General features: G+C 72.1%; 47 protein-coding genes and 1 pseudogene (1 of these 48 running past the window's edge). 16 read left to right on the top strand and 32 right to left on the bottom strand.

The window, feature by feature from the left end; genetic code table 11:
• On the top strand, nt 1-948 hold the 3' portion of the coding sequence (locus tag N8N77_RS06740) for a DEAD/DEAH box helicase (RefSeq protein WP_261165716.1). 561 nt of this gene lie to the left of the window's left edge; only the last 948 of its 1,509 coding nucleotides appear in the window; the start codon falls outside the window, past its left edge; it ends in the stop codon at nt 946-948.
• A 114-nt stretch (nt 949-1,062) separates the two neighbouring features.
• On the opposite strand, the gene N8N77_RS06735 is transcribed toward N8N77_RS06740, so the two are convergent.
• Together N8N77_RS06735 and N8N77_RS06730 are read right to left on the bottom strand one after the other, a co-directional pair.
• On the bottom strand, nt 1,063-2,067 hold the full coding sequence (locus N8N77_RS06735; protein ID WP_261165714.1) for a LacI family DNA-binding transcriptional regulator: 1,005 nt from the start codon (nt 2,065-2,067) through the stop codon (nt 1,063-1,065).
• 104 nt (nt 2,068-2,171) lie between these two features.
• Nucleotides 2,172-4,865, bottom strand: coding sequence for an alpha-L-rhamnosidase (locus tag N8N77_RS06730; protein WP_261165713.1), 2,694 nt, complete (start codon nt 4,863-4,865; stop codon nt 2,172-2,174).
• A gap of 237 nt (nt 4,866-5,102) precedes the next feature.
• On the opposite strand from N8N77_RS06730, the gene N8N77_RS06725 reads away from it, so the two are divergent.
• From N8N77_RS06725 to N8N77_RS06710, 4 genes are all read left to right on the top strand, one after another.
• A complete protein-coding gene (locus N8N77_RS06725) occupies nt 5,103-6,029 on the top strand; it encodes a carbohydrate ABC transporter permease (protein ID WP_261165711.1) in 927 nt (308 codons plus the stop codon).
• Between the two features lie 3 nt (nt 6,030-6,032).
• A complete protein-coding gene (locus N8N77_RS06720) occupies nt 6,033-6,857 on the top strand; it encodes a carbohydrate ABC transporter permease (protein WP_261165709.1) in 825 nt (274 codons plus the stop codon).
• A gap of 47 nt (nt 6,858-6,904) precedes the next feature.
• Complete coding sequence (locus N8N77_RS06715; RefSeq protein WP_261165707.1) at nt 6,905-8,170, top strand: ABC transporter substrate-binding protein; 1,266 nt, start codon at nt 6,905-6,907, stop codon at nt 8,168-8,170.
• 197 nt (nt 8,171-8,367) lie between these two features.
• Nucleotides 8,368-9,366, top strand: coding sequence for a LacI family DNA-binding transcriptional regulator (locus tag N8N77_RS06710; RefSeq protein ID WP_261165706.1), 999 nt, complete (start codon nt 8,368-8,370; stop codon nt 9,364-9,366).
• A 6-nt stretch (nt 9,367-9,372) separates the two neighbouring features.
• Here N8N77_RS06710 and N8N77_RS06705 read toward each other — a convergent pair whose 3' ends face one another.
• On the bottom strand, nt 9,373-13,377 hold the full coding sequence (locus N8N77_RS06705) for a glycosyl hydrolase (protein ID WP_261165704.1): 4,005 nt from the start codon (nt 13,375-13,377) through the stop codon (nt 9,373-9,375).
• 313 nt (nt 13,378-13,690) lie between these two features.
• Between N8N77_RS06705 and N8N77_RS06700 the strand changes: the two genes are divergently transcribed.
• The 6 genes from N8N77_RS06700 (at nt 13,691) to N8N77_RS06675 (ending at nt 21,788) form a co-directional block, all read left to right on the top strand.
• Entirely contained in the window at nt 13,691-15,133 is a 1,443-nt protein-coding gene (locus N8N77_RS06700; RefSeq protein WP_261165702.1) for an L-fucose/L-arabinose isomerase family protein, read from the top strand.
• Nucleotides 15,134-15,277: 144 nt separating this feature from the next.
• Nucleotides 15,278-15,640: an L-rhamnose mutarotase gene (locus N8N77_RS06695; RefSeq protein ID WP_261165700.1), complete on the top strand. Its 363-nt coding sequence runs from the start codon at nt 15,278-15,280 to the stop codon at nt 15,638-15,640.
• A gap of 51 nt (nt 15,641-15,691) precedes the next feature.
• On the top strand, nt 15,692-16,864 hold the full coding sequence (gene rhaI / locus N8N77_RS06690; RefSeq protein ID WP_261165699.1) for an L-rhamnose isomerase: 1,173 nt from the start codon (nt 15,692-15,694) through the stop codon (nt 16,862-16,864).
• Nucleotides 16,865-16,890: 26 nt separating this feature from the next.
• Complete coding sequence (locus N8N77_RS06685) at nt 16,891-18,927, top strand: bifunctional aldolase/short-chain dehydrogenase (protein WP_261165698.1); 2,037 nt, start codon at nt 16,891-16,893, stop codon at nt 18,925-18,927.
• Nucleotides 18,928-19,111: 184 nt separating this feature from the next.
• A complete protein-coding gene (locus tag N8N77_RS06680) occupies nt 19,112-20,539 on the top strand; it encodes a rhamnulokinase family protein (RefSeq protein WP_261165696.1) in 1,428 nt (475 codons plus the stop codon).
• A 10-nt stretch (nt 20,540-20,549) separates the two neighbouring features.
• On the top strand, nt 20,550-21,788 hold the full coding sequence (locus N8N77_RS06675; RefSeq protein ID WP_261165694.1) for an alpha-hydroxy acid oxidase: 1,239 nt from the start codon (nt 20,550-20,552) through the stop codon (nt 21,786-21,788).
• A 51-nt stretch (nt 21,789-21,839) separates the two neighbouring features.
• Here N8N77_RS06675 and rhaS read toward each other — a convergent pair.
• The 11 genes and pseudogenes from rhaS to N8N77_RS06620 form a co-directional block, all read right to left on the bottom strand.
• Nucleotides 21,840-22,879: pseudogene (gene rhaS, locus N8N77_RS06670) on the bottom strand (rhamnose ABC transporter substrate-binding protein).
• 28 nt (nt 22,880-22,907) lie between these two features.
• The gene (locus N8N77_RS06665) at nt 22,908-23,987 is read right to left on the bottom strand and encodes an ABC transporter permease (protein WP_261165692.1); all 1,080 of its coding nucleotides are present in this window, start codon (nt 23,985-23,987) and stop codon (nt 22,908-22,910) included.
• Entirely contained in the window at nt 23,984-24,994 is a 1,011-nt protein-coding gene (locus tag N8N77_RS06660) for an ABC transporter permease (protein WP_261165690.1), read from the bottom strand. Before N8N77_RS06660 ends, N8N77_RS06665 begins: the two co-directional genes overlap by 4 nt.
• Nucleotides 24,991-26,517, bottom strand: a complete 1,527-nt coding sequence (locus N8N77_RS06655) for a sugar ABC transporter ATP-binding protein (protein ID WP_261165688.1) — start codon at nt 26,515-26,517, stop codon at nt 24,991-24,993. The genes N8N77_RS06660 and N8N77_RS06655 overlap by 4 nt, the downstream gene beginning before the upstream one ends.
• Nucleotides 26,518-26,660: 143 nt before the next feature.
• Nucleotides 26,661-27,863: an amidohydrolase family protein gene (locus N8N77_RS06650; protein WP_261165686.1), complete on the bottom strand. Its 1,203-nt coding sequence runs from the start codon at nt 27,861-27,863 to the stop codon at nt 26,661-26,663.
• Between the two features lie 59 nt (nt 27,864-27,922).
• A complete protein-coding gene (locus N8N77_RS06645) occupies nt 27,923-29,152 on the bottom strand; it encodes an amino acid deaminase (RefSeq protein ID WP_261165685.1) in 1,230 nt (409 codons plus the stop codon).
• Nucleotides 29,152-30,759 carry a D-aminoacylase gene (locus N8N77_RS06640; protein ID WP_314732517.1) on the bottom strand — a complete coding sequence of 536 codons (1,608 nt, stop codon included), beginning with the start codon at nt 30,757-30,759 and terminating at the stop codon, nt 29,152-29,154. Before N8N77_RS06640 ends, N8N77_RS06645 begins: the two co-directional genes overlap by 1 nt.
• The gene (locus N8N77_RS06635) at nt 30,756-31,544 is read right to left on the bottom strand and encodes an ABC transporter permease (RefSeq protein WP_261165683.1); all 789 of its coding nucleotides are present in this window, start codon (nt 31,542-31,544) and stop codon (nt 30,756-30,758) included. The genes N8N77_RS06640 and N8N77_RS06635 overlap by 4 nt, the downstream gene beginning before the upstream one ends.
• Complete coding sequence (locus N8N77_RS06630) at nt 31,541-32,350, bottom strand: ABC transporter permease (RefSeq protein WP_261165681.1); 810 nt, start codon at nt 32,348-32,350, stop codon at nt 31,541-31,543. Before N8N77_RS06630 ends, N8N77_RS06635 begins: the two co-directional genes overlap by 4 nt.
• A complete protein-coding gene (locus N8N77_RS06625; protein ID WP_261165679.1) occupies nt 32,347-33,153 on the bottom strand; it encodes an ABC transporter ATP-binding protein in 807 nt (268 codons plus the stop codon). The genes N8N77_RS06630 and N8N77_RS06625 overlap by 4 nt, the downstream gene beginning before the upstream one ends.
• A complete protein-coding gene (locus N8N77_RS06620) occupies nt 33,150-34,202 on the bottom strand; it encodes an ABC transporter substrate-binding protein (RefSeq protein ID WP_261165677.1) in 1,053 nt (350 codons plus the stop codon). Before N8N77_RS06620 ends, N8N77_RS06625 begins: the two co-directional genes overlap by 4 nt.
• Before the next feature lie 377 nt (nt 34,203-34,579).
• Here N8N77_RS06620 and N8N77_RS06615 point away from each other — a divergent pair, with 377 nt between their 5' ends.
• Entirely contained in the window at nt 34,580-35,602 is a 1,023-nt protein-coding gene (locus tag N8N77_RS06615) for an adenosine deaminase (protein ID WP_261165675.1), read from the top strand.
• A gap of 12 nt (nt 35,603-35,614) precedes the next feature.
• Here N8N77_RS06615 and N8N77_RS06610 read toward each other — a convergent pair whose 3' ends face one another.
• The 5 genes from N8N77_RS06610 to N8N77_RS06590 form a co-directional block, all read right to left on the bottom strand.
• On the bottom strand, nt 35,615-37,174 hold the full coding sequence (locus tag N8N77_RS06610; protein ID WP_261165673.1) for a PucR family transcriptional regulator: 1,560 nt from the start codon (nt 37,172-37,174) through the stop codon (nt 35,615-35,617).
• Nucleotides 37,175-37,276: 102 nt separating this feature from the next.
• Entirely contained in the window at nt 37,277-38,650 is a 1,374-nt protein-coding gene (locus N8N77_RS06605; RefSeq protein ID WP_261165671.1) for an FAD-dependent oxidoreductase, read from the bottom strand.
• A gap of 78 nt (nt 38,651-38,728) precedes the next feature.
• Complete coding sequence (locus N8N77_RS06600) at nt 38,729-39,781, bottom strand: polyprenyl synthetase family protein (RefSeq protein WP_396652808.1); 1,053 nt, start codon at nt 39,779-39,781, stop codon at nt 38,729-38,731.
• Nucleotides 39,782-39,803: 22 nt separating this feature from the next.
• On the bottom strand, nt 39,804-40,526 hold the full coding sequence (locus N8N77_RS06595; RefSeq protein WP_261165668.1) for a demethylmenaquinone methyltransferase: 723 nt from the start codon (nt 40,524-40,526) through the stop codon (nt 39,804-39,806).
• Nucleotides 40,526-41,095, bottom strand: a complete 570-nt coding sequence (locus N8N77_RS06590) for a DUF402 domain-containing protein (RefSeq protein ID WP_261165667.1) — start codon at nt 41,093-41,095, stop codon at nt 40,526-40,528. Before N8N77_RS06590 ends, N8N77_RS06595 begins: the two co-directional genes overlap by 1 nt.
• Before the next feature lie 97 nt (nt 41,096-41,192).
• Here N8N77_RS06590 and N8N77_RS06585 point away from each other — a divergent pair, with 97 nt between their 5' ends.
• Nucleotides 41,193-42,446 (top strand): isochorismate synthase MenF, encoded by a 1,254-nt coding sequence (locus N8N77_RS06585; protein ID WP_261165666.1) that lies wholly within the window; start codon nt 41,193-41,195, stop codon nt 42,444-42,446.
• Between the two features lie 39 nt (nt 42,447-42,485).
• Here N8N77_RS06585 and N8N77_RS06580 read toward each other — a convergent pair whose 3' ends face one another.
• The 5 genes from N8N77_RS06580 to N8N77_RS06560 form a co-directional block, all read right to left on the bottom strand.
• The gene (locus tag N8N77_RS06580; protein WP_261165665.1) at nt 42,486-42,836 is read right to left on the bottom strand and encodes a hypothetical protein; all 351 of its coding nucleotides are present in this window, start codon (nt 42,834-42,836) and stop codon (nt 42,486-42,488) included.
• Between the two features lie 48 nt (nt 42,837-42,884).
• Nucleotides 42,885-44,021: a glycerate kinase gene (locus N8N77_RS06575; protein WP_261165664.1), complete on the bottom strand. Its 1,137-nt coding sequence runs from the start codon at nt 44,019-44,021 to the stop codon at nt 42,885-42,887.
• Nucleotides 44,022-44,084: 63 nt separating this feature from the next.
• A complete protein-coding gene (locus N8N77_RS06570; RefSeq protein WP_261165663.1) occupies nt 44,085-44,957 on the bottom strand; it encodes a PPK2 family polyphosphate kinase in 873 nt (290 codons plus the stop codon).
• Between the two features lie 64 nt (nt 44,958-45,021).
• Entirely contained in the window at nt 45,022-46,830 is a 1,809-nt protein-coding gene (gene menD, locus N8N77_RS06565; protein ID WP_261165662.1) for a 2-succinyl-5-enolpyruvyl-6-hydroxy-3-cyclohexene-1-carboxylic-acid synthase, read from the bottom strand.
• 13 nt (nt 46,831-46,843) lie between these two features.
• Nucleotides 46,844-47,254, bottom strand: coding sequence for a PLD nuclease N-terminal domain-containing protein (locus N8N77_RS06560; protein ID WP_261165661.1), 411 nt, complete (start codon nt 47,252-47,254; stop codon nt 46,844-46,846).
• Between the two features lie 76 nt (nt 47,255-47,330).
• On the opposite strand from N8N77_RS06560, the gene N8N77_RS06555 reads away from it, so the two are divergent.
• Nucleotides 47,331-47,618 (top strand): DUF4229 domain-containing protein, encoded by a 288-nt coding sequence (locus N8N77_RS06555; protein ID WP_261165660.1) that lies wholly within the window; start codon nt 47,331-47,333, stop codon nt 47,616-47,618.
• A 7-nt stretch (nt 47,619-47,625) separates the two neighbouring features.
• Here the strand turns inward: N8N77_RS06555 and N8N77_RS06550 are convergent, their stop codons facing one another.
• Nucleotides 47,626-48,582 (bottom strand): 1,4-dihydroxy-2-naphthoate polyprenyltransferase, encoded by a 957-nt coding sequence (locus N8N77_RS06550; protein WP_261165659.1) that lies wholly within the window; start codon nt 48,580-48,582, stop codon nt 47,626-47,628.
• A 30-nt stretch (nt 48,583-48,612) separates the two neighbouring features.
• Nucleotides 48,613-49,593, bottom strand: coding sequence for a helix-turn-helix domain-containing protein (locus N8N77_RS06545; RefSeq protein WP_261165658.1), 981 nt, complete (start codon nt 49,591-49,593; stop codon nt 48,613-48,615).
• Between the two features lie 73 nt (nt 49,594-49,666).
• On the opposite strand from N8N77_RS06545, the gene N8N77_RS06540 reads away from it, so the two are divergent.
• A complete protein-coding gene (locus tag N8N77_RS06540; RefSeq protein WP_261165657.1) occupies nt 49,667-49,960 on the top strand; it encodes a DUF4287 domain-containing protein in 294 nt (97 codons plus the stop codon).
• Nucleotides 49,961-49,972: 12 nt separating this feature from the next.
• On the opposite strand, the gene N8N77_RS06535 is transcribed toward N8N77_RS06540, so the two are convergent.
• The 6 genes from N8N77_RS06535 to N8N77_RS06510 all read right to left on the bottom strand — a co-directional run bounded on the left by N8N77_RS06535 (nt 49,973) and on the right by N8N77_RS06510 (nt 54,862).
• Nucleotides 49,973-51,118, bottom strand: a complete 1,146-nt coding sequence (locus N8N77_RS06535) for an AMP-binding protein (protein WP_261165656.1) — start codon at nt 51,116-51,118, stop codon at nt 49,973-49,975.
• Nucleotides 51,119-51,231: 113 nt separating this feature from the next.
• Entirely contained in the window at nt 51,232-52,143 is a 912-nt protein-coding gene (locus N8N77_RS06530; protein WP_261165655.1) for a 1,4-dihydroxy-2-naphthoyl-CoA synthase, read from the bottom strand.
• Nucleotides 52,144-52,182: 39 nt separating this feature from the next.
• Nucleotides 52,183-52,632 (bottom strand): hypothetical protein, encoded by a 450-nt coding sequence (locus N8N77_RS06525; RefSeq protein ID WP_261165654.1) that lies wholly within the window; start codon nt 52,630-52,632, stop codon nt 52,183-52,185.
• Nucleotides 52,632-53,429, bottom strand: a complete 798-nt coding sequence (locus N8N77_RS06520; RefSeq protein WP_261165653.1) for an LLM class F420-dependent oxidoreductase — start codon at nt 53,427-53,429, stop codon at nt 52,632-52,634. The genes N8N77_RS06525 and N8N77_RS06520 overlap by 1 nt, the downstream gene beginning before the upstream one ends.
• A 114-nt stretch (nt 53,430-53,543) precedes the next feature.
• On the bottom strand, nt 53,544-54,518 hold the full coding sequence (locus N8N77_RS06515) for a permease prefix domain 1-containing protein (protein ID WP_261165652.1): 975 nt from the start codon (nt 54,516-54,518) through the stop codon (nt 53,544-53,546).
• A gap of 20 nt (nt 54,519-54,538) precedes the next feature.
• Entirely contained in the window at nt 54,539-54,862 is a 324-nt protein-coding gene (locus tag N8N77_RS06510) for a PadR family transcriptional regulator (protein WP_261165651.1), read from the bottom strand.
• 168 nt (nt 54,863-55,030) lie between these two features.
• On the opposite strand from N8N77_RS06510, the gene N8N77_RS06505 reads away from it, so the two are divergent.
• On the top strand, nt 55,031-56,017 hold the full coding sequence (locus N8N77_RS06505; RefSeq protein ID WP_261165649.1) for an o-succinylbenzoate synthase: 987 nt from the start codon (nt 55,031-55,033) through the stop codon (nt 56,015-56,017).
• Nucleotides 56,018-57,671: the final 1,654 nt, after the last annotated feature.

Below are 57,671 nucleotides of genomic sequence, written 5' to 3'. Positions count from 1 at the left end.
GGGCAGCGCATGTTCTTCTCCGCGACGCTCGACAACGGCATCGACAAGCTCGTGACGCGCTTCCTGAGCAACCCGGTGCACCATGCGATCGACTCCGCGGAGTCGCCGGTGCCGGACATGACGCACCACGTCTTCGAGGTGGAGGCCGAGGCCAAGAACGACCTCGTCTTCGCTCTCGCTTCGGGAGCCGCCCGGCGCATCCTGTTCACCCGCACCAAGCACCAGGCCAAGAAGCTGGCCCGCCAGCTGACGGCCAAGGGCATCCCGGCCGTCGACCTGCACGGCAACCTGTCGCAGAACGCGCGCGACCGCAACCTCGCCGACTTCGCCTCCGGCGCGGTGCGCGTGCTCGTCGCCACCGACGTCGCGGCTCGCGGCGTGCACGTGGACGGCATCGAGCTGGTCGTGCACGTCGATCCGCCCGCCGAGCACAAGGCATACCTGCACCGCAGCGGCCGCACGGCCCGTGCCGGGTCCTCCGGTGACGTCGTGACGATCATGCTCCCTGCCCAGCGCCGCGACACGAGGGATCTGCTGCGTCGAGCGGCGATCTCGGTGCAGCCTCAGGCGGTCACCCCGTCCCACCCGGCGGTCGTCTCGCTCATCGGCGAGGTCGCCCCGCACGTCGCCCCCGGTGCGGGCCTGCCCGGCGCGGGCAACGCGCCGGCGCCCGGTGCCACGGGCGGCGGACAGTCGCAGGGCGCCAACGCCCGCCGCAAGCGCGCCGCGCGCTCGGGCGACGTCGCCTCTCAGACGCCGCGGGAGGGCGGTTCCGGCCGCTCGGGCTCCCGCCGCCGCCGCGGCGGATCCGGTCAGGGCTCCGCCGGCGCCGGCCAGGGCCAGCGCCGCACCGGCCAGGGTGCCGGCGGCAGGTCGGGTGCCCCCGCGGTGTACAGCACGTCGTCGGGGTCGTCCGCGCCGCGCACCAACCGACGCGCTCAGGGCTGAGCCGAACCGGCGCGAGCCGAAGGTGCGGGCTGACGGCCCTCGCCTTCGGCTCGCTCGTTCCGGCCGGGCGAGCGCCGCCAGGCGAGGCCGGCCGGAACAGCAGGCTCTGCAGGCTCAGCCGGCGGTGGAGGCGCGGACGATGAGCTCGGGCTCGAACAGGACGTCGCGCGGCTCGGTGGCCGCGCCCGTCGTCTCCTCGCGCAGAATGCGCATGGCCGTCTCGCCGATCAGGCGGCTGGGCTGGCGCACCGACGAGAAGGGCACGATGGCGGACGACGCGAAGTCGATGTCGTCGTAGCCGATGAGCGCGACGTCGCGAGGCACCCTCACCGAGCCGTCCATGACGAACGCCTGCAGCGCGCCCGTGGCGAGCAGATCATTGGCGGCGAACACCGCGTCGGGACGGTCCCGCGCGGGGCGCGCCAAGATCTCCTGCGCGGCAGCCCTGCCCTCCAGCACGGAGAGCGACGGCCGCGTGACGATCTCGAGCTGCGCGCCGGCGGCCTCCGCGATCGCGGCCCTCGCTCCCGCGAGACGGTCGGCGACCTGGCGCAGCGTCTGGGGTCCCCCGACGTAGACGATGCGCCGGCGGCCGGTCTCGACGAGGTGCCGGGCGGCGAGATAGCCGCCGCGCACGTCGTCGACGGCCACCGACGACAGCCCGGACCCCGGGGCGGCGCGATCGACGAGGACCACCGGGATTCCGTTGTCGCGCAACCGCAGCAGCATGTCGAACCGCTCGGCGATGGGTGAGATGAGCACCCCCGACACGCGCTGCTGCTCGAACAGTTCGAGATACCCCGCCTCGCGCTCGGGCCGCTCGTCGCTGTTGCCCACAAGGACGGCGAGCCCGTGAGCCGCTGCCTCCTCTTCGGCACCGCGGGAGACTTCGGCGAAGAAGGGATTGGCGGAATCGAGGACGACGAGGCCGATGCTGCGACTGCGGCCGGCACGCAGTTGCCGCGCGGCGTCGTTGCGCACGTAGCCGAGCTCTGCGATCGCCTCGCGGACGCGCTCCACGGTGGTCGCCGACACCGCGTCGGGGCGGTTGAGCACGTTCGACACCGTCCCGACCGACACCCCGGCGCGCGCCGCGACGTCGCGGATGCTGACGACCATCGCCACCTCCCGAACTCGCACCCTACCGCGCGTGATCCCGCGCGAATGAATCGACTCATCCCGCCCCCCCACACCGAGGGCCGGCTCCTGAGGGCTCCGAGCCCTCAGACCGCGAAGTCGAACGCGTAGCGACCGGAGGCGGCCGTGAACGTCACCCCTCCGGGAACGCTCCGCACGTCGTCGACCCCGTCGGCGCGGGGCAGCGGGACGCCGCCCTCGGTCACGTCGGCAACGGCCGGCAGCGTCACCTCGGCCACGACACCGGGCGGCACCTCCAGGTCGAAGCGCGCGCGATCCCCGTCGCGGCGCCACGCCGTCGCGACGCGTCCGCGTGCGGTCTCGTGCGACGCGGCCACGCTCGTCAGCGTGCCCCCGAGCTGCGGCGCCACGCGGAGCCGCCCGTACGCCACCGAATCCTCGGTCTGGTCGATGCCGGCCACGTGCCGGTAGAGCCACTCGCCCACGGACCCCAGGGAGTAGTGGTTGAAGGAGTTCATCTCCACCGACTGGAAGCCGGCGTGCTCCGTCCAGCCGTCCCAGCGCTCCCAGATGGTCGTGGCCCCGTGCCGCACGGAGTACAGCCACGACGGATAACGGTCCGTCTCCAACAGGGCGAACGCCAGATCGCTGCGGCCGATCTCGGTGAGCACGGGGCACAGCAGCGCGACGCCGACGAAGCCCGTCGTGAGCAGCCCGTCATGCGCCTCGATCGTGCGGACGAGGTGATCCGCGAACACGCGCCGCTCCCGTTCGGGGACGAGCCCGAACGCGAGGGCGAGGAGGTAGACCGTCTGGGTGTCTCCCTCGATCCGCCCGTCGTCGGCGATGAACGCCTCTCGGAAGCGCTGCTTGATGCGCGTGGCGAGATCTCCGTAACGCTCGGCGTCCTCGGCGCGCCCCAGCGTCTCTGCCGCGCGGGCGGTGAGTTCGGCGGAGCGGGCGAAGAAGGCCGTGGCCAGCACCGGGCGCGGGGTCTCGGCATCGATCTGCAGCCAATCGCCGTAGTGGTTGCCCACCCGGTGGACCCAGATCAGGTCGGGATTGTGACGCTCCACGAAGTCGACCCACCTCGTCATCGAGTCGTAGGAGTCACCGAGCAGCCGGCGGTCGCCGTAGACCCGGTACAGGTGCCATGGCATGATCGTGCCCGCGTCGGCCCACGCCGGTGCGCCGTCGCGGCGGAAGAACGCGGTCACGGCCGGCGCGACGTCGCGGAACGCTCCCTCGGCCGTCTGCGCGTGGCGGACGTCGTGCAGCCAGCGCGTGAAGAAGGACGCGACGTCGGCGTTGAGAGCGGCCGTGGGCAGGAACACCTGAGCATCGGCCATCCACCCCAGCCGCTCGTCGCGCTGGGGGCAGTCGGTCGGCACCCCCACGAAGTTCCCGCGCTGGCCCCACCGGATGTTGGAGATGAGCCGGTTCACGTCATCGCTCGAGGTCTCGATCGAGCCGACGAACGGCGTGTCGGAGTGGATCACGACCGCGACGACGGATGACGGATCCGGGGCCTCGTCCAGGCCGGACACCTCGACATAGCGGAACCCGTGAAACGTGAAGCGCGGCTCGAACACGTCGTGCCCCTCGCCCGCCGAGACGTAGACGTCGCGCGCCTCGGCCGTGCGCAGGTTGGCCGTATAGAGCCGGCCGTCCTCCAGCATCTCGCCGTGGCGCAGGGTCACCTGGTGCCCCCGGGAGAGCGCGCCGAGCCCGATGCGCACCCGACCCACGAGATTCTGACCGAAGTCGACGACCCACCGCCCGTCGGGATCGCGGGAGACGTCGACGGCGGCGACCTCCTCGGTGACCCGGATCGGCTCATCCACCTGAGCGACCAGACGCGACAGGTCGTCCCCGAACTCCGCCGCCGGCGCCCAACGGGCGTCGTCGTAGCCGGGCTCCGTCCAGGCGCCGAGGGCCCGGCGTCGGTCGACGGACTCGCCCATCAGCATGTCGGTGTAGCGGATCTCACCGGCGGACTCCCGCCAGGATCCGTCGGTGACGATCACCGCCTCCGAGCCGTCCTCGTGCTCCACGACGAGCATCGCCCATGCCTCCGGATCCACACCCCAATGGTTGCCCTGCCGGCGCGAGTCGAAGCCGACGTACCCCGAGTACCAGCCGTCGGCCAGCACGATCCCGAGCGCGTTGGCCCCCTGGCGCAAGGCGGCGGTGACGTCGTAGGTCTGGTACTGGATCCGGTCGTCGTAGTCGGTCCAGCCCGGCGCGAGCTCGTGGTCGCCGACCCGCGCGCCGTTGAGGTGCAGCTCGTAGACACCGCGGGCGGTGGCGTAGACGCGTGCCCGCGAGACCGGCGAGGCGACCTCGAACTCGCGGCGCAGATGCGCCGCCGGGGGGATGTGGCGCACCTTCGCCGTGATGCCGTCGTCCACGGGCGGATCCTGCACCGCGTCGGGGTCGTCCGCGTTGACGTCGCGCCCGATCCACCGCCCGCGCATCTCCGCGGGATCGAGCAGCCCCGTCTCGAACCATGCCGACACCGGCTCGGCCGCCTCGCCCGCAGCATCGAACACCTCGAGGGTCCAGTCGTACCGCGTGCGCGGGGCGAGGGTGCCGCCGAACTCCACGCCGGTGCCGTCACCGGACTCGACCCGGCCGGTGTCCCAGACGATGTCCTCTCCGACGCGGGCCGTGATCCGATAGGCGGCCGGGGCGACGCCGCGGGCGGACGGATCGGCCGATCGCAGTCGCCAGGAGAGTCTGGGCGCACGCACGTCGATCCCCAGCGGGTCACGGCGGTGCTCGGTGCGCAGGTCGTAGGGCTGCAGCGGTGTCGTCATCGACGGTCCTTCGTCTTCGAAGCACGGGCGCGGGGTTGCCGACGGCGGCGAATCGGCACGGGCCGAATCGATTCAATCCGTCGGTCACGATCACGCTACAGCACGCCCTCCGCGCCAATGCAGGTCTTGACGCCTCGGTCGTGGCCGTCTACGTTGAGTCACCAGCCCGAGCTTTGAATCGATTTAGCGCGCCGCACCCGGCGCCACCCCGCTGCGACGAGGAGGTCGTACGAGGCTATGACGTCGACCGTCACGCTGATCACCCCACCGCGGCGCCGGCCACCGGCCGGCGCCCTGGCACGCGCCAGAAACCGCCTCTGGCTGTTCCTGCTGCCCGCCGCCGCCTTCTACGTCTTCGTCGTGCTCTGGCCGAGCATCCAGGGCGCGGGCCTCGCCTTCACCGACTGGGACGGCCTCGGCAGCGAGCGGGACTTCATCGGCATCGGCAACTTCGAACGCCTGTGGAACGACCCCAAGGCGGCCGGCGCGATCGGGCGCACCCTCCTCATCGCGCTCACCGTCACGGTGGTGCAGAACCTCATCGGGCTGCTGCTCGCGCTCGGCGTCCACAGCCGCATCAAGAGCCGCAACGTGCTGCGCGTCCTGCTGTTCGCCCCGGCGATCATCACCCCGGTGGCCACGTCCTACCTGTGGCAGAACCTGTACTCCCCGCGCGGAGCGATCAACGAGCTCTTCGAGGCCGTCGGGCTCGGGGCGATCGCGCCCGACTGGCTCGGCGATTCAGAGGTCGCACTGTGGGCGATCTGCATCGTCGTCATCTGGCAGTACGCCGGGTACTCGATGGTCATCTTCCTCGCCAACCTGCAGGGCATCCCCGACGAGATCATCGAGGCATCGCACCTGGACGGGGCCGGACCCGTTCGCCGGTTCTGGAGCGTCGTGCGGCCAGAGCTGGCACCCTCGATCACGATCAACCTGATGCTGTCCATCATCGGCGGCCTGAAGCTGTTCGACCAGGTGTGGGTCATGACCGGCGGCGGCCCGGGCGGGGCGACCGAGACGATGTCGACCCTGCTGTACAAGAACGCGTTCCAGCTCGGCGACTTCGCCTACGGCATCGCGATCGCCCTCGTGCTGACCGTGATCGTCGCGGTGCTCTCGAGCATCCAGTACGCGGGCCTGATCCGCCAGAACGGGAGGTGAGCCGTGCTGAATCGCTACACCTGGCGCACCGGCGTGCTCGAGATCGTGATGATCGCGGTCGCCATCGTCTTCTTCATCCCCGTCTATGTGCTGCTGAACCTGTCCTTCCGCGAGTCCAACGACCCGGCCGGGCCTCTTGCGTTGCCGTCCACGTTCACCCTGCAGAACTACGCCGACGCCTGGGTGCAGGGACATCTCGGAAACGCCCTCGTCAACAGCGCGGTCGTGACCGTGGTCAGCGTGCTGGGACTGGTCGTGTGCGCCTCGTTGGCCGCATACCCGCTCGCGCGCGTGGGCCGCGGGTGGTCGAAGGCGCTCTATTTCACGTTCCTCGTGGGCCTGCTGCTTCCGTTCCAGCTCGCGCTCATCCCGCTGTACACGACCATGCGGGACATCGGGCTGCTCGGGTCGGTCTGGGGGCTCGTCCTCTATTACGTCGGCCTGCAGATGCCTTTCTCGATCTTCCTGTACACGGGCTTCCTGCGGGTGGTGCCCCTCGAGTACGAGGAAGCCGCGGCGATCGACGGCGCGGGCGCGCTCGGCACCTTCTGGCGGATCGTGTTCCCGCTGCTGCGTCCGATCACCGGGACCGTCGTCATCCTCAACGTGGTCACCATCTGGAACGACTTCCTCACACCGCTGCTGTACCTGTCGGGAAGCGGGCAGCAGACGATCCCCGTGACGCTGTACAGCTTCGTCGGTCAGTACGTCTCGCAGTGGAACCTCGTGTTCGCGGGGCTGGTGATCAGCATCGCGCCCATCCTCATCGTCTACTTCATCCTCCAGAAGACCGTCATCCAGGGCTTCGCCAGCGGTCTGAAGGGCTGATCGTCCCGCCGCGCGTGCGGGCTCATCCATCCACAAAGGAGCAGGAAATGCGCTACAGAGTCGTAGGCACCGCCCTCGTCGGGCTGTTGGCGGTGGGCATGGTCGCCGGTTGCAGCAACGACACGACGGGCGGCGGGAACGGAGGTTCGGGCGACGCCCTCACCTTCGCGTCGGTCACGAGCGACAAGCCGGCCGCCGAGGCCGTGGCCGCGGCCTTCACCGAGGAGACCGGCATCGAGATCACCCTCACCACCGCCGACACGGACGACTACCAGACCACTCTGCGCACGCAGTTGTCGAGCGGCACGGCGCCGGACGTGTTCTTCGTGTGGCCCGGCGACGGCAACCCGATGGCGCTGCAGGTGGTCGCGGAGGCGGGTCTGGTCGAGGACCTCAGCGACATGGACTTCGTCGAGAAGATCCCGGAGGCGTACCGCGTGCTGAGCGATTTCGAGGACGGCACGTATGTCGCCCCCGTCAGCTCGGCCGGCATCGGGGCCGCCTACAACCTCACCGTCATGGAGGAGGTCGGCCTGGAGGTGCCGCAGACGTGGACCGAGGTGCTCACGCTCTGCGCCGACGCGCAGGCGGCGGGCAAGGCCGCGTTCGCGCTGGCCGGCCAGACGCCGTGGCAGGTGCAGCTCATCCCTTACGCCCTCACCCCCACGCTCGTATACGGGCCGAACCCCGACTTCGCACAACAGATGGCAGACGGCGAGGCGACCTTCGCCGACTCCGAGTGGACGACCGCGTTCGAGAAGTACATCGAGATGAACGAGGCGGGCTGCTTCCAGGACAGCGCCCTCGGCACGGGATATGAGGACGCGCTGGACCTCGTCGCAAAGGGAGAGGCGCTCGCCTCGGTGCAGGTGAACGCCTCGGTCGAGATGATCCGCCAGGGTGCGCCGGAGGGCACCGAACTGCGGCTCGAGCCGCTGCCCGCCACGGACGACCCCGCCGAGACCCGGATGGCGGCGGCGATGGGCGCCGGCTACTCGATCAACGTCGGCACGGAGAAGGGCGAGCAGGCGCGCCAGTTCATCGAGTTCCTGACCTCCGAGGAGGGGCAGCGGCTCTACGCCGACTCGATCGCGGGCATCCCGGCGCTCGACCCCGAGTACGAGGTGGATCCGGCGCTCGAGCCGCTCATGACGTACATGGCCGAGGGCAAGACCGATCCGTTCATGGATCAGCTGTGGCCGAACCCGAACGTGCAGCAGGTGCACCTCGAGGTCGATCAGCAGCTGCTCGCCGGCGACATCACCGTGGAGGAGGCGCTGGCTCGCATGGACGAGGCATACGCGGCGGGCTGAGCAGCCCACGACGCGGGGCGGCGGGCCACGGGTCCGCCGCCCCGTCTGCGCAGCGGCTTCGGGCGCGCGCCTGCGGCGCTCCGCGGGGCCCCGCCGGGCCGCGGAGCTCGCGGAAGGCCGTCGTGCTCCGCACTGCGCGCCGACCCGCGGGGGTAGCCTCGAGGCGGGCGGACGCACGTTCGCTCGGGAGGATGCACGTGGGCAGCAGGCAGGACATCGGCTTCGCCGCGGTGGCACGGCTCGCCGGCGTCTCCCCCGGCACGGTCTCGAACGCGCTGAACCGCCCGGAGAAGGTCGCGGCCGCGACGCGCGCCCGCATCCTCGCCGCGATCGAGGAGCTCGACTTCGTGCCGAACCGCGCCGCCTCGGCGCTGCGGCTGGGAACGAGCCGCCTCATCGGGCTCGTGGTTCCCGAGATCACCAACCCCTTTTACGCGGCCATCGCGAGCGCCGTCACCGAGGAGGCCGCGCGTCTCGGCTACGTCGTGGCGCTGTGCGTCAGCCACGACGACGCCGATCGGGAACTCGCCTGGTTCGACACCCTCGCCGAGCAGCGCGCCGCCGGCGTGCTCGTCGTGCCTCGCGGCGCCGACCGCGACCGGCTGAGGAGACTGCGGATGGTGGGCGCGCGCCTCGTACTCGTGGATCGCGTCACCGAGCCCGAGGAGGGGTGCTCGGTGGCGGTCGACGACGTCGCGGGCGGGCGCATCGCCGTCGAGCATCTCGTGACGAGCGGGATCCGCGACCTCGTCATCGTCAACGGCGATCCGGAGATCCCCCAGTGCCGCGATCGCAGCCGCGGCGCGTACGAGGCCGCCGCTGCCGCCGGCGTCGCCATCCGCGAGCTGGTGCTCCCCGAGATGACGACAGCGGCCGGAGCCGCGGCCGGGCGTGCGCTCGCCCAGGCGCCGCCCCGCGGGGTTTTCTGCGCCAACGACCTCATCGCCGTCGGTGTCGTCCGGTCCCTCGTGGACGCGGGGGTGCGGGTGCCCGACGACGTCACGGTCGTCGGCTACGGCGACCTGGAGGTCGCTGAGCTCGCGCGGGTGCCGCTCACGACGGTCGAGCAGCCGAAGGACCGGGTGGGGCGGGCCGCCGTCGATGCGCTCGTGGCGGAGCTGACGGGTGGCGACGCCCACGAGCACAAGGCGTCGGTGTTTCCACCGCGACTCATCGTGCGGCGTTCGGCACCCTGACGCCGCTCACGTCGTCTCCAGCACGACGGGCCCGTGGAGGCCCGAGCCCAACTGAGAGGGGAACACCCACGCCGTCGGGGTGGACTCGTACAGGAACGGCGCCAGGGTGTTGTTGACCGTCACGCCGATCCGCAGGGGTCCGCGCCGGTCGCCCAGGTCGACGCGGAACGGCGCACAGAACAGGTCGGCGACAACGTCACCGTCGACCTCGACCCGCACGCTGCCCCGCACCCGACCGAGGTCGAGCCAGGCGTGTGCGGCGTCGCCGGGCACGACCACGTGCGCGGTGTACCGCACCCCTCCCGACCACGAGCCGAGGCCGATGTCGCGCCAGTCCCCCAGCGTGATCGGGGCGGCGACCGTGCGGACGCGCACGGGCCCGGCCAGTGCGGATCCGCCTCGCAGGAAGGCCGTCTCGTCGGTGACAAGCTCCACCGTCGCGGGGCGCGGGAGCGGCCCCTGTGGGCGGATGCGTCCGTCTTCCAGGGGCACGTCTCGTCCGTCGATCGTGGCGCGTGCGGCGATCCGCAGCGGCACCTCGATCTCCACCGCCCCCGCGGGGACCCGGAACCGGAGGCGCTGCGGCGCCGGTACGGGGTCGTCGGTGGCGTGAAACTCCGGCACCGTGCGTCCGAGCGCCGGAGCGCCACGCAACCACTCGACGCCCGGGAGCGGGTGGGGCCTGAGCGCCGCGTGCGTCGAGGCCGGCTCGTCCCAATGCCCGAGATGCTCGACCGATTCGGCGTTCTTGCCGGCCGCCTCGACCGACCAGCCCGAGCCGCTCACGAGCGACACCGGTCCACGCGCAGTCGTGGCCACGAGGTCGACGAACACCACGTCGCCGACACCGACGCTCTCGGCCTCCACGGTCACCCGGTGCGCCCCGAGCGGCAACCGATCCGCCACCTCGTGCGCGAAGTACGCCGGGGCGGGTCCCCACTCCGACTCGTAGTATTCGACCTTCGCCTGCCGCGCCACGACGACGTCGTCGATCGCGATCGTCACCCCCACCGCGGCGCCGACGACCAGCCGCGCCTTCACGGCGTCGGCCGGCAGGTGCACGTCGGCGCTGTAGCGGACGGATCCGTCGGGGCGCAGACCCTCGGGCGGGCGCATGAACTCCGGCCGAGGGGGGAAGGACCCGGGCTGAGCGAGCGTGAAGTAGCTTCTGAGCGGCTCCTCGTCGGTCGCAACGCCGCGCCCGTTGCGGTTCGCACCGAGGCGGTACTCCAGCACGTTGACGCGACGGCGGGCGTCGACGCGGACCCGCACCGTGTTGGCAGGGGACCGCGCGACCTGCTGACCGTTCCACCACACCGCCTTCTCGGCACCCGCGCCCACGACGAGTTCCGCGTCCCCGCTTAGATCGGACGCGACGAGCGCCCGCACGACGGCGACCTCCCCCTCCTTCGGTGAGGGAACACACACGAACTCCTCGGGCACGAGTCCCTTGTTGCCGAGCGTGCCGCGCCCCGGCTTCGCCATGCCCCGGCTGCTCGACCAGACGGCGGTCTCGCCCGACTCTGCGAGCGCGCGACGGCCAGCGAGGATGTCCCGCACCTCGTGGGGACGGATGGGGTCCGGCGCCGCCTCGGCGGGAACCGGCCCGAGGACGCGCGCGCGATCGCCGTACGTCGCCTTCGCGTGCGACCACGGCTGGGCGCCGTCCCGCCACTCGAACGACCAGATCTGCACCGCAGCGACGTCGGTGTCGGCCGGCAGCGCGAGGTCTCCCCAGGTGTTGTCGAGGGTGGGAATCAGCTCACCGGTCCACCCGTCGATCGGCACGGAGGTGCGGCAGGCCTCGCGAGGGGTCGCGATGGGGCGCTCGGCGGCCCGATCAGCGGCACCGGGGGCCGGGGTGGCCGCGCTTCCCCGGGGCGCCTCCTCCGCTTCGGTCCAGGCGACGAGGACGCCCGGGGACCCTCCCGTCTCGAAGCTCAGCGTGCTGCCATCCGCGTCATGCACGATGCGCGGGACCCAGCGCCTCCCCGACGCCGGGTCGAACACCTCGGCCGCGACCACCCGGGCCCGCACGCGCACGGCCCGCCGTCGGGCATAGCGCGCCGGATCGAACGTCTCATCCGCCCAGGGCGATCCTGTCGCGTCGGTGCGACGCGGCCCGCTCGCGCTCGGGAACGTTCCCGTGACGAGCGCGACCGCCTCCCTCCCGTCACGGCGAACGAGGAGCGGAACGTCGCTCACGGCGTGTCCGGCCAGCCCGCCCAGTGCGCGCGCCGCTTCGTCCGCGTCCCGATGATGCTCGAGCCGCGGATGCGCGGCGAGCGCGGCGACCACGGAGTCATCGCCGCCGAGTCCCGCCGCCATTGCCGGGCCCGTTCCCACGGCGAGCACGCGCCCGCCCGCGTCGAGCAACTCGACGAGGCGGCGCGCCGTGGCCTCCTCGAGCACCGCCGCGGCCGGCAGCACGACCGCCCGGTAGCGCTGCGCCGAGACACGGATGGCGGACCCCTGGAGCGGCTCGCGTGTGATCGAATCGTCGTCGATCACGTCGAACGCCACGCATCGCCGGTCCAGCGCGCCCACCCGCGTTCGGAACCAGTTGTTCGAGCCCACGAGGTCCAGGTATGTCTCCTGGGCGGCGTCGGTCCCGGCATATGCGTCGCCCCCGACCTTGCCGTCGCCGAAGTGGTCCACCGGCAGGTCGAGCGCCAGCCCGGCCTGCGCCGTGGCGGTGGGGTGCAGCACCGCCACCTCGGCGTCGTACGTCCCCCACGACATCATCGACGCGATGCGCGCCACGGCACGTGAGAACGCCGGATACTGCTGCCAGTACGGCTGGCGCCAGTCGGTGGAGGGAGGCGCCCATTCGAACCACCCTCCCGCGGTGCCGAAGTACGTCGCGTGCGGGTTGTAGAGGTTCGCGCCGCTTCGCAGGAAGGGCATGAGCCAGTCGTACGTGTCCTCGAGGGTGCCGCCCCATCCACTGGAGTGGAAGGACTCGATCCAGACCCGCGGATGGTCATACAGGTGCGCCATCGACGAGTGCACCTTCGCGTCGCCCTCGTGGTCGCTGCCGACGGCCCCGTACCAGCGGTGCGTGCGGAAGTAGTCGGTGTACAACTGCGTGCCCTGGGTGGGGTACCCCGCGCGCGCGGGGTTCGACTGGTCCGCGCCGATCAGCATGCCACGCTCGGCATGCCAGCGCCCGATCGGCCGGAAGAACGCCTCCTCGGCGAGGGCGGCGCGCACCGCGTAGTAGTCGCCACGCACCTTCCGCTCCGTCGTCGACGTGCCCCCGAACAGCGCCGGAAGATGGTCGAGCAGGTCGTAACCCCGGCGCGCGCGGAACTCCTCGGCGAACCGCGCCGTCCAGGCGTTCGTCGCCGGCGCCTCGTCCTGAAAGCTGCCGGCGATCACCGTGCCGAGCCGATCACGCACGCGCCTGTCGTACTCGCCGTGAACGCGGTCGAGCAGGAGCGCGACAGCCTCGGGGGCGAGGTAATCGAAAGCGGTCGGCACGGCCGTGACCAGTTGCAGCACGGCCCCGTCGCGCCCGCCGTGGACGCGGCCGTCCGGCGTCGCTTCCAGGCGCCGGCCGGCCGCGTCGTACACGGCGACGAGGTGTTCGTTGCCCGCGAGTGCCACCCGTCCGCCGTGCCGGGCGACGCGTCGGAACCGGAGGGACCGGCCGGCCGCCTCCGGGTGCTCGTTCACGATTCGACCCTGCAGATTCGCGCCCGAGAACCCGATCTGGTCGTAGAACCAGATGCGCATGTCCCGCTCGGCGGCGATGTCGCAGGTCTGCTCGAATCGCTCCCACCACATCTCCCCGAACCAGGGGGGATCATCGGCGAGCGCCCCGAACAGCGGCCCGGCGGGTGCAAGGTTGATGACGACGAGGTTGTGGATGCCCCCCTCGTCGTAGCGTGCCATCTGCCACGCCAGCCGCTCGGGAGTGACGGCGGCTCCGGACCACCACCACAGCGGCGTCGGCCCGAACTCGCGGGGAGGGTCGTCGAACAGGGCGCGCAGATGGGGTGACGTCATCGACGGCTCGTTCCTCCTTGAACGCCGCGCCCGCCGGCGGAACCGGTGGCGATTGTAAAATCGATTTAATCGCTCTATCGTCACTCTACGGCCACCGAGCCGGGCCGTCCACACCGGCGTGGGACGAGGGCAGGACGAGGCACGCGACGTGTGCGCGCGCCACGCTCGGTGCCCGCCCGCAACCGACGCAGTGAAGGAGACGAGGACGTCCCGTGAAGACCACCACCGAGCCCGGACCGCTCGCCGCGCACCCGGCGATGCCCGCCGTCCCGAAAGGAACGGCCTCCCCCGACACCCCCGAGGCGAGGCACCGATGAACGAGAGCCTGCGTGAGGTGAGCCCCCTCCTGCCACCGCGCCCACGCCGCAGGCCACGGATCGGGCTCGTGGCGGGGGGCCTGGGGACGTACTGGCCACAGTTCCCCGGGCTGCTCCCCCAACTTCAGGAGTCGGCGCGCTACGTGTCCGAGCGGTTCCGCGGCATGGACGCCGACGTGACCGACGTCGGCTTCATCTCCGACGCTCCCGAGGGCGCCGCGGCCGCGGAGAGGCTGCGGCAGGCGGACTGCGATCTCATCGTGCTGTTCCTGACGACGTACCTCACCTCATCGATGGTGCTGCCCATCGCGCAACGCGCGAACAGCCCCGTGCTGGTCATCGACCTGCAGCCCACGGAGAGGATGGACCACGCCTCCTTCGACACCGGCGCCTGGCTCGCCTACTGCGGCCAGTGCCCCGTGCCGGAGGTCGGGAACGTCTTTCGCCGGGCCGGCATCCCGTTCCGATCCGTGTCCGGCTGGCTGCGGCAGGAGTCGGCGTGGAAGCGCATCGAGCAGTGGATCAATGCCGCGCACATCCGGGCCGCGTTGCGGCACGCACGCCACGGGCTCATGGGGCACCTCTACCCCGGCATGCTCGACGTCTCGACCGACCTCACGCTGCTGCCGACGACGTTCGGCTCGCACGTCGAGGTGCTGGAGTTTGACGACCTGCGGGTGCGCGTCGAGCAGGTGACCGACGCGCAGACGCGAGAGCGGATGGCGCTCGCGCGGGAGATCTTCAGGGTCGACGGATCGGTGAACGAGGACGACTTCGCGTGGGGCGCGAGAGTGTCGGTGGGCCTCGACCACCTCGTGGACGACTTCGCGCTCGACACGCTCGCGTACTACCACCGCGGTCTGGACGGCGAGCAGCACGAACGTCTCGGCGCCGGAATGATCCTGGGCGCCTCGCTGCTGACCGCCCGGGGCATCCCGGCGACGGGCGAGTACGAGCTGCGCACGACCGTGGCGCAGTTGGCGACGCAGGTGATCGGCGCGGGCGGTTCGTTCTGCGAGATCCAGGCACTGGACTTCGAGGACGGCGTCGTGGAGATGGGGCACGACGGGCCGGCGCACCTGACCGTGGCGAGCCGCGATCCGCTGCTGCGGGGCCTGGGGGTTTACCACGGAAAGCGGGGCTGGGGAGTCAGCGTCGAGTTCGATGTGCGCCATGGCCCCGTGACGCTGCTGGGTCTCGGGCAGGATCGCGACGGCTCCCTCGCGTTCGTGGCGTCCGAGGGCACGGTCGTGCCGGGACCGCTGCTAAAGATCGGCAACACGACGAGCCGCGTGGACTTCGGCCGGGATCCCGGCGAATGGGTCGACCAGTGGTCGGCGACCGGGGTTGGCCACCACTGGTCGCTGTCACTCGGCAGTCGCGCCGGCGACTACCGCGCCGCGGCTTCGCTCCTCGGCATCGACTTCCGCACCGTGTAGCGCCGGGCCCGGCGCCGCGCCGCGGCCCTTGACACCGCCTCGCGGTCGGGCCAGGGTAGCATTAGCACTGAATCGATTCACCGTCGCTTCCTCGAAGGCGATGCGGCGTTGTGAAACGATTCATGGCCGAGAGAGGACTCGACGATGAGCCAACGCATCTGCTTCACCCTGCGGGTCGACCCGGCACGGGTCGACGACTACATCGCACGGCACCACCCGGTCTGGCCGGAGATGCTGGAGGAGATTGCCGCCTCGGGTCGCCGCTGCTACTCGATCTTCCACCTCGGGGGCGGCCACCTCGTCGGCTTCTACGAGACCGACGACGACGCCGCCTCGCGGGAATATCTCGCGCGCAGCGAAGTCGCGGCGCGCTGGGAGGCCTCGGTCGCCGACTTCTTCATCGGGCTCACGGGACGCCCCGATCAAGACGCCGCGGCCCTCCCCGAGGTGTTCCACCTGGAATCGCAGCTCGCCGCCGCCCGCGGCCTGACGTCGACAGGCGCCTGACGCCCAGACCCCGCGGCGCCCGCGCCGCATGACCGAGAAAGGCGACTCACCGTGAGCACGCACCCCACCCTCGCTCCCGAGGCCCTGTCGGCCCTCGAGAAGCAGTCGATCGAGCTGCCCTCGTGGGCCTTCGGCAATTCCGGCACCCGCTTCAAGGTGTTCGCCACCCCGGGCACGCCCCGCGATCCGTTCGAGAAGATCTCCGATGCCGCACAGGTGCACCGCCTCACCGGGCTCGCTCCCACCGTCGCGCTGCACATCCCGTGGGACTTGTGTGATTTCTCCGCGTTGCGGCGGCACGCCGAGGACGAGGGCGTGCGCCTCGGGACCATCAACTCGAACACGTTCCAGGACGACGATTACAAGTTCGGCGCGCTCACACACGAGGATGCCGCGGTGCGCCGCAAGGCCATCGACCACCACTTCGCCTGCATCGACGTCATGCACGAGACCGGGTCGCGCGACCTGAAGATCTGGCTCGCGGAGGGCTCGAACTATCCCGGCCAGGCGGACATGCGTGGCCGACAGGATCGGCTGCACGAGTCGCTGCAGGAGATTTACGACCGGCTCGGAGACGAGCAGCGCCTCGTTCTCGAGTACAAGTTCTTCGAACCGGCGTTCTACCACACCGATGTCCCCGACTGGGGTACGTCGTACACCCAGGTGACGGCCCTCGGGGAGCGGGCGATGGTGTGCCTCGACACCGGGCACCACGCCCCCGGCACGAACATCGAGTTCATCGTGATGCAGTTGCTGCGCCTCGGCAGGCTCGGCTCCTTCGACTTCAACAGCCGCTTCTACGCCGATGACGACCTCATCGTCGGCGCCGCCGATCCCTTTCAGCTCTTCCGGATCATCTTCGAGGTCATCCGCGGCGGCGGTCTGAACAACCCCGACGTGGCGTTCATGCTCGACCAGTGCCACAACGTGGAGAACAAGATCCTCGGTCAGATCCGCTCGGTGCTGAACGTGCAGGAGATGACGGCCCGCGCGCTGCTCGTCGACCAGGAGGCGCTGCGCGCGGCGCAGGTGGCCGGTGATCCGCTGGCCGCCAACGCCGTCTTCATGGACGCCTTCTACACCGACGTGCGCCCCTCCCTCGCTGAGTGGCGCGCGGCCCGCGGCCTGCCGGCCGATCCCATGAAGGCCCAGATCGAGTCGGGCTACCAGCAGCGGATCGAGAACGAGCGCGTCGGCGGCCAGCAGGCCGGCTGGGGCGCGTGAGACACCGCCGACACAAGGAAGAGGACATGACGAACCCCGCCGTTGAGGCCCTCATCGCACGGAGCAACCGCCTCGGCTCTGATCCGAAGAACACGAACTACGCCGGGGGGAACACCTCGGCGAAGGGCACGGACACCGACCCCGTCACGGGTGAGCCCGTCGAGCTGCTGTGGGTGAAGGGCTCCGGCGGCGACCTCGGCACCCTCACCGAGGCGGGCCTGGCGGCGCTACGCCTCGACCGCATGCGGGCGCTCGTGGACGTGTACCCCGGCATCGAACGCGAGGACGAGATGGTCGCCGCGTTCGACTACTGCCTCCACGGCAAGGGCGGGGCCGCCCCCTCGATCGACACGGCCATGCACGGGCTCGTGGACGCGGCGCACGTCGACCACCTCCACCCCGACAGCGGCATCGCGATCGCGACGGCCGCCGACGGCGAGGAGCTGACGCGCACCATCTTCGGCGAGAAGGTCGTGTGGGTGCCGTGGCGCCGACCCGGCTTCCAGCTCGGCCTCGACATCGCCGAGATCAAGAAGCAGAACCCCCAGGCGATCGGCACGATCCTCGGCGGGCACGGCATCACGGCGTGGGGCGAGACGAGCGAGGAGAGCGAGCGCAACTCGCTCTGGATCATCGAGACCGCGCAGAGATACATCGACGAGCACGGCAAGGCCGAGCCGTTCGGGGGCGTGCGCTCCGGCTTCGAGGCGCTGCCCGAGCCAGAGCGCCGCGCCAAGGCGGCCGCTCTGGCCGCGACGATCCGTGGGCTGGCAAGCCACGACAAGCCGATGGTCGGCCAGTTCACGGATGCCGACGTCGTGCTCGAGTTCCTCGCGTCCGAGAAGGCGCCCGCACTGGCCGAGCTCGGCACGAGCTGCCCCGACCACTTCCTGAGGACCAAGGTCAAGCCGATGCTGCTCGACCTGCCGGCGTCGGCGTCCGTGGAGGACTCGATCGCGCGGCTGAAGGAGCTGCACGAGCAGTACCGGGCCGACTACGCCGCCTACTACGAGCGCTACGCCGACGAAAGCTCTCCGGCCATGCGCGGCGCCGATCCGCTCATCGTGCTCGTGCCGGGCGTGGGCATGTTCAGCTACGGCGCCAACAAGCAGACCGCGCGGGTGGCCGGCGAGTTCTACGTCAACGCCATCAACGTGATGCGCGGCGCCGAGGCTCTCTCGACGTACCAGCCCATCCCCGAGTCGGAGAAGTTCCGCATCGAGTACTGGGCGCTCGAGGAGGCCAAGCTGCAGCGCATGCCGAAGCCGAAGACGCACCAGGGCCGCATCGCGTTCGTGACCGGCGCCGCCAGCGGCATCGGCAAGGCGATCGCCACGCGCCTGGCGAAGGAGGGCGCGTGCGTCGTCGTCGCCGACCTCGACCTGGAGAAGGCCCAGGCCGTGGCCGCCGAGCTCGGCTCGGCCGATGTCGCCATCGGCGTCGCGGCGAACGTCGCCGACGCCGCCGGCGTGCAGGCGGCGATCGATGCGACGCTCCTGGCCTTCGGCGGCATCGACCTCGTCGTGAACAACGCCGGGCTGTCGCTGTCGAAGCCGCTGCTGGAGACCACCGAGAAGGACTGGGATCTGCAGCACGACGTCATGGCGAAGGGCTCGTTCCTCGTCTCCAAGGCGGCCGCGAAGCCGCTCATCGAGCAGGGCATGGGCGGCGACATCGTGTACATCTCGTCGAAGAACTCCGTCTTCGCCGGGCCGAACAACATCGCGTACTCCGCGACCAAGGCCGACCAGGCGCACCAAGTGCGTCTGCTGGCGGTCGAGCTCGGCGAGCACGGCGTGCGTGTGAACGGCATCAACCCCGACGGCGTCGTGCGCGGATCGGGCATCTTCGCCTCGGGCTGGGGCGCGAACCGCGCCGCGACCTACGGGGTGAAGGAGGAGGAACTCGGGCAGTTCTACGCCAACCGCACGATCCTCAAGCGCGAGGTCGTGCCCGAGAACGTCGCCGACGCCGTGTACGTGCTCACGGGGCCGGAGCTCAGCCGCACGACGGGTCTGCACATCCCCGTGGACTCGGGCGTGGCCCAGGCGTTCCTGCGATGAGCGTTCCGACGACGCTCGCCCTCGCGGTCTGGACAACGAAGGAAGATCGGGTGCGCCGCATCCGCGCGCGTGCCGTATTCCTGCGCCCCGCGGCGGCAGGGCCGACGAGTCTCCTTCGGTGTGCAGAGCGGCGGTGCGCGCAGCGGCGCCGTGCTGCTGCGCTCGCACAGCAGGGGGAACCGTCGTGAGCGGTTCGGGCGCCGTCGCGGCGGTCGACCTCGGGGCGACCAGCGGGCGCGTGATCGTGGGCCGGTTCGACGGGGCGTCGATCGGTATGGAGACGGTGGGGCGTTTCCCGAACGCCCCCGTGCGCACCCCGAGCGGGCTGCACTGGGACCTCATCGCGCTGTACCGCGGCGCGCTGGACGGGCTGAAGGCGGCCTTCACGAGCGAGCCGGAGATCCGGTCGATCGGCGTGGACTCCTGGGCGGTGGACTACGCCCTGATGCGGGGCGACCGCATGCTCGGAACGCCCTTCCACTACCGCGACGAGCGCACCGCGCATGGTGTCGAGATCGTGCACGCCGAGGCGCCGTTCGAGGAGCTCTACCGGCGCAACGGCCTGCAGTTCCTTCCGTTCAACACGCTGTACCAGCTGGCGTGCGAGCGTGAGACGGGGCTGCTCGGGCTCGCCGACGGCATGCTCCTCGTGCCCGATCTGTTCGCGTGGCTGCTCACGGGCGCGCGCACCGCCGAGCGCACGAACGCGTCCACGACGGGACTGCTCGATGTGCGCACCCGCGAGTGGGACACCGAGCTCGCTGAGCGCATCGGCGTCCCGCGCGCGATCCTGCCGCAGCTCGTCGACCCCGGTGCGCGCATCGGCACCCTGCTGCCCCATGTGTCGGCCGAGGTGGGTGGCGACGCCCCCGTCGTCGCCGTCGGCTCGCACGACACGGCATCGGCGGTCGTCGCCGTGCCGATGCGTGCCGACCGCGCCGCGTACATCTCGTGCGGCACGTGGGGCCTGGTCGGGGTCGAGACCGAGCACCCGGTGCTGTCGGACGCGGCCCGCGAGGCGAACTTCACGAACGAGGGCGGCGTGGACGGCCGCGTCCGCTTCCTGCACAACGTGATGGGACTGTGGCTGCTCAGCGAGTCGGTGCGCGCGTGGGAGGCCGAGGACGGCGCCGCGCTCGACCTGCCTGCCCTGCTGCGCGCGGCGGCGGATGTCGATGAGAGCGTTCCGGTCTTCGACGCCAACGATCCCGTGTTCATGCCCCCGGGCGACATGCCGGCGCGGATCTCGGAGTGGTTCCGGGACCGCGGCGAGCGCGTGCCCGCCACACGGGCCGCGATGGCCCGGTCCATCGTCGAGAGCCTCGCGCAGGCGTTCGCCGACGCGGTGCAGAAGGCCTCGCACCTGTCGGGCGTGCCCGTCGAGACCATCCACATCGTCGGCGGCGGGGCGCTGAACGAGCTGCTCTGCCAGCGCATCGCAGACCGGTCCGGTCTCGAGGTGCTCGCCGGGCCGGTCGAGGCGACGGCCCTGGGTAACCTGCTCGTGCAGGCACGCGCCTCGGGTCTCGTCTCCGGATCGCTCGAGAGCCTCCGCCACACCGTTTCCCGCTCCCACCCGCCGCGCCGCTTCGCGCCGCGCGCCCGTTCCTGAAGGCTTGCCGATGGTCACCCGACAGTTCCCCCGCCCGGCCGACGTGTTCGAGCTCATGAGGTTCCGGCGTCCCGACCTGAACGCCCGCCGGCGCCGCCTGGATGCGGCCCTCACGATCGGCGATCTGCGCGCCATCGCCAAGCGCCGCACCCCGGCCGCCGCATTCGACTACACCGACGGCGCCGCCGAGGGCGAGATCTCGCTGGCTCGCGCCCGACAGGCCTTCGAGGACATCGAGTTCCACCCGGACGTGCTGCGCCCCGCGGAGAACGTCGACACGAGCACCGAGATCCTCGGCGGCCCGTCGGCGCTGCCCTTCGGCATCGCCCCCACGGGGTTCACCCGCCTCATGCAGACGGAGGGCGAGGCCGCGGGCGCAGGAGCGGCGGGCGCCGCAGGGATCCCCTTCACGCTCTCGACGCTCGGGACCACCTCCATCGAGGGCGTGAAGGCCGCGAACCCGAACGGTCGCAACTGGTTCCAGTTGTACGTGATGCGCGATCGCGAGGTCTCCTACGGCCTGGCGCGTCGTGCCGCCGAGGCCGGCTTCGACACCCTGCAGTTCACCGTCGACACGCCGATCGCCGGCGCCCGCCTGCGAGACAAGCGCAACGGATTCTCGATCCCGCCGCAGCTCACCCTCGGCACGATCGTGAACGCCATCCCCCGCCCATGGTGGTGGTTCGACTTCCTCACCACGCCGAAGCTCGAGTTCGCGTCGCTGTCGACGACGGGCGGGACCGTGGGCGAGCTGCTGAACGCGGCGATGGATCCGACCATCAGCTACGAGGACCTCGACGTCATCCGCGGCATGTGGCCGGGAAAGATCGTCATCAAGGGCGTGCAGAACGTGGCCGACGCCAAGCGCCTCGTCGACCTCGGGGTGGACGGGATCATCCTCTCCAACCACGGCGGGCGCCAGCTCGACCGCGCCCCCGTGCCATTCCACCTGCTGCCGCACGTCGTGAAGGAGGTCGGTCGCGACACGACCGTGATGATCGACACCGGCATCATGAACGGCGCCGACATCGTCGCTTCCATCGCGCTGGGGGCGAAGTTCACGCTCATCGGGCGCGCCTACCTCTACGGCCTCATGGCCGGCGGTCGCGCCGGCGTGGACCGTGCCATCGACATCCTGCGTACCGAGATCGTCCGCACGATGGCGCTGCTGGGGGTCTCATCCCTCGCCGAGCTCGAGCCGCGGCACGTCACCCAGCTGTCGCGCCTGCAGCCGCTGCCCCGGCCCTGACGCGGAACGGGCCGGCCGTTCCGAGGAACGACCGGCCCGTTCGCGCACCGGTCAGAAGTCGAAGTCGCCGATGTTCGACTCGTCGAAGACGAACGGCTCGCCGAGCAGCACGGTGCCGTCCTCGCCCACCTCGTACTCGCCCAGATCACCGGCGTCGAAGGTGTCTCCCGTCTCCCCGGTGATGTCGCCCGCGACGAGGGCATGCGCGGCGTAGGCCGCAAGGTAGCCCAGATCCTCGGGGTTCCACAGCGCGAACGCCGTGACGGTGCCGTCCTCGACGTACTCGCGCATCTGGTTCGGGGTGCCGAGGCCCGTCAGCGCGACCTGACCCTTGAACTCCGACGTCGACAGGTATCGCGCCGCCGCCGCGATCCCGACCGTGGTGGGAGAGACGATGCCCTTCAGGTCGGGGTGGGTCTGCAGCAGAGCCGCCGTCTGATCGAACGACGTCTGGTCGTCGTCGTCGCCGTAGACGATGTCGACGAGCTCGATGTCGGGGTGGTTCTGCTCCAGTTCGGCCTGCATCAGCTCGATCCACGCGTTCTGGTTGGTGGCGTTGGCGGCCGCCGACAGGATCGCGATCTCGCCCGATCCGCCGATCTGCTCGGCGATCAGGTCGACCTGCACCTGCGCGATCCCCTCCGCGTCGGCCTGGTTGATGAACAGGTCGCGGCACTCCGGCTCGGTGTCGGAGTCGAACGTGACGATCTTCGTTCCGGCCGAGCGGGCCTCGTCCAGCGCATCACAGATCGCGCTGGGATCGTTGGCCGACACGACGAGGGCGTTCACGCCCTGCTGCGCGGCCGTCTGGATGAACTCGACCTGCGAGGTCGGCGTGGCCTCGCTGGGGCCGATCTCGTCGAACACGGCGCCGAGTTCGTCGGCCGCGCGCTGGCCGCCCGCGCTCGAGGTGTCGAAGTAGGGGTTGCCGAGGTTCTTGGGCAGGAAGGTGATGGTCGTGCCCTCGCCTCCCTGACCGCCTCCTCCCCGCCGCCTCCGCCCGCGGCGCAGCCTGTGACGATCATCGCGACCGAGCCGAGGAGCACGGCGGCTCCCAGCGCGGCGCGCTTCCTGGTACCCAGAACGAACATCGTTGTTTCCTTTCCTGGTGCCCGCGGACTACGGGACGTGTGTGGTTCCCGTCGGTGTCGTCTCGAGAGCCGCGCGCGCGGCGGCCTGCCGCCGCCGGCCGATGGCCACCTGCCTGCGCGAGCGCGCCCAGCGCAGCACGCTCGCCGAGACGACCGAGAGGATGAGGAGCACGCCGGTGATCACCTGGATGATGTCGCTGCCGACGTTGGCCAGGCGCAGCGCGCTGCCGAGTGCACCGATGAGCAGCACGCCCCCGATGACGCCCTGGATGGCGCCGCGGCCACCGAAGATCGACACCCCGCCCAGCAGTACGGCCGCGATGATCTGCAGCTCCAGGCCGGTGGCGTTGTCACCGCGGGCGTTGCTGTACAGCAGGGTGAAGTAGACGCCGGCGAAGGCGGCCATCGCGCCGGACATCACGAACAGCACGAACTTGGACCGCGCGACGTCGATGCCCGAGAAGTGCGCCGCCTCCTTGTTGAGCCCGATCGCGTAGAGCGAGCGCCCGAACGGCGTGGCGTGCAGCAGCACGGCGAAGGCGGCCGCGAGCACGACGAACGGGATCATGATGCTGGGGATGGGCGTGCCGGGGATCGTGGAACGCGCCAGGTCCGTCCAGAACTCGGGGAACTCCGTGATGGCCGTCGTGCCGAGAAGGCCGACAGCGATGCCTCGGAAGAGCGCGAGCGTGCCGATCGTGACGGCGAGCGAGGGCAGGCCGACGACCGTGACGAAGAACCCGTTGATCGCGCCCGCCACGGCGCCCGCGAGGACCGCCAGCAGCGCGGCGAGCGCGAAGGGCATGCCGGCCGCGGACAGCACGCCGGTGAGCACGCTGGCGAGCCCGAGGACGCTCGCGACGGAGAGATCGATCTCCTCGGTGATGATGATGAGCGTCATCGGCAGGGCGATGAGCAGGATCGGCGCGGTGTCGCGGAGCAGGTAGGTGAGGGTGAGGGGGCTGCCGAAGTTCGGCACGGTGGTGTAGGCCGCCACCACGACGAGCACGAGCAGCCCGAGGACGGCGGCCTCGCGCGTGAGAAGCCACCGGCGCCACAGCGGACGGCCGTGCGCAGGTGTCGCCGTCGAGACGAGCGTGGTGGTCATCGGTGCTCCTCCCTCTCGGCGACGCGCCGTCGATGGCGGCGCGCCGCCAGCACGCGGTCGAGCACGATGGCCCCGAGGATGAGCGCGCCGACGACCGCCTGCTGCCAGAAGTCGTCGATGCCGATGATCGGCAGCGCGCGGTTGATGGTGAGCAGCAGGAAGGCACCGATCGCCGCGCCCCACACGGTTCCGACGCCGCCGGCGATCGCGACCCCGCCGATCACGGCCGCGCCGATGGCCTGCAGCTCCCAGCCGCTGCCGGCGTTGGAGGCCACGGTGCCGTAGCGGGCGGCGTAGAGCACCCCGGCGAAGCCGGCCAGGGCGCCCGAGGCCACGAAGGCGAGGATCACGCGCCGCGCCACGGGAAGGCCGTAGAGCTCCGCCGCGGCCGGGTCGGAACCGATGGCGTACAGCTCGCGCCCCGAACGGATATTGCGCAGGTACCACGCAGCCACGGCCAGCACGAGGACGGCGATGACGGTCAGGTACGGGACCGAGGCGAAGGCGCCGCCGCCGATCGACCCCGTGCCGAGGTCGCGGAATCCGGGGGGCAGATCGGACGCGTTGATGCGGTCGCTGCCCGCCCAGGCCACGTTGATGCCGCGGAAGATGTACATCGTGCCCAGCGTGATCACGAGGGCGGGCACCCTGGCGAACGCCACGAGCGCGCCGTTGACCGCACCCAGGAGTGCGCCCAGCAGCACCCCGGCGGCGAAGACGGCGACGGACGGGATGCCCGGCACGTCGATGAACAGGCGGCCCGTCAGGTAGGCGGTCAAACCGACGACGGAGCCGACCGACAGGTCGACGCTGCGGGTGATGATGACGATCGCGGATCCGACCGCCACGAGCAGCACGAGCGACGGGGTGAGCAGCAGGTCGCGCCAGCCATCGGCCGAGGTCACGAAGCGCGGGTTGATGCTGGCGGCGACGACGACGATGACGACGAGCGCGATGAGGATGCCCGTCTCCCGGGCGGCCAGCACGCGGCCGAGCGCGCCGCTCATCCGACGAGCTCCGCGTTCACGGTCGCGGCGTGCATCACGGCCTCCGGGGTGGCCTCCTCGCGCACGAACTCCCCCGTGAGGCGCCCCTCGCGCATGACGAGCACGCGATCGGCCATTCCGAGCACCTCCGGCAGCTCCGACGAGATCATGAGCACGGCCATCCCCTTCTGCGCCAGCTCGGACAGCAGCCGGTGCACCTCCGACTTCGTGCCCACGTCGATCCCACGGGTCGGTTCGTCGATGAGGAGGACGGTCGGCTCGGTGGCCAGCCACTTCGCCAGCACGACCTTCTGCTGGTTGCCTCCGGAGAGCGTGCCCGCCTCGGTATCGAGCGCGCCGGTCTTCACCGCCAGGCGGCTCGCCCAGCGCCGCGCGGCGTCGGCCTCCGCGCGCTCGCGCAGCAGACCCGCCCGCGCGAGCGCGCCGCGGATGGTGAGCGCGATGTTGCGGGTGACGCTCTGGTCGAGCACGAGCCCCTGCCGGCGCCGGTCCTCGGGCACGAGGGCGAGCCCCCGCTCGGCCGCGATCCGCGGTTCGCCCGGCGGCAGTCGCCTGCCGTGCACGGTGACCGTGCCGGAGTCGTACGGGTCGACACCGAAGATCGCCCGCGCCACCTCGCTGCGCCCCGCGCCCACGAGGCCCGCGAGGCCGACGATCTCGCCCGCTCGCACCTCGAGCGACACGTCGCGGAACACCCCCGCTCGTGTGAGCCCGTCGACCCGCAAGACGACGTCCCCGATCTCGGCGGGGAGCTTCGGGAACAGCTCCGCCACGTCGCGCCCCACCATTTGGCGCACGAGGGCGTCGGCCGAGGTGTCGGCGATGGCGGTCGTCGCCACATAGGCGCCATCGCGCATCACGGTGACCGTGTCGCAGAGCGCGAACACCTCATCGAATCGGTGTGAGATGAACATGATCGCGCGTCCCTCATCGCGCAGGCTGCGCGCCACCTGGAACAGCCGCTCCACCTCGACGCCCGAGAGCGCCGCCGTGGGCTCGTCCATGATGAGCACCCGGGCGTCGAGCGAGATCGCCTTGGCGATCTCGATGAGCTGCTGATCGGCGATCGAGAGGCCGTCGGTGACGCGATCCGGATCGATGCGCACCCCGAGCCGCTCGAAGATCCGCAGGGCCTCGTCGCGCATGGCACGGCGGTCGATGCGACCGAGCGCGCCGGTGGGCTGGCGCCCCATGAAGATGTTCTCGACGACCGAGAGGTCGGGGAACAGCGTGGGTTCCTGATAGATCACCGCGATGCCGGCGGCCTTCGACTGCGCCGTGCTCGAGAAGTCCACCTCCTCGGCGTCGAGGAGCACCTCCCCCGAGTCGCGGCGATGCACGCCGGCGATGATCTTGACGAGCGTCGACTTGCCCGCGCCGTTCTCCCCGATCAGGGCGTGGATGGACCCGGCGTGCAGGTCGATGCTCCCGGAGCGCAGCGCGACGACCGCGCCGAACGTCTTGGTGACGTCGCGCAGGCGCAGCAGCGGCTCGGCGTCGATTCCGGCGGGGGCGGCGCTCACGGTGGCTCCTCTTCGCTGAGGTCGGACCGTCGTCGTTGAAACGGTTCAGTCGGATCGTACCGCGATCCGCAGCCCGTGTGCGCAACGGAATGAGAACGAGCCGCCGCCCCGGAGGGCGACGGCTCGTGGCGCGGTCGAGGGACTCAGGCGCGCGGCAGCTCGCCGTGCAGCACGCGGCCGCGCGAGACCACCGCGACGATGCCCTCGCGGCGCAGCTCGTCGATCCTCTGCCACGGACGCCCCCGCACGACCACGAAGTCCGCGCCGAAGCCGGGGGCGATCGTGCCGACCGTGTCGCCCAGTCCGATCGCGTCAGCGGCGTCCGACGTCGCCGACGCAAGCGCGCGTTCCGCGCTCCACCCGAACGTCTCGGCCATCAGGCGCACCTCGGCCATCTGGTCGCCGAACCCGACGAAGCGGCCGGACGCATCGGTGCCGAGCACGAACCGCACGCCGGCGCGGCCGGCGCCGGCGAACTGCCGGTCGCGCACCTCGATCACCTCGCGCGCCTTTCGCCGCGCCTCCTCGGGCACGCCGCCGTGCCCCTGCGCGATGAGGTCGTTGATGAGCAGGGTTGGGGCGACGGGCAGGTTCCGTTCGAGCAGCACCTCCCAATGCCTCTCCTCGATCCCGGTGCCGTGCTCGATGGAGTCGACGCCCTCCTCGAGGGCGATGTCGACGCCCTCGGCCGTGTGGGTGTGCGCCGCCACGAGCATCGACAGGGCGTGCGCCTCGTCGACGGTCGTGCGGATCTCCTCGCGCGTCTGGTTGCGCCAGCCCACCTTGTCGCCCATCGACAGCACGCCGCCCGACGTGTAGATCTTCACGCCGTCGGCGCCTTCCCGCGCCCACGTGCGCACGAGCTTGCGGCACTCGTCGGGGCTGTCGGCCACGGGATCGCGATGCGGGTAGCGCGGCGGCACGAACAGGTCGCCGTGCCCCGCGGTCATGCCGACCTGACCGTGGGTGCGCACGCGCGGGCCGGCGAGGACGCCCTCGTCGAACGCGCGCGCAACCGCCATCTGCACACCGTCGGCGGCGAGGTCCCGCACGGTCGTGACGCCACCGCGCGCACAGGCGAGCGCGTTCGCGGCGATGTGCAGCGAACGCTCGGCGGCGGGCGTCACGAGCGGCCACGTCATCGGATCGGCGGCGGCGCCCCGCGCGTGCGAACCGAGGTGCACGTGGGTGTCGATCAGTCCCGGAATGATGCTCAACCCCGGCTCGGCCGTCGAGGCGCCCGCCTCCTCGGCGACGGCGACGATCCCGTCGCCGTCCCATTCGAGACGGACGACGCCTCGATCCGTCCGGCCGTCCCAGAGTCGCCCGATCAGCGCATCGGTCACGTTCACGTCCTTTCCGTCGCCCGTCTGGGCGGATCCATCGTCGCCGCAGACAGCGGCGCTCAGAGGTCTGTGGTCAACCGCCCGATCACGGCACCGCCGGCATCGAGCACCGGGATCGTGCGCCACCGGTCGAAGGCGCCGCAGGGGTGACTGACGCCCAGGCGGATCACCGTCCCCGGGGCAGGCACGGAACCGGTGGGCACGGCGACGAAGGCGTGATGGTCGTTGACGGCCTCGACCACCCAGCCCGAGACATCCGCGCCCGGCTCGCCCAGCACACCGAGCACAACGGGGAACCGGTCGTCGGTCGGAGCCTCGCGCCGGCCGAAACCGAGGATCACCCGGCCCGGCTCGGGCGCCGACAGCACCCGGGCGCGCAGCTCGAGCGCGGGCAGGAGCGTGTCGTCGCCGCGCGCGGCACCGAAGGGAGAGGTGCGCTCGTACACCCCGTGGTCATGGATGTGGGCGCATCCGGAGCGCAGCACCACCGTGACCGGCTCGCCCCACCGCGCGCCGCCGTCGGGACGCCGCGTCCCGAGCTCGGCGGCGATGAGGTCGGGGTACGAGCTGCCGCCCGCCGAGACGATGGGGGCGACGCCGAGCGAGCCGTCGGCGCGGCCGCGAGCGACGAGCTCACGCAGGCCCGCGAGCAGCGCGACCGCACCGCGCGGGAACCCGTCCGGGTCCACGCCCGTCGGCATCAGACCCTCGAACGCCGTCACGCCCGCCCAGCGCAGCGTTTCGGTGCGCGCGATGGCCCAGCCGACCTCGAGAGCGGCGTCCACCGTGCGCGCGCCGGTACGGCCGCCGGGGAAGCCCATCTCCACGAGCACGTCGAGCCGGCGCGCGGGGCGGGCCCTGGCCAGCTCGGCATCGAGCAGGGCGACGGCCTCCAGGGAATCGGCCTGGCACACGTACCGCATCGGCGCGGCCGCGTCGGCGAGGAAGGTCTCGGCCACCCACGCGATCGCCGCCGGATCCACGAGAAGGTTGGCGTGCAGGATGCGGGGAACGCCCCAGGCGGCGAGTGTCATCGCCTGCCTCGGCGTGGCGACCGTGAAACCCCACACGGCGGTGTCGGGGCCGTGGCCGGACATCTGCCGCGCGACGAGCTCGGGCGACATGTGGGTCTTCGCGTGCGGGGCGTGCACGAGGCCGGCCTCGCGCACGAAGGCCGCGAGCACACGTTCGTTGTTCGCGAGCGCGGGCTCGTGGGCGACCAGCTCCGGCAGGATCCGCTCACGGGCATCGTACGGGGCGGCTGCTGCGCTGGGGTGGGCCGCGTTCATCATCGCCCGCTTCCCGCCGGCTCGGGCATGCCCGCACGCAGCACCCGCCCGGCGCGCTCGCCCGTGAACTCGCCGTCCTCCACGACCGGGCGCCCCGCCAGCAGCGTGGCGACGATCCCGTCCGGTGTGACCCATGGCCGGGCCGGGCTGCCACGATGCCCGACCGTGCGAGGGTCGAACACCACCACGTCCGCGATCGCGCCCGCGCGCAGGTGCCCGCGCCCCGGAAGCCCGATGATCCGCGCCGGCAGGCTCGTCATGCGGCGAACGGCCTCCCCGAGCTCGAGCAACCCGCGCTCGCGCACGTACTCGCCGAGCACGCGCGGGAAGCAGCCCCAGCCGCGCTGGTGGGCGTTGCCCACGGGCACCGAGTTGTCCGAGCCGATCGCGATGAGCGGGTCCGCGAGGATCCGCCGCACATCCCCCTCGTCCATGAGCTCGTAGACCATCATCGCCGCCGGGTCGGCCGTGATCAGGCGGGCCAGCTCGTCGAACGGCGCGCGGCCCGACGCCGCCGCCAACTCCGCCAGCGTGCGCCCGAGAAGGCTCGTGTCGCGATGCATGCTGATGCTGATGCCCTCGGGCGTCGTCTGGTGCCACGCACCGCTGCCAGCACCGCCGCGCTCGGCCTGGGCGAGCAGCTGGGCGCGCGTCTGGGGGTCGGCCAGCCGCTCCCGCAGCGCGTCCCGTCCGCCCGCCTGAGCGGACGCCGGCAGCAGCGCGGTGAGGAAGCTCTCACCCGTCGTGTAGGGGTACTGGTCGCCGAACACGTCGACGCCCTCCGCGCGCGCACGGCGCATCGTCTCGAGCAGCTCGGCCCCACGTCCGGCATTGCGCCGCCCGGCGGCCTTGCAGTGCGAGATCTGCAGGCGGGCGCCCGTGCGCCGCGCGACGCCGATCGCCTCGGCGAGGGCGCCCGAGAGGCCGTCGCCCTCGTCGCGCATGTGCGTCGTGTACACGCGCTGCCAGCGTGCCGCCACCGCGACCAGCGCCTCGACCTCCGCCTCGTCGGCATACGAGCCCGGCGCGTAGAGCAGACCCGTCGACAGCCCGAAGGCCCCCTGGGCGAACGCCTCGTCGGCGAGCTCCACCATGCGTTGCAGCGCCCCCGGCCGCAGACGCTCGTCCATGCCGTTCGCGCTGATCCGCAGCGTGTGATGACCGACGAGCGACGCGAGGTGGTTCGTCGGTCCCGCCGCCTCGGCCGCATCGAGATACCCGGCCAGGTCGCGCGGCCAGGACGACACGCCCGCCGCGTCGGTGGACGACATCGGACGGTGCGCGCGTACCGCGTCGTCGTCGACGAGCGGGGCCGCCGAGTTGCCGCAGTTGCCCACCACCTCGGTGGTCACCCCCTGCAGGACCTTGAAGGGCTGCGGCTCCCGCATGAACGGCACCACGTCCGAGTGGGTGTGGATGTCGATGAACCCCGGCGCCACCGCACGGCCGGTCGCGTCGATCACCCGGGCGCCCGCCACGGCATCGCCGGCGCCCGGGCCGACGGCCGCGATGCGATCGCCGCGCACGACGACATCCGCCTCGACACCCGGGGCACCCGAGCCGTCGTAGACGGTGCCGCCGCGGATGACGACCGCCTCGGGTCTCACGCCCGCGCCCCCAGCCGATCCACGACGAGGGCGTCGACGATGCTGACCACCGCGTACGCGATCATCGTCACCGCCGTGATCGCCACGGCCGCCGCCCACATGTGCCCGTAGTCGAAGCTGCCCGCGGCACGCGAGATCGAGCCGCCCAGGCCCTCGCCCGTCGACAGCCACTCGCCGATCATCGCTCCCGTCATGGCCGCGGGGATCGCGATCCGTGCGGAGGCGAGCGCGGCCGGGACGGCCGTGGGCAGGGCGACCTTGCGCAGCAGGGTCCAGGCATTGCCGCCGTAAGCCTGCACGAGGTCGCGCTGCTCGGCCGAGACCGAGCGCAGGCCATAGAGGATGTTCGCCAGCGAGGGCAGGAACACGACGAGCAGGACGATCGCCGTCACGCCCGACAGCCCGATGCCGAAGATGAGCGTGATCAACGGGGTCAGCACGATGAGCGGGATCGAGCGCAGCACCATCGCGGTCGGCATGACGATGCGCTCCAGCACCGGCGACACGCTGAACAGCACGGCAAGCGCGAACGCGAACGCCAGGCCGACGACGTAACCCACGCCGGCGTCCCGCACGGTGATGCCCAGCCCGTCCCAGAGCAGGGCGCGGTGCTCGGCCGCGCCGTCCACGGTCGTGAGATACGCCAGCACGTCCCACGGGTACTTGCCGATGAGCGGGCTGATGTCGAACGCCCACAGGAACAACGCCCAGAGGGCGAGCGCGATGACGGAGGCGATGCCGAGCACCGCAAGACGGCGCAGCGTCGTCTGCAGCGCCGGGCTCACGAGCGACGCTCCTTCGCCCAGGGCGTGAGGAGCCGGCCGACGAGCGCGACCAGTCCGTATCCCGCCAACGAGATGAGCCCGGCGATGATGGACAGCGCCCACACGCGATCGGGCATGATCTGGCGCTGCGCCGCGTTGAGCGCCACGCCGATGCCCTGATCGATGCCGCCCAGGTACTCGCCCACGATCGCCCCGAGCAGGGCGCCCGGGATCGCGACCTGCAGCGCCGTGAACAGCGCGGGCAGCGCGGCCATCAGCCGCACCTTGCGGATCTGCGCCCATCGCCCGCCGCCGTACGCGCGCACGAGGTCCAGCGCCGAGGCGGAGGCCGCCTTCAGCCCGAGGAGCGCGCCCACGAGCGTGGTGAAGAACACCAGCAGAGCCGAGAGGAAGATCGCGGAGGCCCGCCCCCCGAAGATCGCCATGATGATCGGGCCGACCGCGATGATCGGCAGGCAGTTCGAGATGACGCCCAGCTGGGTGACGACCTCCTCGATCCGCGGCACGAGCATGACGAGGGCCGCGGCCGCGAGGGCGACCAGATTGCCCCAGATGTAGCCTTGACCCGCGCGGCCGAGCGAGGCCGACAGGTTGGCGGAGTAGAAGGCCCAACCGTCCCGGACGACGGAGGCGGCCACCTGGGCCGGCGTCGGGAAGGAGCTGTTGTCGAGCGTCACGGTGACCGCGGTCCAGACCGCCAGGAGCAGCGCGATGCCGACGGCACCCCCGACCCACGGGTGCGCGAGGGCCTGGCGCAGTCGCGCGATGGCGGGTGCGCCGCCGGGCAGCGAGGCCGGTGCGCTCATCGCGCGTCCGCCTCCGCGCCGAACAGCAGCCCGGAGAGGTGGTCGACGATCTCGTGGAACTCCGGCGTGCGCATCATCTCCATCGTGCGGGGGCGCTCGAAGGGGATCGGCACGAGCTCGAGGATGCGGCCGGGGCGGGCCGACATCACGGCCACCGTGTCCGACAGCAGCACGGCCTCCGAGATGCCGTGCGTGACCATGAGGGTCGTGGCCGGGCGCTCGGTCCAGATGCGCTGCAGCTCCAGGTTGAGCCGCTGCCTGGTCATGTCGTCGAGCGCACCGAAGGGCTCGTCGAGCAGCAGGAAGTCCGGCCGCACGGCGAGGGCGCGCGCGATCGAGACGCGCTGCCGCATGCCGCCCGACAGCTGCGCGGGGCGGGCGTTCTCGAAGCCGCTGAGACCGACGAGCTCGATGAGCTCGTCGATGACGGCGTCGTCCCGGCGGCCGAGGATCTCGAGCGGCAGGCGCACGTTCTTGCGCACCGAACGCCATGGCAGCAGTGCAGAGTCCTGGAACGCGATCCCCATGCCGGAGGCGGCGGTGCCCGGCTGCACGGCCGCGCCGTTGACGGAGACGGTGCCGGTCGTGGGCGTCTCGAGGCCCGCGAGGATGCGCAGCACCGTGGACTTGCCGCAGCCCGAGGGCCCCAGCAGCGAGACGAACGATCCGCGCGGGGTCGCGAGGTCGACGCTCGCGAGCGCCTGGACCGGCGAACGTCCCGAGCGGAACTGCTTGGAGAGGCCGGAGAGGCCGATGCCGTCGCCCGTGGCGGCGGCATCGGCCTGGATGCGGAGGTCACTCATCGCAGGTCCGGGTTCTCCTCGTACACGTCCTCCAGGAGCGACAGGTCGAAGAGGTCGTCGGCGGCGATGTCGATGTCGGCCAGCGCGAGCGAGTCGACGGTCGCCTGCTGCAGCTCCTCGCTGATGGTGAGGATCCCGTTCTGCTCGGTCTCGTCCGTCACGATCAGGGGCGTCTGCGCCTCCACCGCCAGCGCGATCGCCGCCGGGTCGTACTCCTGGTCGGCCCCGTACACGTCCACGGTCAGCTCCACCGCGCGCTCGGGGTCCTCGAGCGCCGCGTTCCAGCCGCGCACGAGGGCCGTCAGCAGCGCCACGACGCGCTCGCGGTCGTTGTCGATGGCGTCCTGGGACGCGATCAGCGACTCGCCGAGCATCGGCAGGCCCTCGTCGGCGAGCAGGAACTCGACGGCCGGGAAGCCCGACGTCGTCAGCGCCGCCGCTCCCGAGGTGGTGTAGCCCAGGTAGCCGTCGACCTGACCCGTGGTGAGCATGCTCGTGTCCGACAGCGGCACCGTGGTCACGTCGGCGTCGCTGAGGTCGTTCGCGGCGAGGAACGCGCCCCAGACGAGCGTGTTGGAGTCGCTGACCGCGATCGTCTTGCCGACGAGGTCGGCGGCCGAGGTGAGCGGGGCGTCAGCCGAGGAGACGACCGAGAACGGGTTGCGCTGGTACAGCGTGCCGACGATCTTCGCCTCCGCGCCCTGGGCGATCGCCGGAGCGGTGATGAGCGGCGCGCTGATGCCGATGAGCGCCTTGCCGGTCGTGACGGCCGCCTCCGCGCTGGTCGCGCCCGAGCCACCGGCCGTGAGCGTGACGGAGTCGAAGCCGGCGTCGGTGAAGAAGCCGTCGGCGTCGGCGAAGTAGGTGCCGGCGAACTGCTGGTTCTTCAGCCACGACAGCTGGATCTCGGCGGTGCCGAATCCGTCGGCGTCGGAACCGGACGTCGCGGCGTCGGCCGCGCATCCGCTGAGGGCGGCGGCCAGCGCGGCGGCGAGCGCGACGGCGCCGAGCCGGCGCGCACCGCGAGGCGAGCGGGTGAGGGAGGTCACGTCGGGTGTCGTCCTTACTTCCGGGTGCGGGCGTCGGGTCGCCGTCCACACCGCTGCGATGAGAGGGGTGCTGCTTCCATCCAAGTTCTCCCCCCGCCGCGGGCGCCATGTGCGATCTGCCGAAGTCGCACCCCTCCCATCCCGTCGGGCTTTGTCGATCCGTGCAGGTTGTTGCCGGGATGTTTCGCGCGGCTTTCGCCCCCCGACGGGATTGGCGGATGCTCCGAGGCCGGCGCCCGGCGGAGCGGGCGACGTTGGCGTTTCGCACGATGCTCCCGCCTCGGCGGCGGTGCTTTCCTGGGTGTGGCGGTGTGTGACCCGATCGGCCCGCCCCCCCCCCTCGCGGGCACACCGCGTCCAGCCCACAAGGAGACGGCATGTGGCCCACCGCCGAACTGCACGTGCACATCGAGGGCACCCTCGAGGTGCCCCTGCTGCTGACCCTCGCACAGCGCAACGACATCGCCCTGCCGTCGCACGACGCGGCCGTGCTGCGCGCGCGCTATGAGTTCTCCTGCCTGCAGGACTTCCTCGACGTCTACTACGACAACCTCGCGGTCCTCGTTCACGAGCGCGACTTCGCCGATCTCGCCCTCGCCTACCTCCAGCGCGCCGCGACGGCGGGCGTGCGACGAGCCGAGATCTTCTTCGACCCGCAGAGTCACACCTCGCGGGGGGTCGCGATGGGCACCGTCGTGCGGGGGCTGTCGCGCGGCATCGAGCAGGCGCGGGAGCTGTACGGGATCGACGGCGCGTTGATCCTGTGCTTCCTGCGCCACCTCGGCGGGGACGCCGCCGTCGCGACGCTCCGGGAGGCGCTGCCGCTGCGCGAGCACTTCATCGGTGTGGGCCTCGACTCCAGCGAGGTGGGATTTCCGCCGTCGCTCTTCCGCGAGGCCTTCGAGATCGCCGCGGCGGAGGGCCTGCACCGCGTCGCGCACGCGGGCGAGGAGGGCGGCCCCGACTACGTGTGGGAGGCGTTGGACGTGCTAGGGGTCGAACGCATCGATCACGGCAACCGCGCCCTGGAGGATGCCGAGCTGATGGCCGTGCTGCGCCATCGACAGATCCCCCTGACCGTCTGTCCGCTCTCGAATGTCGCCCTGCGCACGGCCTCCGCCGACCTGGCGGAGCATCCGCTGCCCGTGATGCTCGACGAGGGTCTGCTCGTCTCGGTGCACAGCGACGACCCCGCCTACTTCGGCGGCTACGTCGACGACAACGTCGCCGCGCTGCGGTCGGCCGGCGTGGTCTCGGAAGCGACGGCGGGTCGCCTCGCGGCGAACGCCGTGATGTCGTCCTTCCTCGACGGCGACGCCAAGGCGCGCCTGCTCGACGAGGTCAGAGCGTACGGCGCGGCACGGGGCATCGAGCTGCTCGCCCCCGCCAGCGCGCGGTAGCGGCGCACGGCCTCAGAGCGCGGCCGGCGGCTCCTGCTCGTCCAGGCACGACAGCGCGAGGAACAGGTCGACCCGCTCGCCCAGCTTGGCGACGTCCTTGCCGGTGAGCTCCTTGATCCGTGCCATCCGATACCGCAGGGTGTTGGTGTGCAGGTGCAGCGCCCGCGCGGTCTCCTGCCAGGCCCCGTCGCCGTCCAGGAACGCGCGAAGCGTCGGCAGCAGCTCCGCACCGTGCCGGCGGTCGTACTCGATCACGGGCTCGAGCACCTCCTGGGCGAAGCCGCGCCGCGCGCCGTCGCCCAGCAGGCGCAGCAGCTCGCGGTGACTGCGCACGTGCACCGCCGTGGCCACGACGACCGCCGCTCCCTCCGAGGCCTGGGCGCTCTCCAGCCGCGCCAGCGCGGTCTGGATGGCCGAACCCAGCCGGCTCACGCCCTGGATGGCATCGGCCGCGCCGAGCGTGAGGACGCGCCCGGCGAGGCGCGCGCTCACGTCGTCGCCGGACAGCTCCGTGAGCGACGCCGCCCACGATTCGGGCACGTCGCCGTTGACGAGCAGCAGCGCGGCGCCGTCCACGTGGGCCGCGAGCACGCGGTGCCCGGCGCGCACCGCCTCGTCCTCGACGATCGCCGCAATCGCATCGAGCGGGAACCGCGGATCGTCGGCGCGCGCCGCGATCGCCACCGTCGCGGCCTGCGGATCGAGACCGTTCAGGCGCAGGTGGGCCGAGATCACGCCGGGCGAGGCCTCGTGCCCGCGGACCTGCCGCACGAGTTCGCTCGTGTGCTCGATGCGGGCGCGGCGCCAGCGTCGGCCGAGCTCGAGCTCCACTCGCAGCGCAGCCCGGAGGGTCTCGATCTCGATCGCGATCGCGTCGTCGCCCGCCGGAACGGCCGTGTCGACCCCGAGCATGCCTGCCGCCGGGTCGTCGCCGATCCGCAGACCGGTTCGCACGACGCCGTCGAGCTCCGCCTCGTGACGGTCGAAGCCGTCCACCACCGTGCGGTTCCAGAGCGCGCCGCGGGCCTCCGCCGGCGCCTCGCCGGCCACCGCCTTGCCGCGGTCGTCGACGACCCAGCACGGGGCCTGCAGCGTGTCGGCGGCGAGCCGCAGCAGCGCCTCCATCCCGCCGCCGCCCGCGAGCACCTCGGAGAGCCGTTGGCGGAAGCGCGCACCCTCCGATGCCTGCCGGAGCGGCGAGTCGGGCTGGGCGGCGGCGACCGCGTCCGCCACCTCGCGGAACGACACCCCGCCGGCGATCGTCAGCAGCGGCACGTCCTGCGCGCGGCACAGCTCGATCACCTCGGACGGCACAACACCGATCTCGAGCGTGCCCAGCACGAGCGCCGTGACCGATCGCGACGACAGCGCGTGCACGAACCGCTCGGCACCGCCGGGGCGCGCCGTCCACAGCCCGCTGGAGAGCACCACATCGCCCGCCTCGACGAAGCGGGACGGGTCGGGCAGATCGGTGATGTAGCCTCGCCGCACCTCGCGGGCGAGCGACGCGGGCTCGCCGGCGATGACCGACAGCCCCAGTTCGGTGCGCGCCAGCAGCTCCCGGAGGTTCACGCCACCGCCTTCACACCGCTCGCGGCCATCGCCGCAGAAACACACCGTCGCTCGCGCGGCAGGGCGCCGCCGGAGAAATCCAGGGTACGCCGCCCGCGACCGTTACTCGCCGCGCGAGATGCGGACCATCTCGTCGCGCGGAACCACCTTGACGCGGGCCCGGCCCTGCGGCTGCCCCAGCGCCATCTCGTGCTCGTCGAGCCGGTGCCAGCCGTCGAGATCCGTCCACGCCACGCCGCGCTCGGCCAGCAGCGCGGGAATGGCCTCCTCCGAGGGGTCCTCCGGCTGCCACCACGATCCCTGATCGTTGACGAGGTGCTGGATCGTCTCCATCGCGTCCGACTTGGTGTGTCCGATGAGACCGACGGGGCCGCGCTTGATCCAGCCGGTGGCGTACATGCCGGGGATGCGCTCGTTCGAGTCGGCCGCGAGCACCTGACCCTCGTGGTTCGGGATGACGCCGTGGCGCTCGTCGAACGGCACGCCGGGAAGCGGCGACCCGAAGTACCCCACGGCCCGGTAGAGCTGCCCGATCGGCACCTCGCGCATCTCGCCCGTGCCCTCCACACCACCCGAGCCGTCGGGACGGGTGCGCTCGTACACGAGCGCCGCCACGCGACCCTGCGCGTCGGTGCGCACCTCGACGGGGCGGGCCCAGAAGTGCAGGTGCAGGCGCCGCGACGCCGTGCCGCCGGCGTTGTTGACCGACGGGCGCTGGCGCCACGACTGCAGCACGCGGTCGATGACCTTGACCTGCTTGTTCGACTCGATGGCGGCGCGGGAGGCGTCGTCGTAGTCGAAGTCCTCGTCGTACACGACCATGTCCACGTCGCGCAGCTCGCCGAGCTCGCGCAGCTCGAGCGGCGTGAACTTCACCTGCGCCGGCCCGCGGCGACCGAAGACGTGCACGTCGGTGACGGGCGAGGCCTCGAGAATCTCGTACACGTTCTGCGGCACCTCGGTCGGCAGCAGGTCCTCGGCGTGCTTGGCGAGCATGCGGCTGATGTCGAGCGCGACGTTGCCGTTGCCGATCACGCCGACGCTCGACGCCGTGAGCGGCCACGTGCGCGGCACATCGGGGTGCCCGTCGAACCAGCTGACGAAGTCCGCCGCACCGAAGGAGCCCTCGGCGTCGATGCCCGGGATGTCGAGGTCGGCGTCGCGGACAGCGCCGGTCGCGAAGATCACGGCGTGGTAGTGCCGCTTGAGATCGTCGAGGACGATGTCCTCACCGAAGCGCACGTTGCCGAAGATGCGGATGTCGCCGCGGTCCAGCACCTCGCGCAGGGCCCCGATGACGCCCTTGATGCGCGGGTGATCGGGCGCGACGCCATAGCGGACGAGGCCGTACGGAGCGGGGAGGTGCTCGAAGAGGTCGATCGAGACATCGAAGCGACGCTCGGTCTTCAGCAGGATGTCCGCGGCGTAGATGCCGGCGGGTCCGGCGCCGACGATGGCCAGCCTCAGCTTGGTCATGGGTTCCTCTCCTTGCACGTCCTGGGATGCCGCCCCTCAGTCTCGCGCCCCGCCCCTGAGCGGATGCCGCGCGGCGGGTCAGCTGCTGCGGTCGACGAGCGATTCGGCGAAGCGGGTGAGCGCCTCGCGCACCCCGCCGCGCGGCAGCGCGTCGAGCAACGCGATCGCCTCACGCGTCCATGCCTCCGCGAGCTCGCGCGTGCGGGCGGTGGCCTCGTGGTCACGCAGCGCCGCCATCTCGTCGTCGAGCACCGAGGGATCCGCCCCCGCGGCGATCCGCTCCACGCCCGCGTCGATGCGGGACTTGAGCACGGGATCCAGCTCGTCGAGCAGCAGGTACGGCATGGTCGGCACGCCGGCACGCAGATCGGTGCCCGGCACCTTTCCGGTCTCGGCGGGGTCGGCGGACAGGTCTATGACGTCGTCCATGAGCTGGAACGAGACCCCCACCTTCTCGCCGAACTGCCGCAGCGGCTCGTGGTAGCGCTGATCGGCGCCGGAGAAGAGGGCGCCGGCCTGCGCGGCGGCGGCGATGAGCGACCCGGTCTTGTCGGCGAGCACCTGGATGTAGAAGGCCACGGGCTCGTCCCCCGGCTGGGCGCCGATGGTCTCGTGCATCTGACCGAGCACGAGGCGCTCGAAGGTCTGCGCCTGCAGCTCCATGGCGCGCTTGCCCAGCTGCGCCATCATCACGCTGGCGCGGGAGAAGAGCAGATCCCCCGTGAGGATCGCGATGCTGTTGCCCCACACCTCGTGGGCGCTCGCCACTCCGCGGCGCCGGTCGGCGCCGTCCATGACGTCGTCGTGGTAGAGCGATCCCAGGTGCGTCAGCTCGAGGGCCTTGGCCGCCGTGATCACCTCGGTCGTCGCGCCGTCGCCGAGCTGGGCCGCCAGCAGCGCGAGCATCGGCCGCACCCGCTTGCCGCCGGCCTCGTACAGGTACCGCGAGGTGGCGTCGACGAGCGCGTCGGTGGAGTGCAGCTCCTGCGACAGCTCGGTCTCGACCCGCTCGAGCCCCTCCTCGATCCGCCCGACCAACCGCCGAGCGCCCGGGGTCGCGAAGATGCGGTCGCTCAGTCCGAAGCGACTCGCCATCCGCGAGCGCTCCGCCGCGCTGGGGCTCTGGGTCACCCTGCCAGCCTACCGGCCGCGATCAGGCGGACGGCGCGGGCTTGCGCGCCCGGTGCAGCGCGACGATGCCGAACGTGAGATTGCGGTACGCGACGTCGGTCCAGCCGTCTTCGCGGATCCATCCCGCGAGCGTCTGCTGGTCGGGCCAGGCCCGGATCGACTCGTTCAGATAGTCGTAGGCGTCGCCGTTCGAGCCCACCACGCGCGCCACCCGCGGCAGCACCCGGTCGTTGTAGAAGCGGTACAGCTCGCGGAAGACGGGGTTCGGCGGCGTGGAGAACTCGTTGATGACGAGGCGCCCTCCCGGCTTCGTCACCCGCAGCAGCTCGGCCAGGGCCTGCCGCGGCTGGTTCACGTTGCGCAGGCCGTACGACATCGTGACGGCGTCGAAGGAGTCGTCCTCGAAGGGCAGGTCGGTGGCGTCGGCCTGCACGAACTCGAGGTTGCGCACATCGCCGAAGCGCCGGCGGCCCTCGGCGAGCATGCCGGGCGAGAAGTCGGCGGCGACCACGTGCGCGCCGCGCCGGGCCAGTGAGGCGGACGAGCGACAGGTGCCGGCGGCGAGGTCGAGGATCCGCTCCCCCGGCTCGGGCGCCACGGCGCGGGTCGTCGCCCGACGCCACAGCCCGTCGAGCCCGAAGGTCATCGCGATGTTCGTCAGGTCGTACCGCGCGGCCACCTGGTCGAACATCCGGCTGACACGCGTCGGGTCCTTGCCGAGATCGGCGCGATTGGGCTCGGTCATCACTCGCTCGAGTCTAGGCGGCCCGGCTCGCCGGGGGCCGCGCCGTCGATGGTCGCCTCCAGGACCGCGAGCCAGCGCTGCGCCGTCGCCTCGTCGAAGGGAGCGCGTCGCGCGCCGACCTCGCGTGCGAGGCGCGCGGTCACCGCCTCGAGCCGAGCGATGACGTCGGCGGGGTAGCCGTAGCGCACCTGGTGCGCGGCCCATTCGTCCTCGTCGTCGACGAACGTGCCCCGATCATCGTCGCGGAGCACGTCGAGGTCCATGTCGATCGCCGCCGGCTCCCCCTCCCGCCACCCCGCACGCCAGGCGACGTCGATGTAGACCCGGGTGCGATGCGCGGGGGCGTTCAGGGTCGCCACCCATTCGCTCGTCCCGGCAGGAAGCAGCACGACGTTCGCCGTCTCGGCGGGCATCTCCCGCCCCGGCCGATGCGAGCGCCACCCGGCGCGCTGCCCGAACCAGTCACCCCATTCGTCGCTGCCGAGGAACACGCAGTCGTGCTCCCAGTGCGGCGATCCATCCCACTTGCGCCAGCGGAAGACGATGCGGGATCCGGGCACAGGGGGCATGCCTCGAGACTACGTGGCGGGACGGAGGCGGTCGCCGCGCGGCCGGTGCTCCGCCCTGCCGGGCGTGGGCCCGGAGGGCCGGGCGTACCCTGGAGGGGTGTCCGACCCGATCTCGCTGCCGCGGCTCGTCGCCACCACCCGCGAGATCGATCCGGTCGACGACCCGCTGCGATACGCGTCGCCCTCCGACCCCATCGCGTGGCTGCGGCGCGGCGACGGGCTGATCGGCGCGGGCCCCGAGGTGCTGCGCCTCGACGTGGGCGAGGACGGCCGGCTCGACGCGCTCGCGGACGTGTGGCGCGCGATCGCGCAGGCCACCGACATCGACGACGAGGTTGAGCTGCCGGGCACGGGCCTGGTGGGCTTCGGCGCGTTCGCCTTCGACGAGGGGTCGGCCGCGCCGAGCACCCTCGTCGTCCCGTCGACGGTGATCGGCCGCCGCGACGGCCGAGCGTGGCTGACACGGATCGATCGGCTCGGCGGATCGGCGCCCGAGGTGCGACCGCGCGACTATGGCGCGCAGTGGTCGGCGACGCTCGGACCCGGGGCGATGGATCCCGAGGCGCACGGCGCCGCGGTGCGCTCGGCTCTGGAGGCGATCCGCTCCGGCGAGCTGAGCAAGGTCGTCGTCGCCCGGGACATCTCGGGCACGGTTCCCGCCGCGGCGGACCTGCGCCGCCTCGTGCGCGCCCTCGCCTCCGGGTACCCGGACACGTGGGTCTTCGCGACCGACGGGATCATCGGGGCGAGCCCCGAGACGCTCGTCACGGTCCGGCGCGGCACGGTGACGGCCCGCGTGCTGGCCGGCACGCGCCCTCGGGGCGCCGACGCCGACGAGGACGCGGCGATCACCGCCGAGCTGGCGACGAGCGATAAGGACAACGCGGAGCACGACTACGCCGTGCAGAGCGTGCTGCGCTCGCTGCGGCCCCACACCTCGGCCCTCGCGGCGGCCGAGCAGCCGTTCATGCTGCGCCTGCCCAACCTGTGGCACCTGGCGACCGACGTCGAGGGCACGCTGTCGAACGGCTCGACCGCGCTCGACATGGTGCGCGCCCTGCACCCGACGGCGGCCGTGGCGGGAACGCCGACCGATGCGGCGGTCGCCGCGATCCGACGGATCGAGCCGTTCGACCGCGGCCGCTACGCGGGGCCGGTCGGCTGGATCGACGGCGACGGAGACGGCGAGTGGGCGATTGCCCTGCGCTGCGCGCAGTTCGGGCCCGTCGAGGGCGCCACACGCACCGTCACGGCGCACGCCGGCGGCGGGATCGTGGAGGGCAGCGTGCCGGAGGCCGAGCTCCTCGAGACCCGCGTCAAGTTCCGTCCCATCGTCGACGCCCTCGCCTGACGCCCGGCGCCGCATCGGTGCGCTGCGGCGTCACCACGGTCAGGCGTCGAGCTGGGCCAGCACGGCTCGACCGAGCGCGGCCGCGTCGTCGAAGGTGAGCGTGATGTGCGCGCCGACGGGGTTTCCCAGCACCGACGTGGCGGGATCGTACGGGCCGAACGGGCGCATCACGTCATCGCCCAGGATCGCCTGCACGACCATCGCCAGCTCGGCCGACGGCCCCGAGGTGACCTCGCGCGCGAGGAGCCAGCGATCAAGCGCCAGCAGGATGCCCTCGGCCGCCCCGCGCTCGCCGATGACGTGCACCGCCCGCGCGGCCCGCAGCACCTCCTCGAACCACTCCCGCGCGGCGGCGAGGTACTCGGGCGCGAAGGTCGACTCCGTCGTCATGCCGCCACCGTACCGGGATGCGGCAGCCGTCTCGCCCCCCGCCGCCGATCAGCCCGCGAGCGTCGCGCCCGCCTTGCGCAGCCAGCGCTCCGGATCGGCCAGCGCGGCCTCGGCCGACCCGGCGAGCTCGGTGAGCGAGACGGCCTGGACGAAGGCCGAGGTGTCGACGTCGGGCGCGATCCGTCCCGCGACGAGCGCGACGGGGACGCCGTGCTCGCGCGCGAGCGCCGCGACGTGCGCCGGGGCCTTGCCCGCGGCGGACTGCCCGTCGAACGAGCCCTCGCCCGTCACGACCAGGTCCGCCTGCGCGATCGCTTCGCGCAGGCCCGTGAGCTCGCCGATCCGCGCCGCTCCGGGCACGAGTTCGGCGCCCCAGGCCAGCAGCCCGTACCCCGCGCCGCCCGCGGCGCCGGCGCCCGGCGCGTCCGGGTCGGCGTGACGCGCGGCGGTGACGGGGAGCGAGTCGCCCGCGGTGCGGCCGAGGACCTCGGCGAAGCGCGCCAGCGCGGCGTCCGCCCTGGCGACATCGTCGACGCCCTTCTGCGGCCCGAACACGGCGGCCGCGCCGTCCGATCCGAGCAGCGGGTGGGCGACGTCGGTGAGAACCTGCACGCCCGCCTCCGGCAGCGGACGCAGTCGCGACAGGTCGGCCGCGACCACCTCCTCGAGCCCCGCGGCGCCGGGCGGGATCGAGGCGCCGAAGCCGCTCGTGAAGCGGGCGCCGAGCGCGGTGAGCAGGCCGGCGCCGCCGTCCGTCGAGGCGCTCGAGCCGATGCCCAGGATGAGGCGTGAGACGCCGTGGTCCAGCGCCGCCGCGATGGCCTGCCCGAAGCCGAGGGTCGACGCATCCCACGGGCGGCGCGTGCCGCCCAGCAGCTCGATGCCCGACGTCGACGCGAGCTCGACCACGCCCGTGCCCTGCGGCGCGTCGTCGGTGGGCGGCAGCCACAGCCAGGCGGCGTCCACGCCGAAGCCCAGGGGGCCGGTGACGCGCACCGGCGTGCGCCGCGCACCGGGCACGGCGGCGGCGAAGGCCTCGAGCGTCCCCTCGCCGCCGTCGGCCATCGGCCGTGCCACGGGACGGGCAGCGGACCACCCCTCCGCCAGCGCGCGAGCCACGTCGGCCGCGGCCAGCGAGCCCTTGAAGCTGTCGGGGGCGAACACCACGCGAGGCGAATCCGTCATCCCCTCATTCTCGCGCGCGCCGATGGCGTGGCCGGACGTCGCCCACGGCCGCGCGGGCGGGGATCAGGAGCGGAACGTCGCGCGCAGCCGCGCCTTCTCGGTCGCCACGTCGAACGTCGCGTCGGGCCAGCGCGGATCGATGTCCTCGAGCGTCTCGAGCAGGAGCGCCTGCACGGCGAGGCGCGCGTACCACTTGCGATCGGCCGGCACGACGTACCAGGGGGCCTCGCCGGTCGACGTGCGGGCGATCGCGGCCTCGTAGGCCTCCTGGTAACGCGGCCACAGCCCGCGCTCGTCGACATCGCCGGGGCTGTACTTCCAGTGCTTGTCTCGCCGCTCCAACCGCTGCAGCAGCCGCGCGCCCTGCTCCTCGTACGACAGATGCAGCATCACCTTGACCACGCGCGTTCCCGACGCGACGAGCCGCCGTTCGAGGTCCACGATGGCGTCGTAGCGCCGCTCGATCTCCTCGGCAGGCGCGAGCTCCCGCACGCGGCCGATGAGCACGTCCTCGTAGTGCGAGCGATCGAACACACCGATCATGCCCGGGCCCGGCAGGCGTCGTTCGATGCGCCAGAGGAAGTCGTGCGCGCGCTCCCGCGCGGTGGGGGCCTTGAACGCCACCGGTTCGACGCCCTGCGGGTCGACCCCGCCGACGACGTGCCGCACGATGCCGCCCTTGCCCGCCGAGTCCATCCCCTGCAGCACGAGCAGGACCGCGTCGCGGGCCGAGCCGCCGCGGCTGGCCGCGTAGAGCCGCTCCTGGTACTCGCTCAACTGTGCCAGCCCCGCGGCGAGGTCGGCGACGCCGTCGGTCTTCGTACCCTCGTACCCCGGCGTCGATCGAGGATCGACCGCCCCCAGCGAGAAGCCGCTCCCCGCGCGCAGCGCCACGCGGGCGTCGGCCGTCCACTTCGCCTGACTCTTCGCGACCATGCGGCCATCCTGCCGGATCGACCCGCGCGCGATCGAGGGGCGAGGTTCGAGCCCGGCGGGTCGGTCAGCGCGCGAGCGGCACCTCGATGATCCGCGGAGTCGTGGTCGGCGCCAGCAGCGCCTGGTCCAGCGCCGTGCGCGTGGTCACGCGGGCATGCTCCCACCCGTACGCGGCGGCCAGCGCCGCGAGATCGGCGGTGTGCGGGGTGTACTGCACGCGCGTCATCGACTCCGCCCCGGCGGTACGCGCCACCTCGAGGCCGTCGAAGATCGTGCCGCCGCCGTCGTTGCCGACGATCACCTGCAGACGCGGGGCCGCCTCTCCGGGCGCTTGCAGCATCGCGCCCGCGTCGTGCAGCAACGCGAGGTCGCCCAGCAGCACCCGCGTCACGCCGGTCGCCCCGGCGTCCTGTGCCGCGAGCGCGACCCCCATGCCGGTCGCGACGGTGCCGTCGATGCCGGCCAGCCCGCGATTGGCGTGCACCGGGATGCGCTTGCCCGGCACGATGTCGTCGGCCACGCGCACGAGGCGGGACGATCCGAACACGAGCCGGTCATGCGGCCAGGTCGCCGCCCAGACGGCGTCGACGAGCAGGGCGCGATCGAGCGGACGCCGCACCGCGCGCAGCTCGGCGTCGACGGCGCTCGACCGCTCGCGCGGGTCGGTGGACCTCAGCCCGTCGAGGTCGGGCGCCGCGCTCGAAAGATCGACACGATGCTCGCGCGAGTGGCGCATCCAGGCGCCGAGCCACTCGCGATCGGTCTCCCCCGGCTCCGCGTCGAGCCGCCCGGCCTCCGTCGTGCGGCCGTTGAGGTTGAGCGCCTCCCCGCCCGAGCGCGCCGCGATCACCTCGATGCCGTCGCGACTCAGCAGCGCGGCCGTCTCGCGGGCCAGCGTGGGGTGACCGAGCACCGCCACACGCTCCACCGCCCCACCGAGAGCGGGGTCGCGCAGCGCCTCGCGGTAGCCGTGCACGAGGTTGCGGCCGAAGCGTGCCCCGCTGACCACCTCCGCGATGAGCGGCCAGCCGCCCCGGTGCGCCAGCTCCTCCGCGTCGGAACCGGCGTCGGCACCGGCGACGACGACCGTGCGCGGTCCGCGGGGCAGCGTCACGGTGTCGCGGCGGGAGCGGTCCCGACCCAGGCCGACCGCCGCGCCGGCGGAGGCCACCGACGGCATGTCCGCGCCCGAGGGGGCGACCGCCCGGTCCGCAGCGGGCGCCTCCACGCGTTCGGATTCCCGCTTCGCGAACCAGGCCGGCAGCTCGCCCGCGAGCGGCTCGCGGAACGGGAGGTTCAGATGGGCCGGGCCCGGCACGGGGCGGCCCGGGGTGCGCTGCCCACCCGGCTCCCACGAACCCACCGCGCGGCCCGCGGCCGCGTCGAGAGCGCCGTTCGCGACGCGGCGGAACGCGTCGTCCTCCCCCTCATCGCCCCGCGGCACCGGCACATCGATCGACGCGCGCACCGCCGAACCGAAGATCCCCGGCTGCGTCGTGGTCTGGTTGGCACCGACGCCGCGCAACTCGGGCGGCCGGTCGGCGGTGAGCAGCAGCAGGGGCACGCCGGCGTGGTGCGCCTCGAGCACGGCCGGCAGCAGGTTCGCCACCGCGGTGCCCGACGTGCACACCACGGCGGCCGGGGTGCCGGTCTCCCGCCCGATGCCGAGCGCGAGGAAGCCGGCGACGCGTTCGTCGATCCGCACGTGCAGGCGGACCCGCCCCTGCCGCTCCAGCTCGGCCGCGGCGAGCGCGAGGGCCTGCGAACGCGACCCCGGGCTCACCACGATGTGGCGCAGCCCCCGCGCGACGAGCTCATCCAGCAGCGCGCAGGCCGCGTCGGTGGCGGCGGAGCGCGACGGATCCCCGCTCATGTGGACGCGCCGCTCATCCGATCGCGCCGCGGCTGCCGTCGGGAGCGTCGTCGCCGGACGGGTCCTCGGGGTCGACCCGCTTCGGCGCATCGCCGGCCGAGCCGTCCTCGTCGTCGAGCTTGGCGAGCTCCTCCTCCAGGCGCCGAATGCGCTCGTCCTGATCGGCGATGGAGCCGAGGCTGCCGAGGAAGGCGGGATCGTCGTCGGGGGCGACGGGGCCGCGCGCGCGGCGGGCCTCGAGCCCTCGGCCGCGCCCGATGAGGAACCAGAGCAGGCCGCCGATCACCGGGACGCACGTGATGACGATCCACCAGCCCTTCGACACACCGCGGTGTCGGGTGGCCGGCTGCACGGCGCAGTCGATGACGCTGAAGACGGTGAACACGACCGCCGCGACCACGAGAATGACGATGAGCCGGGCCATTCATCCAGCCTAATCGGCACGCCCCGGGGGAATGCCGGGAAGCCGACGTTCAGCGAGGCGGACGTAGGCTGACCCCGTGCGATTCGTCCTCTACGCCGTGCTGCGCCTGGCCTTCTTCCTCGTGCCGTTCGGGCTGATGATGCTGCTGCCGGTGTTCCAGGACCTGTGGTGGCTGGCGGCGATCTTCGCGGCGGTGATCGGGCTGAGCCTGTCGATCCTGCTGCTGGGCCGGCCGCTGGCCGACGTCTCGACCGAGATCTACGAGGCGCGAGCCGCGAAGCGGGCGCAGACGGAACGTGCGGAGGAGGACGCGGTGGAGGACGCCGCGAACGAAGCCGCCCGTCGCGAGCAGGGCGAGGACTGAGCCCGCCTCAGCCGACGAGGGCCCAGCAGAGGAACGCGGCGTAGACCAGCGTGCCGAACGACGTCAGGCCGAGCGCCGTGACGAGCTCCTTGGGCAGGCGGTACGTCCACACGATGAGGACCGCAGGGCCGAGCATGAGCACCACGAAGAAGGTCAGCCAGGCCAGCGGATAGAACAACGCCAGCCAAGCCGCGATCCCCAGCGCCAGCAGCACCAACACGGTGTACAGCACCTGCGTCGCGCGGCGACCGATCAGCACCGTGAGCGTGCGCTTGCCCGCGGAGCGGTCCTGATCGATATCGCGCAGGTTGTTGGCCAGCAGCACCGCGCACGCGAGGAACCCGATCGCGACGCCACCCGCCCAGGCCTCCTGCGGCAGCCGCTGCGCCTGCACCCACGTCGTGCCCAGCGTGGCGACAAGCCCGAAGAAGACGAAGACGAACACCTCGCCGAGCGCGTTGTAGCCGTAGGGGCGCTTGCCGCCGGTGTAGAACCACGCCGCGACGATGCAGGCGGCACCGACCGCGATCATCCACCACTGCTGCGTGCGAATGACGATCGCCACGCCGGCCGCGGCGGCGATGGCGAAGAACACGAGCGCCACGATCAGCACGGTGCGCGGTGCCACCCGCCGGCTGGCCGTGAGCCGCGTGGGGCCGACGCGGTGGTCGTCGGTGCCGCGCACGCCGTCGCTGTAGTCGTTGGCGAAGTTCACGCCGATCTGCAGCGCGACGGCCACGGCGAGGCACGCCAGGGCGATCACCCAGTGGAACAGGTGCTCGGGGTCGGCGAGGATCGCCGCACCCGTGCCGACCACGACGGGGGCGATGCCGAGCGGCAGGGTGCGCAGGCGTGCCGCGCCGATCCAATCGCCGAGGGTCACCGGCTTCGGCGGCGGCGCCGCGACGCTCCCCCGCTTGGCCGGGTTGCCGCTGACACCTCTCGCGCTCTTGCTCTTCGCCACGAGTGGAGATTCTACGTGCGGCGGCCCGCGTCACCCCGCCGCGAGGGAGTCGCCGAGCGGCGTGCGCACGTGCAGGACGCGCCGTCCGGCGCGGCGGGATGCGATCAGCCCGGCGTCGCGCAATGCCGCGAGGTGATGCGACGCCGTGGCGGCGGCGACACCGGCACGAGCGGCGGCCTCCGTCGTCGCGAGCGGCTCCCGCAACTCGAGGAACACGCGCGCCCTGCCCGCGCCGAGCAGCACCTCGAGCGCCCGCGCGCGATCGCTCTCGGGCCGGTGCCATGTCTCGGCCACGCCGAGCGCCGGGTAGTACAGGGTCGGCTGTGCGGGCGGCTCGGTCACGACGGCGCAGAAGCGCCCGAAGACGGACGGCGCGAGCACCAGACCGCGGCCGGCGCAATCGACGGTCTCCGCATGCCAGCGCATCCTCACCCGCACCGCGTCACGGCCCCACGTGACGGCCTCGTTGAGCGAATCGAACATGCCGGACAGGCCACCCAGCGCGAGCCGGCGAGTCCGCGAACCGATGTCGGCATGCAGGAGACGCTGCAGCCGGGGCCAGAACGGGGCGACGGCGATCTCCCAGAAGCGCTCGGCCGATTCCGCAACGGCCACCCTCGCGCGCCTTGGATCCTCGGCCATCCGAGCCAGGGCCTCGCGGGAGCGCCCCTCGGCGCGAGCCGCGCGCTTGCGCAGGCAGACCTGGACGACATCGGGGTCGGCGCGGTGCAGCCGCTCGAACTCCTCCTCGGGCGTGAGGTCCCACGCGGGTTCGGAGGCGAAGAAGTCCGGGAGGTAGCCCGACTCCCCGACGACCAGTCGCAACAGCGCCGCGTCGGCAGCCGGCACCCGATCACGCACCGCGCGCAGCCACCCCCACGCGAGAGCGTTCTCCTGAGGGCGCAGCATCACGCGGACCGCGTGCGCGAATTCGTGCCCGGGAGAAACGCCGAAGCGGATCGCCGAGACGTCGTCCCGCGCGAGCCGGAACTCCACGACCCTTTGATCCACGTCGAAACGTTAGCGTCCTCGGCGAGACCCCGCCAGCATCGAGCCGTCCGCACCATTCACCGACAGGAGCATCATGTCGTTCCAGGCATACCTCGACACCATCGAGACGAAGACCGGGCTCACGCCCCGCGCGCTCGTCGAGCTCGCGGCACAGCGCGGGTTCGGCCCGGGAACCAAGGCGACGCCGATCCTGCAGTGGCTCGCCGAGGACTACGGCCTCGGGCGCGGCCACGGCATGGCGCTCGTCCACGTGATCACCAAGGGCGACCGCATCTCGTCGAAGCACGTCGGTGGCGACGGCGCCCACCGCGATGAGTCCGACCGCCTGTGGCTCGACGGCAAGGACTCCAAGCCGGCGGATTGGTGAGCGCGCCCGGCTTCAGTCCCGTGCCGGGAGCCCGACGGCGCGCGCGATCGCGCGCCGGTCGGGCTTGCCGCTGGGCAGGCGCGGGAGCTCGGGCAACGTGACAAGCCGGTCCGGTCGCGCGGGCTTGCCCAGCTCCCCCTCGACGACCGCGCGCGCCCGGTCGAGGAGTTCCGGCGCGTGCTCCCCCGCCACGACCACCACGGGCGTCTCGCCCCAGCGCTCGTGGGCGCCGCCGACCACCACGGCCCCCTCGAGGCCCGGCACGCCCTGCACGACCCGCTCGACCCGGTCGAGGGAGACGTTCACGCCGCCCGAGACGATCACGTTGTCGATGCGGCCCGCGACGCTCACGATGCCGCCCGCGACGGTGCCCGCGTCGCCCGTGCGGTACCAGCGCGTCCCCGCCGGGTCCGCCACGAACGTCTCGGCGGTCCGCCGCGGCTCGCCGACGTAGCCCTCGGCCAGCGTCGGCCCGGCGATGCGCAGCTCGCCGTCGACCGTCGCGACCCGCACGCCGTCCAGGGGCACCCCGTCGTAGACGCAGCCCCCGCTGGTCTCGGTCGATCCGTAGGTGCGCACGATGCGCGCGCCCCACTCCGCCGCGCGCTCGCGGAGCGCGGGCGGCAGCGCCTGGCCGCCGACGAGGATCGTGTGGAACGACGCCAGCGCGCGGCGCACATCGGCGTCCTCGGCCGCGGCGTCGACGAGCGTCTGCAGCTGCGCCGGCACGAGCGAGGTGTACGTCGGCACCGCCTCTCCCCGCTCGGTCGAGCGCATGCCCGAAGCGGCATGCGCGAACGCCCTCGCCGAGAACCGTCCCGCGAGGATCGCCGGTTCGCGCCCGGCGACGAGGGCGCGCACCATCACCTGCACGCCGGCGATGTACCCGCCGCTGAGAGGCAGCAGCCAGTGCCCCTCGCCGATCCGCGCGGCGGTCGCGAGCGCGGACGAGGTCAGGGCCGAGCGGGACAGCGCGACCGATTTGGGCACTCCCGTCGATCCCGACGTCGTGAGAACCACCGCGGTGCCGCCGGGCACCTCGGCCGGTAGCTCGCGGCCACCGCCGAGAGCCACGGCGGGACCGGCGCCCAGCACGGCGCCGCGCAGCGCCCGCAGCACATCGCGCGGATCGTCGGACCGGATCGGCTCGAGCCTCACGGCCGCGCCGCCACGTGCCCGGAGCGGGAGCATGCGCCGGGGAAGGGCCGAACCGCGTGGATCTGGCCTGAGCTCACGCCCTCCTCCTTCTGCGGGATCGCATCCGCCTGCCGTCAGTAGTGGTACGGGAAGCGCGACCAGTCGGGGTCACGCTTCTCGAGGAACGCGTCGCGACCCTCGACCGCCTCGTCGGTGCCGTACGCGAGGCGGGTCGTCTCGCCCGCGAACAGCTGCAGACCCACGAGGCCGTCGTCGGCGGCGTTGAAGGCGTACTTCAGCATGCGGATCGCCGTGGGCGACTTGCCGAGGACGGTGCGCGCCATGGCGAGGGCCTCGCGCTCCAGGTCGTCATGGGGAACGACGCGGTTCACCGCCCCCATCTCGTACGCCCGCTGCGCGGAGTACTCCTCGGCGAGGAAGAACACCTCGCGCGCGAGCTTCTGGCCGATCTGCTTCGCGTAGTACGCCGAACCGTACCCCGCGTCGAACGAGCCGACGTCGGCGTCGGTCTGCTTGAAGCGCCCGTGCTCGGCCGAGGCGATCGTGAGGTCGCACACGGCGTGCAGCGAGTGCCCACCGCCGGCCGCCCAGCCGGGCACGACGCAGATGACGACCTTGGGCATGAATCGGATGAGCCGTTGCACCTCCAGGATGTGCAGCCGCCCTGCGCGCGCCGGGTCGGTGACGGCGTCGTCCTCCTCGGAGTACTTGTAGCCATCGCGGCCGCGGATGCGCTGGTCGCCGCCGGAGCAGAACGCCCAGCCGCCGTCCTTCGGGCTCGGTCCGTTCCCCGTGAGCAGGACGACGCCGATCCGCGGGTCGGTGCGGGCCGTCTCGAGGGCGCGGTAGAGCTCGTCGACGGTCGCCGGGCGGAAGGCGTTGCGCACCTCGGGGCGGTTGAATGCCACACGTGCGATGCGGCCGTCCTTCGACACGTGCGCGGTGATATCGCGGTACGCGTCGGCCCCGGGGGCGAGGTCCCACATGTCCGGATCGAACAGCTCGGAGACGAAGGTGTCGGTCACGTTTCCAGCCTACGCCGCGCCGCTTCGAGCCCTCCGGCGTCAGGGTGCGGGCAGCTCGGCGTCGATCACCTCGTCGCCGAGCACGAGCTCCAGGGCGACCGGGAACTGGGTGACGGCGGGCGGCAGCGTGAAGGCGTGCGTCGTCGGGGCGAAGTCGGCCGTGCAGATGGCGTCGTCCGGCGGCATCTCGAAGTCGATTCGCGCCGACCCCTCGCCCGTGGCCTCGATCGCCGTCGCCTCGGGATAGCAGCTGCCCGAGCCGAGCGTGATCACGCCGAACTGCTCGTCGTCGATCCACCCGACCAGCGGGCCCGCGCTCTCCCCATCGGGCTGGGGACCGGTCCAGCCACTCGGCACATCGCGCGGCAGCACCTCGCCGACCTCGCCCGTGCGGTCCTCGCCACCGCCGGCGCCGCCCTGCTGCGGCGTCGCGCAACCGGTGAGCACGAGCAGGGCGGCGGCGAGCGATGCCGCGATTCGCGCGCGCATCAGCTCCTCGCGTCCCGCCAGTCGAGCCAGCGCTGCACGCGGGCGAAGTCGATGTCGTCGCCGGAGACGCCGATGGTGAACAGTCGCGAGCCCGCGGCGAACAGCGCGTCGGCGTGCGCCTCGTCGCGACGGCCGAGCTCGCTCGACACGATGATGCCCGAGACGTCCCGGCCTTCCTTCTCGCCCCATGCCCGCAGCACGTCGAGCTTGTGGGGCAGGTCCTCGGGGCCCACGAAGCTGTGCCAGATGTCGGCGTGGCGCGCCACAAGGCGCAGCGTCTTCTGCTCGCCCTTCCCGCCGATGAGGACCGGGATCCGCCGCGTCGGTGCGGGGTTCAGCGCGGTCCACCGTGCCTCGATCCGCGGCAGCGCCGCGGCCAGGTCGTCCAGGCGCGAACCCACGGTGCCGAACTCGTAGCCGTATTCGTCGTAGTCGCGCTGGAACCAGCCCGACCCGGTACCGAAGATGAACCGGCCCACACCGTTCTTCGCCGAGATGTGATCGATCGTGCGCGCCATGTCGGCCTGCAGATCGGGGTTGCGGTAGGAGTTGCAGTTCACAAGGGCACCGAACTCCACCCGCTCGGTCTGCTCGGCCCAGGCGGCCAGCTCGGTCCACGACTCGAAGTGCGTGCCGTCGGGGTCGCCCGAGAGCGGGAAGAAGTGATCCCAGTTGAAGAGGACGTCCACGCCCATGTCCTCGAAGCGGCGCACCGCGTCGCGGATCGTGGCGTACGAGGCCTGATGCTGGGGCTGCAGCTGCACGCCGATGCGCACCGGGGTGTCGAGAAGAGGCATGGGATCAGAGTAGGGCCATCGCCCAAGCCGCGGCCGCGTCCCGACGAACGGCGCCGCAGGAGGGGGCGGATGCCCCCTCCTGCGACGCCACAGTCCGGCGGAGACTCGGCGGGCTCAGCGCAACGCGCGGGTGCGCCGGAAGGAATCCCAGGAGGCCCACACGCCGAGCGCGGCGATGCCGGCGGCCACGACGATGCCGATGACCTGAACCGTCCCGGGCGCGGACGCGCGGAAGACATACTCGGCGAAGGCCGGGTTCACGAGGCGACCCGTGAGCTGCAGCACGACCGCCGCCACGGTGAACGCCAGGCAGATGAGCGCGTTCGCGGCGCCCATCCACGTGGCCCACGCACCCCGGAGATAGGCGATCAGGGTGAGCAACGCCGTGGCGAGCATGCCCGCGAGGGCGATCGCGACTCCCCACGGCCACAGGCCCGGGTGCAGCAGCGACAGCGGCTCTCCGCCCGTGGTCTCCCACGGCACGAACCCGAGGTACCGGTCCCACAGCCAGGCGGCGAGCAGGATGGCGGGGAAGACGAACGCGAGCACGACCTCACCGAACTGGGCGCGGCGGCTCGAGGCCATGGGCAGCATGTCCAGCTCCCACACGCCGAGACGTCGACGCTTCCCCTGGGGTTCGCCATAGCGCTCCACGAGCGCGAACGCGAGGGTCACCCAGAAGAACACGTGCATGCCGGCCGTGAGGGCAACGGCGACCGCGCCGCCGACGACGCCCCCGACATCGCCCTGCACGGCCTCCACCAGCCCGCCGACGAAGGCGGCGACCGGCACGACCGTCCAGAGCATCAGCACCAACAGGCGCTTCCAGTCGGAGAAGTACGCGGGGCCGATCAGCTGCAGCTGGCGCCCGGCGTATCCGGCGGCGAGCAGCGCGGGATCCCCGAGGTCCGTCAGCACGGCCCTCTCGGCGGCGGCCGGGTCCTCGCCGTTCGCGATGCGATCGTCGACCTGGTCGCGGATCGAGGCGCGCAGCTCGTCGGCGTAGTCGTCCCGTTGATCGGGCGGAAGCGAGCGCGTCGCCGCCTCCACGTAGCGGTTCGTGTAGTCGTCCTTGGTGATCGGTTCCATGATCCGGTTCTCTCGGTCGGTCAGCCGTCCAGCGCGTCGATGGCCTGGGCCAGCGCACGCCAGTCGGCGGTGAGGATGTCGGCGAGGCGGTCGCCCGTCTCAGAGGTGCGGTAGAACTTGCGAGGTCGTGCCTCGTCGGTGTTCCACTCGCTCACCAGGCACCCCTGCTTCTCGAGGCGCCGCAGCAGCGGGTACAGCGTGTTCGCATCCGTGTCGAAGCCACGGGTGGCGAGGTCTTCGAGCAGGCCGTACCCGTAGCCCGGCTCGCGCAGCAACCTCAGGCAGGCCAGCACGACGGTGCCCCGTCGCAGTTCCTGTCGGTGTGTCTCGAATCCCTCGTCCATGTCGGCAACATTACTGTGTGTCGCACACTATTGCAATGGCTCCGCATAATGTCCGCGGAGAGGCCACCGCGAGGAACAAGGCATCCGGCGTCGGGTGACACGCCGGGCGCGCCGGGCCCGCGACGCCGTTTCTCCTTCGTTGTGCATCGACGGCGGGAAGATGGGTCCATGGACCTGCCGGACCGGGATGAGGTGCTCGCGCGGACGCGGGTGGTGACGCTGCCCATGGCCACGCGCTTCCGAGGCGTGGACGTTCGAGAGGCGGCGCTCATCGAGGGGCCCGAGGGATGGGCCGAGTTCTCGCCCTTCCTCGAGTACGACGACGAGGAGGCGGCCACCTGGCTCGCGGCCGCACTCGATTTCGCCTGGAGCGCCCAGCCCGCTCCCCTGCGGGACGCGATCCCGGTCAACGCCACGGTGCCCGCCGTGGCCGCCGACCGCGTGCCCGACATCCTCGCGCGCTTCGACGGCTGCCGCACCGCCAAGGTCAAGGTCGCCGAGCGCGGTCAGACCCTCGCCGACGACGTCTCGCGCGTGCGCGCCGTCCGCGCCGCGATGGGACCCGAGGGCCGCATTCGCCTCGATGCGAACGGCGGGTGGAACGTGGACGAGGCCGAGCATGCCGCCCACGCGCTGGCGCAGTTCGACCTCGAGTACATCGAGCAGCCGTGCGCGACGGTCGACGAGCTCGCCGAGATCCGGCGCCGCCTGCGCGACTGGGACATCCCGATCGCCGCCGACGAGTCGGTGCGCAAGGCGGAGGACCCCCTGGCGGTGGCGCGCGCGGGCGCGGCCGACATCCTCGTCGTCAAGGCGCAGCCGCTGGGCGGAGTGCGGCGCGCCCTCGAGATCGTGGCCGCCGCCGGACTGCCCGCCGTCGTCTCGTCGGCGCTCGACACCAGCGTCGGCCTTGCACAGGGCGCGGCGCTGGCCGCGGCGCTGCCCGACCTGGAGTTCGACTGCGGCCTCGGCACCGCTGCGCTCCTGGCGGCCGACGTCGCGGCGCCGCGCCTCACGCCCGAGAGGGGCGCGATCCCCGCGGCGCGCGTCGCGCCGGACCCCGATCTGCTTGCGGCGCACGCGGCCGCGCCCGATCGGGACGCCTGGTGGCGCGCGCGCCTCTCCCGCTGCCACGCGCTCCTCGCCGGTCGCTGACCGCCTCCGCGTTCGCGGGCGGGCGGCCGCCCCAGCCGACCTCCGGCCAGACCGGACGAGGGGCGGACGCGCGATCGTCACCACGCCTTCACCCGGTGTTCCCCGTTCGCTTCACGCGGTGTCGCCCGGGATAGCGAGCCTGGCCGCATGCGGTTCACGCGACGCGGGGTCCTGCTGGCGGCGGGTGTCGGCGGCCTCGCCGGCCTCACCGGCATGGCCGTGGGGGCGGCGAGCGCCGCACCGGACGGGCCGCCGCGGCCGCGGGCCCGACCGCTGCGGGCGGCCGGCACCACCCTCGAGTCCGTGAGCGCCCCCGAGCACGCCGACCCGGGCCGCTATGCCCGCCTCGTCGCGACGGAGGGCTGGCCGGCGGTCGTCCGCGAGGAGCTCACGCCGGCGGCCCGGCACCGGGAGGACCGGCGCGAGGGCATCGTGGCGTTCGTGCAGGTGACCGACCTGCACCTCATCGACGCGGAGTCGCCGGCGCGGATCGAGGACATCCGCGACCTCGTCCCGTCGATGCACCGCCCGCAGGAGACTCTGGGGCTCGCGGGATCGGCGGCGCTCGTGCGCCGCATCAACGCGCTGCGGCGCGCCCCGTTCACCGGCCGTGACCTGTCCTTCGTCATGACGACCGGCGACAACACCGACAACCACGAGCTCGCCGAGCTCGGGTGGTTCCTCACGGCGCTCTCCGGCGGCACGGCGGCGCAGCGCACCGGCGACCCGTCTCGTTATGAGGGGGTGCAGGACGGCGGCGATCCGTCCTATTGGCATCCCGAGCGCGCGCTGGCCCGGTCGGCCTGGACCGCCAAGGGGTTTCCGGAGATTCCGGGGCTGCTGGCCGCCGCCGGCGCCCCGCTGACGTCGCCGGGCCTCGATCTGCCCTGGTACTGCACCTTCGGCAATCACGACGACTCGGTACAGGGGTCGCTGGCCGATGCCCCGGCGATGGCGGAGTACTACACGGCGCCGACGAAGGTGATCGGCAGGGACCGGGTGGTGCGACAGCGGATCGCCGACTCGTTCCGCGACCCGAGCCGCGCGCTGACCGCCCACCAGCTCTTCGGAACGGGCACGCTGCGCGATGTCACGCCAGACGAGCGCCGCCGCCCGTTCACTCCCGCCGAGTTCGTCGGGGCGCTCCTCGACCCGCGATACCGCGGAGCGGGGCCGGACGGCCACGGCTTCACCGAAGCGAACCGCGACGGGCGCGACCTCTTCTACGCGTTCCGGATGGCGGATGGCGTCACGGGCATCTCCCTCGACACGACGACGATGGGGGGCCGCGGCCGTGGCTCGCTCGGCGCCCACCAGTTCGAGTGGCTCGAGCGCACACTGCGCGCCGGATCGTCGCGGTATTGCAGCGCACTGGGCACCGAGGAGCGCCAGACCGTGAGCGACGAGCTGTTCGCTGTCTCTTATACACATTCCGAGCCCACGAGACCGAGGCTGATCTCGTATGCCGTCTTCTGCTTGAAAAAAAAAAAAAAAAAAAAAAAGAAAGAATATTTACAAGTGATATATTGAATAACAAACATATAAAGATATTAATGAATGAATAGAAGTAGTATGAAATAAGTTTATGTCATATATTGTTTATGAAATATGAGGAGATTAGTGGTAGGAGTATGTTGTAATAATAATTCGTAAG

Origin of the sequence: Microbacterium sp. Marseille-Q6965, assembly GCF_946151065.1 — a bacterium.
In the GTDB taxonomy this organism is placed as follows: domain Bacteria; phylum Actinomycetota; class Actinomycetes; order Actinomycetales; family Microbacteriaceae; genus Microbacterium.
This window is presented reverse-complemented; position numbering and strand designations above follow the sequence as displayed.

Excerpts from the sequence above, each read along its gene's own strand:
- N8N77_RS06605 (WP_261165671.1), bottom strand. The coding sequence starts at position 38,650 with ATGACCAAGCTGAGGCTGGCCATCGTCGGCGCCGGACCCGCCGGCATC.
- N8N77_RS06520 (WP_261165653.1), bottom strand. The coding sequence starts at position 53,429 with ATGCCTCTTCTCGACACCCCGGTGCGCATCGGCGTGCAGCTGCAGCCC.
- N8N77_RS06695 (WP_261165700.1), top strand. The coding sequence starts at position 15,278 with ATGAGCCAACGCATCTGCTTCACCCTGCGGGTCGACCCGGCACGGGTC.
- N8N77_RS06525 (WP_261165654.1), bottom strand. The coding sequence starts at position 52,632 with ATGCGCGCGCGAATCGCGGCATCGCTCGCCGCCGCCCTGCTCGTGCTC.
- N8N77_RS06700 (WP_261165702.1), top strand. The coding sequence starts at position 13,691 with ATGAACGAGAGCCTGCGTGAGGTGAGCCCCCTCCTGCCACCGCGCCCA.
- N8N77_RS06575 (WP_261165664.1), bottom strand. The coding sequence starts at position 44,021 with ATGACGGATTCGCCTCGCGTGGTGTTCGCCCCCGACAGCTTCAAGGGC.
- N8N77_RS06730 (WP_261165713.1), bottom strand. The coding sequence starts at position 4,865 with ATGACGACACCGCTGCAGCCCTACGACCTGCGCACCGAGCACCGCCGT.
- N8N77_RS06595 (WP_261165668.1), bottom strand. The coding sequence starts at position 40,526 with ATGACCGAGCCCAATCGCGCCGATCTCGGCAAGGACCCGACGCGTGTC.
- N8N77_RS06705 (WP_261165704.1), bottom strand. The coding sequence starts at position 13,377 with ATGACGTCACCCCATCTGCGCGCCCTGTTCGACGACCCTCCCCGCGAG.
- N8N77_RS06645 (WP_261165685.1), bottom strand. The coding sequence starts at position 29,152 with ATGAACGCGGCCCACCCCAGCGCAGCAGCCGCCCCGTACGATGCCCGT.
- N8N77_RS06615 (WP_261165675.1), top strand. The coding sequence starts at position 34,580 with ATGTGGCCCACCGCCGAACTGCACGTGCACATCGAGGGCACCCTCGAG.
- N8N77_RS06510 (WP_261165651.1), bottom strand. The coding sequence starts at position 54,862 with ATGGACGAGGGATTCGAGACACACCGACAGGAACTGCGACGGGGCACC.
- N8N77_RS06660 (WP_261165690.1), bottom strand. The coding sequence starts at position 24,994 with ATGAGCGGCGCGCTCGGCCGCGTGCTGGCCGCCCGGGAGACGGGCATC.
- N8N77_RS06735 (WP_261165714.1), bottom strand. The coding sequence starts at position 2,067 with ATGGTCGTCAGCATCCGCGACGTCGCGGCGCGCGCCGGGGTGTCGGTC.
- N8N77_RS06580 (WP_261165665.1), bottom strand. The coding sequence starts at position 42,836 with ATGACGACGGAGTCGACCTTCGCGCCCGAGTACCTCGCCGCCGCGCGG.
- N8N77_RS06685 (WP_261165698.1), top strand. The coding sequence starts at position 16,891 with ATGACGAACCCCGCCGTTGAGGCCCTCATCGCACGGAGCAACCGCCTC.
- N8N77_RS06570 (WP_261165663.1), bottom strand. The coding sequence starts at position 44,957 with ATGGTCGCGAAGAGTCAGGCGAAGTGGACGGCCGACGCCCGCGTGGCG.
- N8N77_RS06505 (WP_261165649.1), top strand. The coding sequence starts at position 55,031 with ATGGACCTGCCGGACCGGGATGAGGTGCTCGCGCGGACGCGGGTGGTG.
- N8N77_RS06630 (WP_261165681.1), bottom strand. The coding sequence starts at position 32,350 with ATGAGCGCACCGGCCTCGCTGCCCGGCGGCGCACCCGCCATCGCGCGA.
- N8N77_RS06540 (WP_261165657.1), top strand. The coding sequence starts at position 49,667 with ATGTCGTTCCAGGCATACCTCGACACCATCGAGACGAAGACCGGGCTC.
- N8N77_RS06625 (WP_261165679.1), bottom strand. The coding sequence starts at position 33,153 with ATGAGTGACCTCCGCATCCAGGCCGATGCCGCCGCCACGGGCGACGGC.
- N8N77_RS06715 (WP_261165707.1), top strand. The coding sequence starts at position 6,905 with ATGCGCTACAGAGTCGTAGGCACCGCCCTCGTCGGGCTGTTGGCGGTG.
- menD (WP_261165662.1), bottom strand. The coding sequence starts at position 46,830 with ATGAGCGGGGATCCGTCGCGCTCCGCCGCCACCGACGCGGCCTGCGCG.
- N8N77_RS06560 (WP_261165661.1), bottom strand. The coding sequence starts at position 47,254 with ATGGCCCGGCTCATCGTCATTCTCGTGGTCGCGGCGGTCGTGTTCACC.
- N8N77_RS06665 (WP_261165692.1), bottom strand. The coding sequence starts at position 23,987 with ATGACCACCACGCTCGTCTCGACGGCGACACCTGCGCACGGCCGTCCG.
- N8N77_RS06590 (WP_261165667.1), bottom strand. The coding sequence starts at position 41,095 with ATGCCCCCTGTGCCCGGATCCCGCATCGTCTTCCGCTGGCGCAAGTGG.
- N8N77_RS06515 (WP_261165652.1), bottom strand. The coding sequence starts at position 54,518 with ATGGAACCGATCACCAAGGACGACTACACGAACCGCTACGTGGAGGCG.
- N8N77_RS06675 (WP_261165694.1), top strand. The coding sequence starts at position 20,550 with ATGGTCACCCGACAGTTCCCCCGCCCGGCCGACGTGTTCGAGCTCATG.
- N8N77_RS06725 (WP_261165711.1), top strand. The coding sequence starts at position 5,103 with ATGACGTCGACCGTCACGCTGATCACCCCACCGCGGCGCCGGCCACCG.